Below are 57,671 nucleotides of genomic sequence, written 5' to 3'. Positions count from 1 at the left end.
CGGAGACGAGAAACCTCAGGTCGTTCTCGATGGTATCGAGGCTGCGCTTGCCGCCGATCCCGATATCGAGGTCTTGGCAGCTGGCCCCGCCGAAATCGTCAATCCCTTTGCCGCCTCCCATGCGCGCATCGAGGCCCTGGAGGCACCCGACGTTATCGCCATGGATGACGATCCCATTCGCGCCGTGATGACCAAGCGTAAGTCGTCGATCGTGCTTTCTTGCCGCGCCATTAAGAAGGGCAACGCGGATGCGTTCTTCTCCGCCGGCTCGACCGGTGCCATGACCGCCGCTGCCACCGCCTACGTGACGCCGTTTAGGTATCAGGCCGAAGGCAAGAAGCAGCCGGTGCGTCCGTGCCTCACCAATGCGTTGCCCAATCGCGCCGGCGGTCTGACGGTGCTGTGCGACATGGGTGCCAACCCCGATGTGGAGGTCGATGACATGGTGCGTTTTGCTCAGATGGGTAGCGCCTATGCCCGCGTCGTCCTGGGCATCGAGCATCCCCGCGTGGGCCTGCTTGCCAACGGCACCGAGGACGAGAAGGGCTCCAACTTTACCAAGGCCTGCTTCCCGGCCATGAAAGCCGCCGTTCCCGGCTTTGTTGGTAACTGCGAGGGCACCGATCTTACGTCGGGCAATTTTGACGTCGTGGTCGCCGACGGCATGTCGGGCAACATCGCGCTCAAGGCCACCGAGGGCGCTGCCAAGTTTTTGCTGCAGGAACTCAAGGGTGCCTTTATGGCCTCGCTCGGCACCAAGATCGCCGCGCTGCTCATTAAAAAGCAGATGCGCGAGATTAAAGCCAAGCTTTCGGGCGACGCCAAGGGCGGCGCGATTCTTTTGGGCCTGCGCGGCGTGGTCCTGATCGGCCATGGTGCCACCTCGGTCGAGGCTGTTAAAAACGGTACGCTTGCGGCGGCCGAAGCCGTGCGCGCCGGGCTGGTCGAGAATGTCGCCAACTCTATGGACGGTATCGTTTTATAAGAGCGAGTTAGAGTGCTGTTATGTGCTTCGCGGCGCACGTCGTGGGGTAGAATCAGAACCGTGTCTTGGTACCGCCCGGGCGGTACCATTCTTTTGGTATTCATGCACTATGAGAGGAAGCGCTATGGACCGCTCCGAAATCTTCGACAAGATCGCCGAGGTCGCTGCTGACGTTCTGGGCGTCGATGTTGCCGAAATTAGCGATGAGACCACCTTTGACGACCTCGATGCCAACTCGCTCGAGCGCCTGCAGCTGGTTACGGCTATCGAGGACGAGTTCAACCTCGAGATCGATGACGAGACCCTTCTCTCGCTCAACTCTGTCGCCGACGCCGTCGACGCTATCGAAGCTGCCAAGGAGGCCTAAGTCTTGGCTTTATCCGACCGACTTACGCGCGCCCAGGAAATCTTGGGCCACGAGTTCAACAATAAGGTGCTGCTGCGCGCGGCGCTTACGCATCCCTCGGCAGTCGAGGGCCAGCCGGTTTCTGCCAGCTATGAGCGCCTTGAGTTCTTGGGCGATTCCATTTTGGGCGCTGTGGTCGCACGCTCCCTGTTTGAGTCCTATCCGGAGTTTGACGAGGGCAAGCTCACACGCCTGAAGGTGTCGCTTGTCTCGGGCGCTACGCTGTCCGAGGTTTCTCACGAGCTGGGCATCGACGACATCATCATCTTTGGTGCCTCCGAGACCGGTACCGGTGCGCGCGGCCTGCATTCGGCCCTCGAGAACGTCTACGAGTCGCTCGTGGGCGCACTGTACCTGGATGCCGGCTGGGATGCCGCAGCGGAGTTTATCCATCGTACGCTTAAGCCGCATTTGGCTTCCGAGCGTGCCGAGCATCCCGCGAACCCCAAGTCGTTTTTGCAGGAGTGCGTGCAAGCCGACGGTCACGAACCCCCGGCGTACAAGCTCGTTGGCTCCGAGGGCCCGGCGCATGCGCCCACCTTTACCGCCGTGGTGTTGATCGATGGTATTCGTCAGGGTCGCGGCTCCGGCTCCTCAAAGAAGGAAGCCGAGGGAGCCGCCGCGCTCGAAGCGCTCGACCGCATGGGTTATACCACCAACGGCGTGATTCTGAACAAGAAGCACGTGTAAGCGAGGAACCGTGTATCTCAAGTCCCTCACGCTCAAAGGGTTCAAGTCGTTTGCCGACCGCGCCCATATGACGTTTGAGCCGGGCCTGACCGTCATCGTCGGTCCCAACGGCTCGGGAAAATCGAACATCTCTGACTCGATTCTGTGGGTCCTGGGCGAGCAGAGCGCCAAGCAGCTGCGCGGCCAGGCCATGGAGGATGTCATCTTCTCGGGCTCGTCAGCGCGCAAGCCGGTGGGTGTCGCCGAGGTCACGCTTGTGCTCGATAACTCGGACCATATGCTGCCCGTCGATTTTGACGAGGTCGCCATCACCCGTCGTATGTATCGCTCGGGCGAAAGCGAGTACCTCATCAACTCGAGCCCGTGCCGCCTGATGGACATTCAGGACATCTTGCACGATTCGGGCCTGGGCAAGGATACACATTCCATCATCAGCCAGGGCAAGCTCGATGCCATCTTGCAGAGCCGCCCCGAGGAGCGCCGTGCCCTCATCGAGGAGGCCGCCGGCATCTCCAAGCACAAGCGCCGCAAGGAGCGTGCGCTCAAAAAGATTAAGTCGATGGACGAGCACCTGACGCGTGCCCGCGACATCAATAAGGAAATCGCCCGTCAGCTGCGACCGTTGGAGCGTCAGGTCGATCGCGCGCGCAAGTACAAAGAGCTGTCCTCGCGTGCGAACGAGCTTACGCAGATGCTAGCCGTCGACGAGCTGCGTTCGCTGCAGTCGCAGTGGAACGACCTGGAGAGCCGTTCCAAGGAAGGCGCCGCCGAGCTGGAGCTTGCGCAGTACCGCTTGGGCGAAAAGGAGCGCGAGCTCGAGAAGCTTCAGGTCATGCTCGAGGAAAAGGGCCTGTTTGTGGGCGACCTGGGCGAGCAGCGCCGTCATATGCAAGATGTGGTCGGCCGCATTAACTCCGACATGCGCCTGCTCGAGGAAAAGGGCCACAACATGGTGTCGCGCCTGTCTGACATGCGCGGGCAGATTTCGAGCTCCGAGCATCAGCGACGTCGCGTGTTCGAGGAGCTCGAGGACGCGCGTGCGCAGCTTGAGGAAGTGATCGGTGCGCACATGCAGGCCCAGGAGGACGTCGACGCCGCTGGTCCTGCCGCCGCTGAGCTCCACGAGCGGCGCGTGGCGCTCGACAATCAGATTTCGCAGCTTACGCGTGAGCAACGCGATGTGCAGCGCGTGGCCGATAACGCCGCGCTCGAGCTTGCCAAGGTGAAGGACTCGCTGAGCAATGCCGAGGTCGAGGACAACATGTATGCCTCGCGCCTGGAGCAGATTGACGAGCAGCTCGAGGAGGTCATGGCCTCGCTCGAGAGCCGTCGCGACCGCGCCGAGGAGCTTGAGGGCGCTCTTGAGGAAGCGCGCCAGGCTCAGGTTGATGCGCGTGAGGCCACCGAGACGGCACGCGCGGCCCTGAAGGACCTGCGTGCCCGCGAGAGTGAGGCGCGCAACAAGCTATCCGAGGTGCGCTCGGAGCTTGCCAGCCAAAAGAAACTCGATGCCCGCATGGCCGACAGCTCGCCGCTCGTGAGCCGTCTGGTGGGTGCGCTGGGCGACGATGTCTTGGGTCGTCTGGGCGACGTGCTGGAGGCCCCGCGCGAGCTTGAGGGCCTGGTTGAGCAATTGCTCGCCGGCGATATCGATGCGCTGCTGTTTGATGACGCCGCCACGCTTGAGCGTGCCGGTCGTGCGGCTCTGGACCAAAAGAAGGCCTCGGGCGAAGCACTGCTGGTGGCGCGCGGCGTGAGCGGCTCTACCGCCGCTGAGGGCGCTGCCGGTACCCGCCTGGTTGATCGTCTGTCCGTGCGCGCAGGCTACGGACCCGTCGTCGAGGCGCTGCTCGGCGGCTATTACGTCGTTGACGATCTTGCTGCCGCGCTGTCGGCGCCGGTCGTTGAAGGCGTGACTTACGTGACCCCCGATGGCGCCCGCGTCGCCTGCGGCGGCCTGGTGCGCGTGGGGCTTGATGCCGGCGAGGCTTCGGGTGCCTTGGAGCGCAAGCGCCGCATCCGTGAGCTCGAGGGCCTGGAACCCGATCTGGCTGCCATCTTTGAGCATGCTTCGGACCAAGTCGTTGAGGCCAACGCTGCCGTCGAGGAGGCCCGTGCCGCCGAGGGCGATGCCGCCGGTGAGATCGCCCGTCTTGAGGGCGAGCGCCGCTCGCTGCTTTCCGAGATCGGCCGCTTGGAGCAAAGCGCCAACAATGCCGAGGTCGAGCGCGTGCGCATCTCCAAGCGCCGCGAGCAGGCCTCCGAAGCCGTTCGCGCTGCGCGCCCGCGCGTTGACGAGCTCACCCGTTCGCGTGACGAGGCCCGCGCGCAGGCAAGCGATCTGGGCTTGCAGATTTCTGAGGCCAACGACGAACTCGGCCGCGTTCGCCGTGACGATTCCGAGGCTGCCGGCAAGCTCGCCGACGCCAAGGTTCGCCTAGCCCAGACGAGCGAACGCCTGCGTTCGCTGAAGGGCCGCGTGCCCGACCTGGAGCATCGTCTTGAGGGCATCGACCGTCGTATCCGCGGAACACGCCAGGCCTCGCGCTCGCTCGAGCTGCTGCGCCTGCGCGTCGATCCCATGCACGAACGCTATTCTGCCCTGTTGGAACGCGCGTCGGATTGGGCAGCGCGCCTGCGTGACCAGGCCTCTCTGGAGGAGGCGGACTCCGCTTCGCTCAAGAAGACCATCGAGGATGCCAAGGCAGAGGTTGCCCGCGCTAAGGAGCGAGTCGATACCGCCTCTGCCACGCAAAACGAGTTCAAGGTCGCGCGTGGCAAGCTCGAGGTGCAGGTCGAGGCTGCCATTAAGGCCATTACCGCCGATGGCACGACGGTGCTCGAGGAAGCGCTCATGCTTCCGGCGCCCACGGACCGCGATGCCGCCGAGCGCGAACTCAACCAGCTTGTGCGCCAGATCAACAACCTTGGTCCCGTTAACCAAGTTGCCATGGAGGAGTACGAGCAGCTCAAACGCCGCGCCGACTACATCGAGGAGCAGCTGGCCGATCTGGAGAGCGCGCGCAAGGCGCTCACCAAGATCACGGTGGCCATTGATCGCAAGATGCGCAAGGCGTTCCTGGTGACGTTTGAGAAGGTCGACGCGAACTTCCGCGAGATCTTCGCTATGCTCTTCCCGGGCGGCCAGGCTCATCTGGAGATGACCGATCCCGAGCATCCTGCCGAGACGGGTATCGAGGTCGTGGCGCAGCCGCGCGGCAAGCGCATCACCAAGATGATGCTCATGTCGGGCGGCGAGAAGAGTCTGACGGCGCTCGCCTTGCTCTTTGCCGTGTATCGCACGCGCACGGTGCCGTTCTATGTGCTGGACGAGGTCGAGGCGGCGCTCGATGACGCCAACCTGTCCAAGCTCATCGGCGCGCTCGATGTGTTGCGTTCCGATACGCAGCTCTTGGTTATCTCGCATCAGCGCCGTACTATGGAGGACGCTGACGTCCTCTATGGCGTCTCGATGCAAGCCGACGGCGTCAGTCGCGTCGTCTCGCAAAAACTCGATCGCGAAACCGGAAAGGTCGTGAATGCATAATGGGATTCTTCGATGCTCTCTCGCGCGGACTTGAGCGCAGCCGCGAGGCCCTCAACGAGGTCTTCTACTTTGGCGGCGAGGTCGACGAGGATTTTTGGGAGGACCTGGAGGACACCCTCGTAATGGGTGACATGGGCGCCGAGGTCGCTATCAAGGTCTCCGATGACCTGCGCGATGCCGCGGCCAAGAAGAACCTCAAGACCGCTCCGCAGCTTCGCCGCGCTCTGGCCGACCAGCTTGAGCAGCACTTTGTGCCCATCGAGCGCGATCCGTTCTCCGATACGCCGAGCTGCGTGCTGTTTGTGGGCATCAACGGTGCCGGCAAGACCACGACGGTCGGTAAGATCGCGAGCGCCATGGCTGCCCGCGGCAAGAACGTGGTGATCGGTTCGGCCGACACCTTCCGCGCCGCCGCCATCGAGCAGCTTGATGTGTGGGGCCAGCGCGCCGGCGTTCCCGTCATCAAGCGCGATCGCGGCTCCGACCCGGCAAGTGTTTGCTACGACGTGCTCGACGAGGCCGATAGGCGCGGCAGCGACCTGGTGCTCATCGATACCGCCGGCCGTCTGCACACGAGCCCCGAGCTCATGCGCGAGCTCGCCAAGGTGGTCAATGTGACCCGTAAGCGCGCCGCCAATATGGCCGCCGGTCCCATGCCGGTCTCGGTCGTGCTTGTGATCGATGCCGCGACGGGCCAAAACGGTCTGAACCAGGCGCTTGAGTTTAACGAGGCGCTTGGCCTGGACGGTATTATCATGACAAAGCTCGACGGCACGGCAAAGGGCGGTATCGCCATGGCCGTGGCCGAGAAGCTCAAGCTCCCGATCCTGCGCATCGGCGTGGGCGAGCAGGTCGATGACCTGCAGGAGTTTAATGCCAAAGATTTCTGCCGCGCCCTGGTGGGCGAGTCCAATTAAGGAGTGACTAGTGTTTGATTCCCTGAGCGATCGCCTCAACGACACATTTGACCGCCTGCGCGGCAAGGGTAAACTGACCGAGGCCGATATCACCTCGGCCATGCGCGACATTCGCATGGCGCTGCTCGAGGCCGACGTCAACTTTAAGGTCGTCAAGGAGTTTGTCGCCAAGACCAAGGAGCGCTGCATGACCGCCGAGGTCATGGAGTCGCTGTCGCCGGCGCAAAACGTCGTCAAGATCGTGCTCGACGAGCTCACCGAGATGCTCGGCTCCACCGAGAGCAAGCTCGTCTTTAGCAACCGCATCCCCAACGTCATCATGCTCGTGGGCCTGCAGGGCTCTGGTAAGACCACGGCGGCCGTAAAGCTTGCCTACCTGCTCAAGAAGCAGGGCCGCTCGCCGCTGCTCGCCGCTTGCGACGTCTACCGTCCCGCCGCTGCCGACCAGCTGGCCACGCTCGGCGGAGAGATCGGTGTCCCGGTCTTCCGAGGCGACGGTGCGCACCCGGTCGACATCGCCAAGGGCGCCATTCAGGAGGCCGTCGACCACCTGCGCGATGTGGTCATCGTCGATACCGCCGGTCGTCTGCAGATCGACGAGCAGATGATGCAGGAGGCCGTGGATATCAAGAAGGCCGTCAAGCCCGATCAGGTGCTGATGGTCGTCGATGCCATGACCGGCCAGGATATCGTCAACGTTGTCTCGACCTTCGCCGAGCGCACCGACTTTGACGGCGTGATCATCTCCAAGCTCGATGGCGACGCTCGTGGCGGCGGCGCGCTTTCCGTGCGCCAGGTGACCGGCAAGCCCATCAAGTTCGTGAGCATGGGCGAGAAACCCGATTCGCTTGAGCCGTTTTATCCCGATCGTATGGCCAAGCGAATCTTGGGCATGGGCGATGTTGTCGGCATCATCGAGAAGGCCCAGGAGGCGGCCGACGCCGAGCAGCTCGAGGCTGCCGAGCGTATGCTGCGCGAGGGCTTTACCATGAACGACATGCTCGACCAGATGAAGGCTGTCAAGAAGATGGGCGGCATGAAGGGCATCCTGGGTATGCTCCCCGGCGGCCAGCGCGCGCTCAACCAGATGGGCGGCAATTTGGACGAGGGCATCTTCGACAAGAACGAGGCCATCATCATGTCGATGACCAAGGAGGAGCGCCTGCGTCCCTCCATCATCAACGGCCAGCGCCGCGCCCGTATCGCCAAGGGCGCCGGCGTGACTCCCACCGAGGTCAATAGCCTTATGAAGCAGTGGGGCGAGATGAACAAGATGATGGGCCGCATGCGCTCGATGGCCAATCAGGCACAGGCCGGTGGCAAGAAGGGCAAGAAGGGTAAGAAGGGCAAAAAGATGCGCATGCCCAATATTCCCGGTCTGGATGCCATGGGCCTGGGCGGCATGGGCGGCCTGGGAATGGGCGGTCCTAAGTCCGATATGGACCTGCTGCGCCAGATGGAAGCGCAGATGCGCAATAAGAAGTAACGACTGGTTGAGTCGTGTATGGCGTAGGCCGCCTGGATGGTACTCCGGGCGGCCTACGCCGTTTGTTCGCAGGTTGTCGCACGCGCGGAAGCGTGTTGACGTCGAGGTGCTTGCCGCTAGTGGCAGCTGCAGCCCTCATGTCCGTCGTGGTCGTGATGGCCGTGGCAGCCGCAGGACTCGCCATGCTCGTGGATGTGCTCGTGATCATGTCCATGGCAGTCGCAGGTGGCCTCGCCGGTCTGTGCGAGCGTGCCGGCAATGAGGGCCTTGACGCAGGCATCGCAGCTGCCCTGGGCGCCCGCATAGACCGTGATGCCGGCTTGGGCAAGCGCGTTGATAGCGCCGCCGCCGATACCGCCGCAAATGAGCGTGTCAACGCCACCGTTGGCAAGCAGGCCCGCCAAGGCGCCGTGGCGGGTGCCACCGGTGCCTACGACCTGCTCGTTGAGCACCTTGCCATCCTGGATGTCGTAGATCTTGAACTGCTCGCTGCGGCCAAAGTGCATAAAGATGTTGCCGTTGTCGTACGTTGTTGCCACCCTCATGGTGCCGACCTCCTTTGCTGGCCATGCGGCCGTCGTCGTGGTGATGGGGGAGTACGCGATGTTGCCGCCTTCGATGACGATCGCCCGTCCATTGACCAGCGCGCTTGCCACCTTGCGATGCGCGCGACTGCTGATTGCCGCCACCGTGGCGCGGGCGATGCCCATGTGTAGGGCGACGGCCTCCTGATTGAGGCCCTCCAGATCGCACAGGCGCAGTACTTCGAGCTCATCGACCGTAATATCGATAGCGTCTCCGCTGGCAAGGCCATCGGGGGTAAAGCCGCGATATTCGGGGATGATCCCAACGCGGCGCAGTTTTTTGCGTCTTCCAGCCATACACTCTCCAAATCTGACATATGTCAACAATAGAATAGCGAACGTGCGGATTTGTGCAAGGAATTTCTGGCATATGTCAGAAAATGAGGGCTTATGTTTGGGCTGTGGGGCCGCGTGCGCCTGGGCTACAATGAATCTCGCTTGTAGGCGACTGACAGGAGGGTCAATGAGCAAAGCTGATCAACAGTTTGTAACCATGTGCCGCGATATCTTGGACCATGGCACCACCACCGAGGGCCAAAAGGTCCGCCCGGTGTGGGAGGACGGCACCCCTGCCTATACCATTAAAAACTTTGGCGTCACGGCGCGCTACGACCTGCGCGAGGAGTTCCCCGCGCTTACCCTGCGCCGCACGGCGCTCAAGTCCGCCATGGACGAGATCCTGTGGATCTATCAAAAGAAGTCCAATAACGTCCATGACCTCAACAGCCATATCTGGGATGAGTGGGCCGACGAGACCGGTTCCATCGGCAAGGCCTACGGATACCAGATTGGCCAGAAGAGCCATTATGCCGAGGGCGACTTTGACCAGATGGACCGCGTGCTGTACGACCTCAAGCATACTCCGTACAGTCGCCGCATCATGACCAACACGTATGTGTTTAGCGATTTGTCCGAGATGCACCTGTATCCGTGCGCGTACAGCGTGACGTATAACGTGACGCAGCGTCCGCAGGACGACAAGCCAACGCTCAATATGATTCTCAACCAGCGCAGCCAGGACATTTTGGCCGCGAACAACTGGAATGTGTGCCAGTACGCCATCTTGCTGATGATGGTCGCACAGTCGGTCGATATGATTCCGGGTGAGCTGCTGCATGTGATTGCCGATGCCCACATTTACGACCGCCACGTCGATATCGTCCGTGAGCTTATCGAGCGCCCGCAGTTTGCGGCGCCCAAGGTAACGCTGAACCCCGACGTGCACGATTTCTATGCGTTTACGACCGATGACCTGATCGTGGAGGGCTACGAGCACGGTCCGCAGGTCAAGAACATCCCCATTGCGGTGTAGGTGGTACTCATGACGTGTAAGCTTTCTGCCATTGTCGCCGTGTGCGATGACTGGGGCATTGGGTGCGAGGGCGACATGGTGGTGTCCAATCGCGCCGACATGCGCCATTTTGTGGCCTGCACCAAGGGCTGCCCGGTCATCATGGGGCGCAAGACGCTGCTGAGTTTTCCCGGTGGGCGTCCACTCAAGAACCGTCGCAATATCGTGCTTACCCGCGACGAGGATTTTGCTGTCGAAGGCGTCGACGTGGTGCATAGCATCGACGAGGCGCTCGCCGCGGTTGCCGATGAGCCCGTTGCGTGGGTGATCGGCGGCGGCGATGTCTATCGGCAGTTTTTGCCGTATTGTGCCGAGGCCGAGGTCACGCACAACCACTGCGTCCATCCCGTGGACACATATTTTCCCAATTTGGACGCCGACCCCGCGTGGGAAGTTGTGCGGCGCGAAGGGGTTGCCACGATTTCCGCGGGCGAGGGTGACGAAGGCCTCGATTATGAGTTCGTGACGTATCGTCGCGTTGATGCGTAAATCTCCTGGTGTGAACGGTATCATCGGGTTGATTGAATGTATGGGGCGGCGCTTAGCGTCGCCTCGTTTGGTATAGATGTGCTGTAAAGAAGGGTGCGGGCAGGCTGCTATGACTGATGCCGTTGAGGTTCTGCGAATTGATTCGCTCGAGGACGAGCGGCTCGATGCCTACGTGCGACTGACCGAGCGCGAGCTGCGCTGCGTGCTAGAGCCGCAAAAGGGCATCTTTATCGCCGAGAGTGCCAAGGTTATTGAGCGCGCGGTGCGTGCCGGATACGAGCCGGTGAGCTTTCTTTTGGGCGAACGCTGGCTCGACCAGATGATGCCGCTGTTTGAGCGTCTGGTTGTGCGCGAGGGCGCAGGTCCGGTTCCTGTGTTCGTGGCTTCCATGGAACTCATGGAGCAGCTGACGGGCTTTAACGTGACGCGCGGTGCGCTCGCGGCGTTTCGTCGCCCGCGGCAGATTCCGGTTGATGAGTTCTTGGGTGGCGTCGTCGAGGCGGCGGGGGAGCGCCCGGTGCGCGTGTGCGTGCTCGAGGGTATTGTCGACCACACGAACGTGGGTGCGATTTTCCGCTCGGCCGCCGCGCTCAATGTCGACGGTATTTTGGTCAGTCCGACGTGCTGCGACCCGCTGTACCGTCGCTCGGCCCGCGTGAGCATGGGCACGGTGTTTCAGGTGCCGTGGACGCGTATTGGCAGCGAGGCTCGTGTGTGGCCGCACGATGGCCTGGCGGCACTGCACGAAGCCGGTTTTTCGTGCGCTGCGATGGCGCTGACGGACGACTCCGTTTCGCTGGACGATCCTGCGCTGCAGGAGGTTGATCGCCTGGCGATCTTTATGGGCACCGAGGGTGCCGGCCTGGGCGCCAAGACTATCGCGGGCTGCGACCGAGCCGTGCGCATTCCGATGGCGCACGGGGTCGATTCGCTCAACGTGGCCGCGGCGAGTGCCGTCGCCTTTTGGCAGCTGTGCCCGCACGTGAGCAACGAGTATCACTACCAGCCGGGGCTGTATCACTAGGCAGATAGTTTGCACCGGGCTCTGACTCGGGGTGTTTCGGTCGACGTCGGTCGGTGCTAAGCTGCTATTAGCTTAGGTCTTTAATTACTGTTTTGTCGGTTGACGTACGCTTTTGGGGAGGGCGTGTGGCTAAGAAATCTACGGCTATCGATGTAACGCAGGGTGTTATTTGGCAGCAGCTGCTTTCGCTGTGCGTTCCCATCTTTTTTAGTTCGTTTTTTCAGCAGGCCTACACGCTTATCGGTACCTATATCGTCGGTCAGTTTGGCGGCAAGCTCGCGCTAGGTGGCATTCAAGCTACGATGGTGCTCACCGAGCTCTGCATTGGCTTTTGCGTTGGCGTCGGCGCCGGCTGCGCGGTCATTACCGGTCAGTATTTTGGTCAGCACGATGATGAGCGACTGAGTCGTTCGGTCCATACAGCCATGACGCTCGCGCTGGTGGGCGGTATCGCTTTCTCGATTCTTGGCATAGTGTTCGTTGAGCCCATGCTGGTGCTTATGAACACGCCGCATGAACTATTGGCCGAGGGCGTGGCCTATGCTCGCTGTTATTTTGCCGCGATGGTTGCGGCACTGCTGCTTAATATGGGAACCGCACTGCTGCGTGCCGTGGGCGACACGCGCGGCCCCGCCGTGATCATTGCCTCTGGCTGCCTGGTTAACGTGGTGCTGGATATCATTTTTGTCGCTGTGTTGCATATGGAGGCGCTGGGCTGCGGCATCGCGGTGGCGCTGACCATTTGCTCCAATGCAACGATGATCGTGTTGCGCATGATGCGCGCTCCGGGTGCATGGCGTCTTTCGCTGTCTAAGCTCGGTATCGATCGCGGTATTTGCAAGAGTATGATCTCGTGTGGTCTGCCACTCGGTTTTCAATCGGCTGCCTATTCGATCTCGAACGTGCTGATCCAGGTGTCGGTTAATTCGTTTGGCGCCGATGTCACGACTGCTTGGGGTCTATCTGGGCGCCTGGATGGCATTATCTGGATGGTGACCGAGGCGCTCGGCGTATCGATCACTACGTTCTCGGCGCAGAACTTTGGCGCGCGCAACTACGAGCGCATGCGCAAGGGCTACCATACGTCGCTCGTGCTGTCGTTTATGCTCATTGGTGGCCTGTCTGCCGTGCTGCTGGTGTTCTCGGGCCCGCTGTCGCGTTTGTTTGTCGACGATGCTTCGATTTCGGCGTACACCACGACTATCCTCCATTTCATTGCGCCGTTCTATGCGATTTTCTCGATTATCGAGAACGCCTCGGGTTCCATCCGCGGCGCCGGCGTGAGTTTGCAGCCTATGATGCTCACCATCTTTGGCACCGTTGTCTTGAGGGTGATCTGGGTGTTTGCGATCATGCCCTTCTATCCGTCGCTCGAGCATCTACTGCTGGTTTACCCCGTAACCTGGCTCATCACCGCAACCATGTTCACCATCTACCACCACAGCGGCAACTGGCTAGGTCGCGCCACCGCCTAGCTCATCCGTCAGATACCCCTGATAAGTTGCGGTGAAATAGTTCCTGAAAAGCCCTTGCGGACCGTCAAACAAGTACTATTCCACCGCAACTTCCTTATGAGCTGTAGGTGTTGGCGGAAAACGAATCAATTAGTATTCGATGCCTTGGCGGGCTAGGAGGCCTTCGTCGAAGTAGTGTTTGATGGGACGTATTTCGGTGACTAAGTCCGCGAGGTCGGCCAACGGCAGCAGCCCGCGGCCGGTGAGCACGAGTTCCGTGGTGGCGGGCTTTATCGCGATCAGCGCTTCGACATCCTCGCGTGTCACGAAGCCGCGGCGCATGGCCTCGCCGAGTTCGTCCAAAATCAGAACGTCGACCTGTGATATCTGCCTGCATGCGAGCTCCATGATCTGTGCGGCGCAAGCCTCGGGCGTGTCGCGGTCAGCTTGTACGATGCGCAGCCCCAGGCGCGGCGCGGCATCGTGTTCGGCGCAGTGCAGTTTCTTGGCAAACTGCAGCCTAAGAACGTCGAGCCCGTAGCCCGTCGCGCGCAGCGCGAGCCCCAGCGCAGCCGTCGTCTTGCCCTTGCCGTCGCCTGTATAGATTTGAACCTTGCCGACTTACAGTGATGCCATCTCTGTCCTTTCGTGCCCGGCGTCGGTTTATCGCCGTCCGGGTTGGGTATTCTAGAAAGCATTATCAACCCCAGTAGATGGAGTTCAAGCAGATGGAGATGGATGACAACAAACGTAGACGGAATATGATTCTCTACGTGCTCATCGCCTTCGTCGTCTACCTCGTGCTCTCGACCGTTCTGTTCCCCAACATCGGTCACACGCAGCAGATTACGAAGACCGATTACTCGACGTTTGTCAAAGCGCTCGATAAGAAGAGCGTCGACAAGGTCGAGTACAACACGGACGATTACTCGATTTATTACACCAAGAAGGGCGAGGACGAGAACATCGCCTACAAGACGACCGGTGTGCCGAATGACGCGGGCTTTACCGATCGCGTGCTTGAGTCTGGCGCTTCGCTGGAGTCGGTCGTTCCCGATAAAAACTCGGGTTTGATGACCTACTACCTGCTCACACTCATTCTTCCCATGGCGATTTTCTTCCTCATCGGTTGGTGGCTCAACCGCCGCATGAAGAAGGCTATGGGCGATGACGGCCCGTCGATGAACTTTGGCGGCGGCGGTTTTGGCGGCGGCGGACTGGGTAAGTCCGGCGCGCGCGTGATCGCCTCCAAGGACGTGGGCGTGACCTTTAAGGACGTCGCCGGTCAGGAAGAGGCCAAGGAGTCTCTCAAGGAGGTCGTCGACTTTCTGGAGAAGCCGCAGCGCTACGAGGAGATCGGCGCCAAGCTGCCGCGTGGTGCTCTCCTTGTTGGCCCTCCGGGTACCGGTAAGACCCTGCTTGCCAAGGCTGTTGCCGGCGAGGCCGGTGTTCCGTTCTTTAGCATTTCGGGCTCTGAGTTCGTTGAGATGTTTGTCGGTCGCGGCGCTGCTAAGGTTCGTGACCTGTTTAAGCAGGCCAAGGAAAAGGCACCGTGTATCGTCTTTATCGATGAGATCGATACCATCGGTAAGAAGCGCGATGGCGGCGGCTTTAGCGGCAACGACGAGCGCGAGCAGACGCTCAATCAGTTGCTGACCGAGATGGATGGCTTCGATAACCATAAGGGTATCGTTGTCCTTGCCGCAACCAACCGCCCCGACAGTCTCGATCCCGCTCTACTGCGCCCCGGTCGTTTTGACCGCCGCATCCCCGTCGAGCTGCCCGATCTGACCGGCCGCAAGAACATCCTCGAGCTGCATGCCAAGAGCGTGAAGACCGAGCCGCCGATCGACCTGACCGCGATTGCCCGCGCCACGCCCGGTGCCTCGGGCGCCGACCTGGCCAATATCATCAACGAGGGCGCCCTGCGCGCCGTTCGCGAGGGTCGCAAGCGTGCAACCCAGGACGACTTCGAGGAGTCGGTGGAGGTCGTCATTGCCGGCCAACAGCGTAAGTCCACGGTGCTGTCCGACCACGAGAAGCAGGTCGTTTCTTATCACGAGATCGGCCATGCCATCGTTGCCGCTCGCCAGAAGGGCTCTGCGCCGGTCACGAAGATCACCATCGTGCCGCGCACGAGCGGTGCTCTTGGTTATACCATGCAGGTCGAGGAGGACGAGCGCTTCCTGACGACGCGCCAGGAGGTCTTGGACAAGCTCGCTGTCTATTGCGGTGGCCGCGCAGCCGAGGAGCTCATCTTTGGAGAGATGACGACCGGCGCCGCCAACGACATCGAGCAGGCCACCAAGCTCGCCCGTAATATGGTGACGCGCTTTGGTATGTCCGACGAGTTTGGCATGATGGCGCTCGGTACCGTGCAGAACGCGTATCTCAATCAGGACACGTCGCTCACCTGCGCCCCCGGTACGGCCGAGCGCGTGGACGCGATTGTCGCCAAGCTGATCGAGGATGCGCACGACCGCGCTTTGCAGATTCTGAAGGAGAACAAGTTTAAGCTCCACGAGCTGGCTCGTTATCTGTATAAGAAGGAGACCATCACGGGCGAGGAGTTCATGAACCTCCTCACGCGCGAGAATCCGCTGATGCCCAAGCAGCAGTAAAGCCGCGGCCGAGCCAGTAAACGCCGACGCCCCATTTGAGCAGCTTTCTCAAATGGGGCGTTTTGCTTGAGAGGGATGGAAATGAAGATCGTGGTGAGCGCCTGCTTGATGGGCGAGAGCTGCAAGTATAACGGGCTCGACAACTACCATCGCGAGTTGGTCGAGGCCTGCGAGCGTACAGGGACCGAGGTCCTCTTGGTGTGCCCTGAGGTCTTTGGGGGCCTGCCCACGCCGCGCAAGCCGTCCGAGATTGTGAACGGAGAGGTTCGTACCTGCGAGGGCATATCGGTCGATCGCGAATTTCGCCTGGGTGCCCAACGAGCGCTCGATATGTGCGAGCAGGCGGGCGGGCCGGAAGAGATCGCCGCGTGCATCCTGCAGGACCGTAGTCCCTCGTGCGGCGCGGGTCGCATCTACGACGGAACATTCAGCGGCACCCTTACGGCGGGCAACGGCGTCTTCGTTGATTTACTGCTCCGCCACGGTTATCGCGTGATCCCGGCTAGCGAGTTCGACCCCAGCATGCTGGAGCAATAAAAAACCACCACAAAGGTGCTGCTCCCTTGTGGTGGTTTTGGCCTGGGTCTAGAGCGTGTGGCCGTAGGCGTTGGCGGCCTTGATGGCGGCGGCGAATTTTTCGTCGGTGAAGGGCTCCGGGTTGCCTTGCTTCCACTCGTTGGTGGCGTGCGCGTGCTCGCACAGGGCAGGGATATCGGTCTCGGAAAGCCCGACCTGCTCAAGCGTTACGGGCAGCCCCATCTGCTTGTTGAAGTCAGCATAGCGCTTAAGGTTCTCGGTGTCGCCCGTGTAGGTGAACAACACCAGCACGCCCAGGCTTACGACTTCGCCGTGCAGGTAGGTGCCCTCACGCGGAATGCTGCAGGTGGCGTTGTAGAACGCGTGCGCCACGCTCGAGTTGTAGTAGTAATCGTTCTGGTTGGTCAGGTTCGAGACATAGCCCGTGTTGACCACGATGTCGAGCGCGATCTGCTTGACGGCCTCGCTCGACAGATTCTGACGAACGTCCTCAAGACCCTGAACACCGTAGGTAAACAGCGGCTCGGAACAGGTGTGGGCAAGAGCCAGGCCAAGGCCGGCGGTGTGCTCCAGGTCGCCGGCGCTCGTGGCGTACTCGACTTCGGGCTGCTTGGACAGGGCGTCGCCCACGCCGGCCCAGAAGTACTCCGCCGGAGCCTCGGCGATGATCTTGGGATTGATGAAGATGTGCGCCGGTCGGTTGGGGTACGAATAGCCCTCGAGCGATCCATCGTCGTTGTAGACGACGGCAATGGCGGTCGCGGCGGAACAGTTAGAGCAAATCGTCGGCACCGTAAAGACAATCTTCTTGAGCTCGATTGCCGCTGTCTTGACGGTGTCGAGTGCCTTGCCGCCGCCACAGGCGATAAGCACGTCTGCCTGCTGGCAAGCGGGGGAGTTCACGACCTTGGCGATATTGGCGCGCGTACTGTTGGTGCCGTAGACGCGCGTCTCCAGAATCTCGACGTCGGTACCTTCAAGCGCCGCCTCGATGCCCGGCAGCGCCGCAGCTAGGGCTCGCTTGCCACCAATGATGGCGACTTTCTTCGCGCCGTACTCCGCCAGTGCGGCGGGCAGCTTGGTAAAGCAATCCTCGCCGACGGTGTAGTCGCTCATTCCGATTGTGCGCATGGCAGCCTTCTTTCGTTAGTTAAAGTGCTTTCAGGTATTTTGCTCCTAGAGAAGGCTAACGACCACGAGAAATTTCTTACGTATGAAACCAGTGTTGAGGGTTTTTCGCCGGCGCGGAACGTGCTAGCATACTCCGCATAAGCGTTGATGGGGACGAGTAGTCGGCCGTCCGCATGCCACAGAGAGCGGGGAGCGCTGAGAACCCGTGCATGCGACCGATGAAAATCACCCCGGAGCTGCGGTCCCAACGGACGTGCCGCGCAGGCACGTCTTAGTAGATATCGCCGAGATGGTCGTCGATACAGGCCAGCCGAGTAACGGATGCGAGCGCGCGAATACGCGGGCGAGGGCATCTAAGCTGGGTGGTTAAACGAAGAGCTTTTGCGGGCATACAGCCCGTTTTTGTGGCGCTTCGTCCCAGCTTGTAGGGACGGGCGCTTTTTTGGTGCCCAACGGGCGTGCGCGCCCACGACATGAAAGGGGTACCGTGGCAAACGAGTACAAGCAGACGATGAATCTGCCCAAAACCGGTTTTCCCATGCGTGCCGGTCTTTCCAAGTCCGAGCCCAAGCGACTCAAGGACTGGCAGGACAACAAGGTCTACGAGCAGGTTCTGAAGAAGAACGAGGGTCACAAGAAGTTCGTGCTGCACGACGGCCCTCCGTACGCCAACGGCCCGATCCACATCGGCCACGCCATGAACAAGATCTCCAAGGACATGATCAACCGCTACTGGATGATGCAGGGCTATGAGGTTCCCTATGTTCCCGGTTGGGACTGCCATGGCCAGCCGATCGAGCATAAGGTCGAGGAGAAGCTCGGCACCGAGAAGTTCAACCAGACCTCCACGGCTAAGATCCGTGAGCTTTGCAATAAGTTCGCTGTCGAGAACATCGAGCTGCAGAAGGCCGGCTTCCGTCGCCTGGGCGTGCTCGGCGATTGGGACAACCCCTATCTGACGCTCTATCACCAGCATGACGCCGCCGACATCGAGGTTTTCAAGGCCATGTTCGACAAGGGCATGATCTATCGCGGTCACAAGCCCGTCCACTGGTGCAAGCACTGCCATACCGCACTTGCTGAGGCCGAGATTGAGTACTCCGACGAGACGAGCCCGTCCATCTTCGTGCGCTTTGAGATGACCTCCAAGCCCGTCGGCCTCGAGAACTTCGACGGCCCGGTTGACTTTATCATCTGGACGACCACGCCGTGGACCATCCCCTCCGACCAGGCAGTTTCTCTCAAGCCCGGTGCCGCCTACGTCGCCGTTGAGCACGACGGCCGCGCCGAGGTCATGCTCGAGGACCTGGCTCCTAAGTGCTGCGAGGAGTTTGGCTGGGAGTACACCCCGGTTGTGGTCGACGGCAAGCCCTATGTGGTTCCCGCCGAGACCTTCCATCACATTCACTATAAGCAGCCGATCTTTGACGGTGTTGAGGGCGTGGCACTGTTGGCCGATTACGTCGGTGTCGATGACGGTACCGGTATTGTCCACAACTCGCCCGGCCACGGCGTCGACGACTACTTTGCCTGCCTCAAGGAGGGCATCACCGACATCTGCATGCCGGTCGATGACGACGGCAAGTTCTACACCGGCGAGGAGTTTGGCACCGGTGGCCCCTTCAGCGGTATGGACACCGATGAGGCCAACCCGCACATCATCGAGTTCCTGCGCGAGCGCGGTACCCTAGTCCTCGAGAAGAAGATCACGCACAGCTATCCGCACTGCTGGCGTTGCAAGCACCCGGTGCTCTTCCGTGCTACCGACCAGTGGTTTGTCTCGATGGACAAGACCGGTTTGCGCGAGCAGGCTGGCAAAGAGGTCCGCGAGAACGTCAAGTGGTATCCGGCCCACGCGGCCAACCGCATCGGCGCCATGGTCGAGCAGCGTCCCGACTGGTGCATCAGCCGTCAGCGCAACTGGGGCGTGCCTATCCCCAGCTACACTTGCGCCGACTGCGGTGAGAAGGTCATGAACGACGCCACGCTCGACGCCGTCATCAAGCTCTTCCACGAGAAGGGCTCCGACGCCTGGTTCACCGACGCTCCCGAGAGTTACCTGGGCGAGGCTTGCGTTTGCCCCAAGTGTGGCGGCCATCACCTCAAGGCTGATAAGGACATTCTCGACGTGTGGTGGGACTCCGGCGTGTCCTGGAAGGCCGTCTGCGAGTATCGACCCGAGCTTGAGTACCCGGCTGACGTGTATCTCGAGGGCTCCGACCAGCATCGCGGTTGGTTCCAGAGCTCGCTGCTCACCTCGGTGGGTGCCAACGGCCATGCTCCGTACAAGGCGGTCGTCTCGCAGGGCTTCACGCTCGATGGCCAGGGCCGCAAGATGTCCAAGTCGCTCGGCAACGTCATCGACCCCAACAAGGTCTGCGACGAGATGGGCGCTGACATCATCCGTCTCTGGGTTGCCTCCGTCGACACCAGCTCCGACGTCTCCATCGACCATGAGATTCTCGCTCGTACGTCCGATGCCTATCGTCGTTTCCGCAACACGCTGCGCTTCTTGCTCTCCGAGCTCGAGGGTCAGTTTGAGCCCGAGACCGACGGCGTCGCCTTTGCCGACCTGCTGCCGCTCGACAAGCTCATGGTTGCCCGTCTGACCCAGGTCCAGGCCGAGGTCGACGACGCCTACGCCAGCTATGAGTTCCCGCGCGCCTACCGTGCGCTCTATGACTTCGTGGTTACCGAACTTTCCAACGTGTATCTCGACGCCCTGAAGGATCGTCTGTACTGCGACAAGCCCGGCTCGCTCGAGCGCCGCAGTGCCCAGACCGTGCTGGCCGAGCTCTTCTCGATGCTCATGCGCGACCTGCAGCCGATCCTGTCCTATACCGTCGACGAGGCCATGGCATATGCGCCCGCCGGCTGCGTCGATCACCAGAAGTACGCCGCGCTGCTCGATTGGTACAAGTCGCCCATCACGGTCGACGAGGCCAATGAGTTTGAGGGCGTGCTCGAGGCTTCGCTCGAGCTCCGTAGCGCCGTGACCAAGGCCCTTGAGGATGCCCGTTCTGCCGGCACCTTCACTAAGAGCCAGCAGGTCCGCGTCAAGGCGGTCGTTCCCGCCGAGATGTACGCGCTGCTGACCGGTGATAAGGCCGTCGACCTGGCCGAGTTCTACATCGTCTCCGATGTTGAGCTGACCCAGGGCGAGGAACTCTCCGTTGCCATTGAAGCTGCCGAGGGCGAGTGCTGCGACCGTTGCTGGAACTACCGCACCACCGTTGGCGAGTACAACGGCCACGCTCATATCTGCAAGCGCTGCGCTGACGCTTTGTAGTTACGCGGTTTTACCAAATCGCGTAAGCGGTTGACGCTGCAAACCCGCCAGAGCGGCAATTGGGGGTTCCGCCGTTCTGGCGAACGTCGGACCTGCCGACGCTGCGCGGGCCGCATTTGGACAATCTGACGTTCAATTTCAAGGGCGCGACCGAAAGGTCAGCGCCCTTTCATTTCACGTCACCTTGTCTCAAATGCGACCCGCTCACTCATTTATGCTCTACCTACGGTGTTTCCGTTCTTGGGAGATTTGTCGCTTCTTGCTTGCGTCAATGTATGATTATCTTCTGCGTTAAACGGAATTCGATGTTCTTGAGGGTAGGGGATTTCTTTGGGTCGTACTGGGGATATGACGCCGTCTTTGCGTTGGCGGTTGGGTGTTGCTGGTGGGGTGGCGCTCGTTGTGCTGCTTGTTGACCAGTTGACCAAGCTTGCGGTTCGTGCCGTGGGCGATGCACTGCATGTGACCGTCATCCCCGGCGTGATCGACTTCCTGTTTGTCCGCAATATCGGCGCTGCCTTTAGCATGGGCGAGGGGCATGGCATCGCGTTTGCCGTGCTGGCGCTGGCGGTCATTGTCGCTATTGCCGTGTACCTCATTCGTGCACCCCAGCTCGCCCATCTTGAGGTTGTGGGCATGGCGATGGTTGCGGGCGGTGCTATCGGCAACGCTATCGATCGTTTGGCCTTTGGCTTCGTGACCGATTTTATTGCCACCACCTTCATCGACTTCCCCGTCTTCAATGTGGCCGATATCGGCATTACCTTGGGCGTCGTGCTCGCCCTCTTCGGATACATGTTCTTGAGCCCCGCGGCCCGCGAGGTTGATGCGACTGCCGAGCTCAATGCCCGTGATGAGGCCCGCGCTAAGCGCAAGGCCAAGCAGCGTGGGGAGCGTGCCCGCAAGATTCGCGAAAGGAATGAGCGTTAATGGCCGACATCCATATTCTTGTTGCCGACGATTCCGCTGGTCAGCGTCTTGACGCCTATTTGGGCGCCAACGATGGCTGTCCCACGCGCTCTGCCTGCGCGCATCTGATCGAGGGAGGCGCCGTTGCCGTCAACGGTGAGACTTGTCTCTCTAAAAAGTGCGCCGTACGCGCCGGCGATCGCATCTCGGTCGACTTGCCCGAGCCGCACGACCCGACCGACGTGATTCCCGAGGCCATTCCCCTCGATATCCGCTACGAGGACGACTACCTTATCGTGCTCTCCAAGCAGCGTGGCCTGGTGTGCCATCCCGCCCGCGGCCACGAGAGCGGCACGCTTGCGAACGCCTTGGTCTACCACTGCGGTATCGATCATCTTGGTACCGTGCAGGGTGAGGACCGCCCCGGCATCGTGCATCGCCTGGATCGCGATACCTCGGGCCTTATGCTCGCGGCAAAAGACGACGACACCCAGCGCGCGCTTCAAAATCTCATTCGCACGCGTACGCTCGACCGCCGCTATATCACGCTTGTCCACGGGCACATCGCCATGGACGAGGGCACCATCAATACCGGTATCGCCCGTTCTACGCGCGACCGCGTCAAGATGGCGGTTTCGGACGACCCCTTTGCCCGTCAGGCCATTACGACCTTTAAAGTCCTCGAGCGCTTTGATTCCACGCGCTTTGACGATGGTTATACGCTCGTTGAGTGCCATCTGTTTACCGGTCGCACGCACCAGATTCGCGTGCATATGCGTCATATCAACCACGCCTGCGTGGGCGATCCACTCTACGGCAAGTGCGATGCGCGCGCCGACCAGGGCCTGACCAGGCAGTTCCTTCATTCCTGGCGCGTGGCGTTCGACCATCCCGTGACGGGGGAGCGCATTGAGTGCCGCGACGAGTTGCCGTGGGATCTCGCTGCGGTTCTCGACGATCTGGCTCCGCGCTCGCTTGGCCGCACCGCCGCCGGCGACGACATCGTCCCGCAGCTTGGCCTTCTCGAAGCCTAGCCGGTATTAGGTGGTTTCTTGAACTCGGTAAGCCTGCGGTAAGATATACGGTTGTTTACGTAACGCGTTCTCGGGAGCCTGCATGCTCGCCTTTTTACAAACTAACACGCCCATCGTGATCTTTAACCAGATTGTGGTTACGCTGCTCACGGTCTGCTTTCTGTACCAGGTGGTCTTCTTTGTCATTGGCGCTCTTCGTGGCGAGGTCGCGCCTCCCAAGGCCAAAAAACTCCATCGCTATGCCTTTTTTATCGCGGCGCATAATGAGGAGGCCGTGATCGCCAACCTCGTTCGCTCCATCAAGGACCAGGATTATCCGTCCGAGCTCATCGAGGTTTTCGTGGTCGCCGATGCCTGCACCGACAACACGGCGCAGCTCGCGCGCGAGGCCGGTGCCATTGTTTACGAGCGCAATGACCTGGCCCGCAAGGGCAAGAGCTGGGTCATGGACTTTGGCTTCGACCGCATTCTCAACGAGTATCCCGACACGTTTGAGGGCTACTTTATCTTCGATGCCGATAACGTTATCTCCCGCGATTACGTTTCCAAGATGAATGATGCCTTTGACCAGGGCTTCCATGTGGTCACGAGCTATCGCAATTCCAAGAACTTCGGCAGCTCGTGGATCTCGGCTGCTAATGCCACGTGGTATCTACGCGAGGCGCGCTTCCTCAACAACGCGCGTAATATCTGCAAGACGTCCTGCGCTGTTTCGGGTTCGGGCTACCTCATCTCCGCCAGCGTTATCGAGGGCATGCACGGTTGGCAGTTCCACACGCTGACCGAGGACATTCAGTTCACCACGTTCTGCGCCATTCACGGCATTCGCATTGGCTATGCGCCGGCGGAGTTCTTTGACGAACAACCCGTGACGTTTAAGGCGTCCTGGAAACAGCGCATGCGTTGGACCAAGGGCTTCTACCAGGTGTTCTTTACTTACGGTAAGCACCTGGTCAAGTCGATCTTCCGCTACCATCGCTTTGCCGCCTACGACATGTTCATGACGATCGCCCCGGGTATGCTGCTGTCGCTCATCTCGATGCTCGCCAATGCGACGTTCCTGATCGTGGGCGGACTCTCGCACGGCTTTTTGGCTACCGAAGTCGAGATGCAGGCCTGTGCCGCTTCGCTCATTATGACCTTCGCCATGATGTATCTGACTTTCTTTATCCTGGCGCTGCTCACGACTATCTTTGAGTACAAGCACATTCACTGCGCGCAAAAGTGGCGTCTGGTGACTAACCTGTTTACCTTCCCGATCTTTATGTTCAGCTATATCCCCATCACGGTGGCCGCGCTGTTCCTGAAGGTCGACTGGGTCCCGACGCAGCACGCCGTCAGCGTTACCCTTGACGAGGTCATGCAAGGCGCCAAATAACCACCACCAAAACCACCGCAAAGGGGACAGGCACCTTTGTGGTGGTTTTTGCTTTTGAGCAGCTGCTCAAGGAGGTTTTCGATGATCTATATCCCGTTTTGGATTTGCATCTTTGCCGGCGCGTGGATTGATGCCCGTGAGCGGCGGTTTCCCAATGAGCTTGCCGGCGCATGTGCCGTGGCGGCGTTAGCAGGCGTTTGGCTCGACAGGGGCGTTAACACTGCACTTGATCATGCCGGTCTTGCGGTCATCGTCTACCTTGCCCTTGTGCTTACTGAGTCGCTCTGGCGGCGCCTTCGTCAAGCCCCGGGGATTGGCATGGGGGACGCCAAAGCACTCTTCGCGCTTTGCACGCTCGACCCTATGGGTGGCATCGTGGCATTTGCCGTCGCACTCCTGGCCCTGGCCCTCTCCTGCCTCTTCACAAAATCGCGCTCCCTGCCATTGCTCCCGTTTTTAGTGTCGATTTTTGCCATAATCGAGGTCGTGGGCTGCACTCTGTAACCGATTGCGCATCGTTCTTAAGGAGCATGCCATGGCAACTAATCAAGAAACGGCCGCCATCAAGGCGCGTATGGACCGTATTCCTTCGGCGTTGTCGCCCGAGCTCGTCGAGCGCATTGCCGCCGATCGTGCTTCGGGCTATATCAACCCGTATCGTTGCAACGATGATCAGGTCATTCGTCGTATTGATCGCGCCGCCGACAAAGGCACGCTTATGCGTCCGGCGTTTATGCGCGATACCGAAAAAATCCTCCATCTACCGGCGTACACCCGTTATGCAGGCAAAACGCAGGTTTTTAGCTTTCGAAGCAACGACGACTTGTCGCGTCGTGGTCTACACGTGCAGCTCGTCTCGCGCATTGCGCGCGATATCGGTCGCGCCCTCGGGCTCAACTGCGATCTGATTGAAGCGATCGGTCTGGGTCACGACTTGGGGCACACGCCTTTCGGCCATGCCGGCGAGCGATTCCTCAACGATATCTATCACGAGCGCACGGGTCGTTATTTTTTCCATAACGTGCAGTCGGTCCGCGTGCTCGATGCGCTGTACGGTCGCAACGTGTCGCTTCAGACGCTCGATGGCGTGCTCTGCCACAACGGCGAGTACGAGCAGCGTGTGTTCGAGCTCTCGGACATGGGTTCCTTTGACCAGTTCGATCGAACCGTCGAGGATTGCATTGCCACAGGCTATAGCGCAATTGAGCACTTGCGCCCCATGACGCTTGAGGGCTGTGTCGTTCGCATCTCGGATATTCTTGCCTATGCGGGGCGTGATCGCCAAGACGCCATTGCGGCGGGCCTGCTGTCACCCGACGCTTTTGACGATGGGCTTGGCGGAGCATACAACAGCTGGATTCTCACGCATGCCTCTATCGATATCGTCGAGCACAGCTATGGTAAGCCGCGCATCGAGATGAGCGAGGACCTGTTCGAGGAAATCCGCCGCGCTAAGCGCGAGAACTACGAGAAGATCTATAGCAAGGGCGGCATCGAGGGCGACTCCGAAACGGAGCTGCGCGAGGCGTTCGAAAAGCTCTATGACCGTTGCCTGCAGGATATAAACGAAGGCGACGAGTCTTCGTATATCTTTAAGCATCACATTTCGCGCATTGAGCGGCAGCTTTCCTACTACAATCGCACCTATGCATGGCAGGATGATAAAGATCAGACCGTAGTGGATTACATTTCGAGCATGACGGACGGCTATTTCTGTGAGCTGACGAGCAAGCTGTTCCCGGGGCTGAAGTTTCCGCATCGTACCTATATTAACGAACGGTAGTTCGTATATTTTCGGTATACTGTTGAGGAACAGCGATTTTGATGGATGCACGGGATGGCTATGGACGACCTTTTTTCTGCCTCGACGCGCGAGCGTTCCTTTAAAAATGCGCCGCTTGCGGTGCGCATGCGCCCCAATTCGCTCGACGAGTATGTGGGCCAGCAAAAGGCCGTCGGTAAGGGCTCATGGTTGCGTGCCGCGATCGAGCACGACGTGCTTTCGAGCGTGATTCTGTACGGGCCGGCCGGTACGGGTAAGACGACGCTGGCCCACATTATCGCCAACCATACCAAGAGCGAGTTTGTCGAGGTCAGCGCCGTCACGGGTACTGTGAAGGACCTGCGTCGCGTGATTGACGAGGCCAAGACGCGCCTGAATACCTACGACCGCCGCACCATTCTATTCATCGATGAGATTCACCGCTTCTCTAAGTCGCAGCAGGATGCCCTGCTGCATGCAGTTGAGAACCGTACCGTCATTATGATTGGCGCTACGACAGAGAACCCGTACTTTGAGGTCAACTCGGCACTGTTGTCGCGCGGGCGCGTGGTGGAGCTTGAACATCTGAAGGATGAGGATATCGCCACGCTTATTGAGCGTGCGCTCGAGGCACCACAGGGCTTGAACGGAAAGTTCTCGGCCGATGAGGATACGGTCAAGACCATCTGCACGCTGGCAGCGGGTGACGCTCGCTCGGCGCTCACGACGCTCGAGCTTGCGAGCGAGATTGCCGTCACGCGTCCCGATACCGAGGGAACGCCAGCGCCTGCGGCGGGGGAGCGCTATCCCATCACCGTGGATGACGTGAAGATTGCCAACCCGCGTCGCGGCTTTACGTATGACAAAAACGGCGACATGCACTACGACATCATCAGTGCGTTCATCAAGTCCATGCGCGGTAGTGACCCCGATGCCACGATCTATTGGCTCGCGCGCATGATCGATGCTGGGGAGGATCCTAAGTTTATCGCTCGCCGCATTATGATTCACGCTTCTGAGGATGTTGGCAACGCCGACCCGCAGGCGCTTTTGGTGGCGCATGCCGCGTTTAAGTCTGCCGAGGTCATTGGCTATCCCGAGTGCCGCATTAACCTGGCTCAGGCTGCACTCTATGTGTGCTTGGCGCCAAAATCCAACGCGTGTGAGGCTTCGATCGATGCGGCGCTGGCCGATATCCATTCTAGTGGGCTTCGCGAGGTGCCGAGTTATCTGCGCGATCGCCATCGCCCGGGCAGCGATGAATACGGTGTGTATAAGTATCCACATGATTATCCCGAAGGCTGGGTCGATCAGCGCTATTTGCCCGAGGGACTGGAGCGCGGCGTGTTCTGGCAGCCTGCCGGCCGCGGTTGGGAAGAATGGCGCGTAGAGCAAAGCGAACGCGACCGCAGCGGGAATGCACCGAAGTAGCTGCTGATAATTTTGTCCCACGTTGCTGCTCTTGGCATGTTCGGTCCTCTTTGGGGTACCATGGAAATCGTCTGTATATCGATTCCTTTGGGAGGATTGTATGAGTCCCATTCAAATCGCCCTGCTGCTGCTCGCCGTTGCCGGCGTGTGGGCCATCGTTGAGCTCGCGCTTACCCTGCGCAAGACCCGCACCGTTGTCGACTCGCTCGATAAGACCGTTAACGACCTCAACAACACCATCGCCGAGGCTCAGCCTGTGGTGGCAAAGCTCGATGGCGCTGTCGATGAGCTTACGCCGGCGCTTGCCCAGATGGAGCCGCTGCTTAAGTCGAGCAAGACGGTAGTTGATGCCCTTACCTCCAATCTCGTAGAGGTCGAAGCCGTGGTTCGCGACATTTCTGAGGTCACCGGTAGCATGGCCGAGGCCAGCAATGCTGTGTCGAGCGTGACCGACTCTGCCGCCGGTGCTGTGCAGAAGCTCTTCAATAAGGTGAAGGCTCCTGCAGCTGAAGCCGAGCGCAAGCTTTCCGCTGCCGCCGAAGAAGCCGAGCAGCCGACCGAGCGCGTCTTGATTGGCAAGGCGGAGGACGAGGCCGCCGATGGCGCAGATGTGGCTCAGAAGTCTGCATCCAAGCGGGCTCAGTATTACACCTATACACCCTCCGAGACCTCTGAGGAGTCCTGCGATGAGTAGCGAAGCAACCTGCCCCATCACGCTGACCGTTGCCGGCGACCCGCGTCTCGCTCGCCTTGTGCGCATGACGGCAGCCAACGTTGGTGCCCTGTGTTCCATGTCTGTCGATCGCATCGAGGACATCCGCATGGCTGCCGAGGAAGCCTTTATCTTTGGCTGCATGGCTGTTGATTCCGACGACATCTCAATCAAATTCGATGTCGATGAATCTCACGTTGGCATGACCTTTACTTTTGGCGATCAGGCCACCGTCGACGAGGATGACCAGGCTGCTGTTTATGCCGAGCTTATTTTGGCGAGCGTGTGCGACTCCTACGAAAAGACTGCGGCGCCCCTGACGCTTTCCCTCGACCTCAAGGCGGATATTTAATATGACCGAACGTTCCCGGAGCGGCAAGACCGCTTGGGACAAGGAGAAAACCCGCGAGCTGTTTCGTCGCTACAAGGAGACCGGTGATCCGGACGCCCGCGAACAGCTCGTCATGTCCCATATGAACCTGGTAAGGTTTCTTGCCAACAAATTTAAGAATCGCGGCGAGCCGCTCGACGACCTCATGCAGGTCGGCTATCTGGGTTTGCTCAAGGCTATCGACCGCTTTGACCCCGAGCGCGGACTCGAGTTCACGACGTTTGCGACACCCACTATCCTGGGCGAGATCAAACGCCATTTCCGCGACAAGGGCTGGAGCGTGCGCGTACCGCGTCGTCTGCAGGAGCTCTCGGCCAAGGTCAACCAGGCTACTGACAAACTTACCAACGAGCTGCAGCGTTCGCCCAAGGTTGAGGAGATCGCTGAGTATCTAGATGTGACCGTCGACGAGGTGCTCGAAGCTATGGAATCGTCCTCGGCCTACACCTCGGTGCCCATCGAGGCCCCCGGTGCGTCCGATTCCGACGATGCGCCTTCGATTCTCGACCGCTATGCCGATGATGACAACGAGCTCGACTTTACCGATGACCGCCTGGTGATCGAGGAGGCCATTCGCGATTTCTCGCCGCGCGAGCGTGAGGTTATCGAGCTGCGCTTTGTGAAGGGCATGACCCAGATTGAGATTGCCAAGAAGCTGGGCATCTCGCAGGTGCAGGTCTCGCGCCTGCTTCGTCGTACCCTTAAGAAGATTCAAGACAAGATTGACCCCGACGGAGTGATGGTTCGTTCATGAATGAGCACCCCCAACAATCCGACCGCATGCTGCGCGATGCCCGCATTCTGACGCTTCGTATTTGGGCCGTCGTCGGTTGCATCGTTATCGCCGCTGTCATCTTTAACCTTATGGGCATCCTGGCGCCGGTTATCGAGTTTCTCGCTGTCGGTTCCATCATTGCTTTTGTGATGTCGCCGATCACCAATTGGCTCGAGCATCACGGCGTCGGTCGTGGCATCGGTTCGCTTGTCGCGCTCATCGTGGTTGTGGCGGTGCTCGTCGGCGTCGTCTGCATCCTGTCGCCGATTCTGTTCGGCCAGATTATGGAAGTCCTGAGCCGTCTGCCCGCGCAGCTTCGCGTTGCGGGCGGCGACCTCAATGAGATGATCTCACACGCCAAGACGCTCAACAACACGCCGCTCAAGGAGTATCTGAACGAAAATCTTTCTTCGCTGGTTACCGTGGCGTCGAAGTATGTTTCGCAAATCGCCGCCGAGCTCGGTCGCGGTGTATTCCCGCTCATTACCAACACGGCCTCGCAGCTGTTCGTCATCTTCCTGGGCCTGGTGCTTGCCTATTGGATGGCCTGCGACTACCCTCGCATGCACCACGAGATTTGCACCATCATCGGTCAGGAAAAGGAGACCTCGTACCGCTTTATGGTCGCCATTCTGTCGCGCTCAGTGGGCGGCTACATGCGCGGTATGGTCGTGACGTCCATCTGCGGCGGTTTTCTCGCCTTTATCGGTTTTATGATCATCGGTCATCCGTATGCGGCGCTTATGGCCATCTTTACCGGTATCATGCATTTGGTTCCGGTTGTCGGCCCCTGGGTGAGCGCTGCAATCGCCACAGTGCTCGGTTTCATGTTCAGCCCCATGTTGGCGTTATGGACGCTCATCGTGACGATGGTCGCGCAAAACGTCACCGATAACGTGATTTCGCCTAAGGTTATGCAGAGCTCGGTGCAGGTGCATCCCATCATGAGCCTCACGGCGGTCGTTATTGGTTCGGCGCTCATGGGTCCCATTGGCATGATCATTGCCATTCCGCTGTGCGCAGCCCTTAAGGGCATTTTCGTCTACTACTTTGAGAATGAGACCGGCCGCCAGCTTGTGGCATACGACGGCGCCGTGTTTAAGGGCACGCCGTATCGCGATGCCGAGGGCAACCCGGTCGCCGCCTATGACGCGCTTGGAGACGATACATTCATTTACGAGTCCGAGCTCATCGGCAACGAGACTGCGCCCGAGGCCCAGGCAATGCCCAAACCCGAGCTCGAGAATCCCTGGATTAAGCTCTCGGGTCTTCAGCCCGATGCGACGGGTTTCTTCAAGAACCCCTTCGCCAAGGATGACGATTCCGATACGGACGACGACACCAAAACCGGCATCGACGGCTCCATGGACGATTCGGATTCCAAATAGGCCCTGTTAGCGTTTCTTGATGTTGTAAAAGACAAGAAACACGAGTAAAGCGATTGATAAGGGGCCGGCTACATAGAAATAGAGGATGTCAATTGCGCGTAGAACGCAATAAGTGTTATTGCCGGACGTTACCGCGTACAATACGTAGTCAAATGCTGGTTGGTTTGCGTACCAGCGGGAGAAGGCTAAGAGCGCTAAAAGTGCTACTACCAGAAGGACATTCAGGACAAATCGTTTGCTTTTCATCGATCGCTCCTTCCGGGTGACTCTTATATGTAATTCTACAGCAGCCCTTTTTCAAAGGATCGTACAGTCCTAAATAACGTGCACTTTCGCTGGAGGGTCGCTGTTTGGCGGCCCTCTTTTTTGCACAGGCGCGGTGGGATGGTAATATCGTTACGTTTGAACTGTTTCGATGTGAAACCGAGGAGATTCCCTCTATGAGTGCTGACTACCCGTCAATGACTACGGCCGAGATCCGCTCCAAGTTCCTCAACTTCTTTGAGGAGCGCGGTCTTAAGCTTTATCCTTCTTCGTCTCTTGTCCCCGACGATCCCTCGCTGCTGCTTGCCAACGCCGGCATGAACCAGTTTAAGGAGTACTACCAGGGCAAGAAGACCATGAAGGAGATCGGCGCGATTTCCTGCCAGAAGTGCGTCCGCACCAACGACATCGACTGCATCGGCGAGGACGGCCGTCACCTGTCCTTCTTCGAGATGCTCGGCGACTTCTCCTTTGGCGGCGTTTCCAAGCAGCAGGCCTGTGCTTGGGCCTTTGAGCTCATCACCAAGGAGTTCAAGCTGCCGCTCGACCGCCTGTACTTCACCGTCTTTACTGAGGACGACGAGACCCACGACGTGTGGCGCTCCCTGGGCGTTGCCGAGGATCACATCTCCCGCCTGGGCGAGGACGACAACTTCTGGGCCGCTGGCCCCACCGGCCCCTGCGGTCCGTGCTCCGAGATCTACTTTGACATGGGCGAGGAGGTCGGTTGCGGCAGCCCCGACTGCAAGCCCGGCTGCGACTGCGACCGCTTCCTGGAGTTCTGGAACCTCGTGTTTACCCAGTACGACCGCCAGGAGGACGGCTCCATGCCGGAGCTGCCGCACCGCAACCTCGATACGGGTATGGGTCTGGAGCGCATGGCCGCCATCATGCAGCACAAGACCGCTAACTACGACGGCGATCTGATGCAGCATCTCATCAAGCTCGGTGAGGAGATTAGCGGCAAGACCTATGACGCCGACGATTACTCTGGTGCCAGCCGCTCTCTGCGCATCATCGCCGACCACTCCCGTGCCGTCGACTTTATGATTTCTGACGGCATCCTTCCCGGTAACGAGGGCCGCGAGTACGTTTTGCGCCGCCTGCTCCGTCGTGCCGTGTTCCACGGCCGCCTGCTGGGCATCGAGGGTGCCTTCCTGACCAAGTTTATCGACGAGGTCAACGCCCAGATGGGCGAGGCCTATCCCGAGCTGCTCAAGAACGTCGCGCTCGTCAAGGGCATCGTCGCTTCCGAGGAGGAGCGTTTCTCCACGACGCTCGACAACGGCCGCGTTTACCTAGACGAGGCCCTGGCCGCGCTCTCCGAGGGTGCTGTCCTTCCGGGCGACGTTGCCTTTAAGCTGCACGACACCTTTGGTTTCCCCATCGACCTGACCGTCGAGATCGCCGGCACCGCTGGCCACGATGTCGACATGGACGGCTTTACCGCCTGCATGGAGGACCAGAAGGCCCGCGCTCGCGCCAACGCCAAGGGCGACGCCTGGGGCAGCTTCAACGACGTGTGGGTCGAGCTTTCGGACAAGGTCGCCGCGACCGAGTTCGACGGCTACGACAACGATGTCATCGAGGGCGCCAAGGTTGTCGCCATCGTGCGCAACGGTGAATCCGTCGAGTCCGCTGCCGCGGGCGAGGATGTCGAGGTCGTGCTCGACCGCACCCCGTTCTATGCCGAGATGGGTGGCCAGCAGGGTGACGCCGGTGAGCTGTCCGCCGAGGGCGTTTCACTGACCGTTTCCGATACCAAGAACCACAACGGCCTGTATGCCCACGTCGCCCACGTCGCCGAGGGTACGCTGACCGTCGGTGCTACCGTGACCGCCACGCTCGACGCCGAGCGCCGTGGCTTCCTGCGTCGCAACCACACCGCCACCCACCTGCTCGACGCCGCGCTTAAGCAGGTCCTGGGCGAGCATGTCTCCCAGGCCGGCTCGCTGGTGACGCCCGAGCACCTTCGCTTTGACTTCACGCACTTCGAGGCCCTGTCCTCCGAGCAGCTCAAGGCTGTCGAGGACCTGGTTAACCAGCAGATCTTTGCTTCCAAGCCGGTCGTGACCCGCGTCATGGGCATCGACGAGGCAAAGGCCGCCGGTGCTGTTGCCCTGTTTGGCGAGAAGTATGGCGACGTCGTCCGCGTTGTTTCCGTGGGCGCCGAGGACCAGCCGTTCTCCCGTGAGCTCTGCGGTGGCACCCATGCTGCCAACACTGCCGAGATCGGCCTGTTCAAGATCATTTCTGAGTCCTCTACGGGCTCCAACGTCCGCCGTATCGAGGCCGTGACCTCTAAGGGCGCCCTCGACTATATGGCCGACCGTCTGTCGCTCGTTGACGCCGCTGCCGCTGCGCTCAAGTGCCGCGTGGACGAGGTCCCCGCCCGCGTTGAGAACCTGCAGGCCGAGCTGCGCGAGACGTCCAATAAGCTCAAGAAGGCGCTGACCGGTGGCTCCTCCGACGCCATCTCCAGCGCCATCGACGGTGCTGTCGAGCTCGACGGCTACAAGCTCGTCGTTGCTGAGCTTCAGGGCCTTGAGGCTGCTGACCTGCGCAACGTTTGGGATACCGTGCACCAGAAGGTCGCCGGCCCTGTCGCCTGCGTTGTTGCCAGCGTGACCGAGAAGGGCACCCCGGCCCTGCTCGCCGCCGGCTCCGATGACGCCGTGAAGGCCGGTTTCCACGCCGGCAACGTGATCAAGCAGATCGCGGGCCTGGTCGATGGTCGCGGTGGCGGCCGTCCCAACATGGCCCAGGCCGGTGGCAAGAACGCTGCCGGTATCGCCGATGCCCTCGCGGCCGCCAAGACCGCGCTCGGCGCCTAAGAACTTAGGTAGTCGCAGTGGTCGCGCTTGCGCTGGACATAGGGGAGACCAGGATTGGCATCGCCGTCTCGAGCCGTGATGGCAAGATGGCGATGCCTGTCAAGGTGCTTCCGGCTGCCGAGGTCACCGGTATGGCCAAGACGTTCCGCTACCTGGTTGAGGACTATGAGCCCGACATCCTGGTAAGCGGACGTCCCCTGACCATGGCCGGTGAGCCCGGCCCTCAGGCCGAGCGCGTTGCCGCTGTGGCGCAAAAGATTGCCGACGAGCTCGATCTTCCGTTGGAGTTTGAGGACGAGCGTCTGTCCTCGCAGGAGGCCAAGCGAATCCTGCGAGAGCAGGGGCTTAACGAAAAGCAGATGAGGGGCAAGATTGACATGATCGCCGCCAGCCTGTTCTTGCAGACATGGCTCGATCGTAAAAACGAGGAGGTTCAGCATGTCTAGCGCTTCCGATCCGCGCCAGCAGAATCGTACACGGCAACCCGCGCCGCGTCCTGCTCAGCCTGGTCAGCGTCCGGCGCAGCCGACGCAGCGTTCGGCTCAGCCTACTCAGCGTGCTGCTCAACAGCCCGCCGCTCGTCCCGCGCGGCCCGCTGGCGGCGCTCGTTTTAAGCAACAGGCTCCTGCCCAGCGCACGCAGGGGCAGGCCCCGCAATCACGCTCCCACGCACATCATGTTCATGGTTCGCATGGCGTTGCTCCGGCCACGCGCTCGAGCTATAACACGCACGCCCGCCGTGGTACCCAAAAGAAAAGCTCCCCGGTGCCTATGATTATCGGTGGCGTCGTCGCCGTGCTTGCGCTTGTCGCGATCGTTTTCTTTGTCGTGCCAGCCGTCAAGGGCTTCTTTGGCGGTGAGGATGCGAAAGTCGCTGCTGGCCAGCAAGTTACTATCACGATTCCCGACGGTGCCTCGGGCGATACTATCGCCTCGATTCTCTCTGAGAACCATATCGTCGAAAATCCCAAGGATTACTATGCGGCGGTGAAAAAGCTCAACGCCGATATGTCGCTCAAGCCTGGTGATTATTCGTTCACCACACTCATGGATGCGACCAAGGTTGTTCAGCAGCTCATGGAAGGCCCCAACGCGGGCTCCAATGCGCTGACTATCCCTGAGGGCCTAACGGTCGATCAAGTCGCCGACCGTGTGGCCCAGGCCTACGACAGCATCTCTAAGGAAGACTTCCTCAACCAGGCCAAGGCCTCCAACTACGTTGACGACTATAGCTTCCTTAAGGGCGCCGCCAACGATTCGCTCGAGGGTTTCTTGTTCCCCAAGACCTATTCGCTGGGCGATTCGCCGACGGCCGATGACGTGATTCGCGCCATGCTCGATCAGTTTAAGACCGAGTACAAGTCGCTTGACTTTGCGAGCTGCGAAGCCAAGATCAAGGAACGCTACGGCGTGGAGATGTCCGACTACGACATCGTCAACTTGGCCTCTATCGTTGAGCGCGAGGGCCTCAACGCCGATCAACGTGCGCACGTGGCCTCGGTCTTCTACAACCGCCTTGCCGGCAAACTCGACGGTCTGCGCTATCTCAACAGCGATGCGACCATGATGTATGTCACCGGTGGCGAGGTTACCGCCGACGACCTGCAGAGCGATAGTCCGTATAACACCTATAAGCACGAGGGCCTACCGCCCACGCCCATCTGCTCTCCGTCGCTCGAGGCACTCAAGGCCACGCTTGAGCCGACCGACTCCGATGACCTGTATTTCTACATTACGCAGGACGAGGAGTACTTCTCGCAAACCTACGAAGAGCATCAACAGTCTTGGAATTAGCATGAGGATTTTTAGCCCCAAACGATACGTTGCCTCGGTCGATCGCATCGACCTTAATACCCTGTGGGCCGACGGCAAACGCGCCATTCTGCTCGATCGCGATAACACCCTGGTGCCGCGCGACACCGAGCAGGTCCCCGCCGCGATTTCCGCTTGGCTCGACGCCGCCCGCGCCAAAGGCTTTAAGCTGTGCATGGTGTCCAATAACTGGCATCGCGACCAGGTCATGGCATCGGCACGCGAGCTGGGACTCGAGGCCATCAGCCACGCCATGAAGCCGGCGCCGTTTGCCCTCAAGGCGGGTCTTAAGCGCCTCGGCGCCACGGCCGACGAGGCGGTGCTGATCGGTGATCAGCTCTACACGGACGTGTGGAGCGGCAACTTCGCCGGCGTCGATACCATCCTGGTAAAGCCGCAGGCCACGCAGGACCTGTGGTATACGCAGATCTTTCGTATCTTTGAGCGCCGGGCCCTGCGCGACCTTCCCTGCGAGGAATAGGTCTCGTCATGTCCCAGCACACCAAACACGGCTGCGACCATATCTTCTTTATCGGCTTTTTGGGCGCGGGCAAATCGACGCTCGCGCGCAACGTCGGCACTATGTTCAAGCGGCGTTTTATCGATACCGACCGACTGGTCGTGCGCCGTTGCGGTAAGTCGGTAACCGAGATTTTTGAGACCGAGGGCGAGGATCGTTTTCGCGAGCTCGAGACCTCGGCGCTCCGTTCGCTCCAAAGTGAGCGCAGCCTGTTGGTTTCGTGCGGGGGCGGCATTGTCGAGACGCCGGTGAATATTGAGCTGATGCACGAAATGGGTACGTGCGTGTACCTCGAGGGCGACTTTGAGGATTCGATTCGCCAGATTCGTCGGTCCGACACGCGCCCCGATTTCCGCTCGCCCGAGCATGCCGCGCGCTTGTTTGAGCATCGCCGTCCGCTGTATCGCCAGGCCGCCGACCTTACCCTTGATATTCGCAACAAGTCCTTCGAGGACGTTTCCTACCTTTGTGCCGAGATGCTTTTGGAGCGTGGGCTGCTATGATTCGCCGTCAACTGATCAATTTCCAAAACCGCAGCGTCGATGTCCGTGTCGGATTGGGTGCGTTCGATGAACTGTCGCGTATGTTTGCCTCGGCCGTGGGCAAGCCTAAGCGCGCGATGGTCGTTTGGAACACCGCCACATCCGAGCGTTTTGGTGAAGTCGTCGAGCATGCGCTGGTCGACGCCGGTTTTGCCGTGTCGCCGCTAGTCCTCGAGGTTTCGCCTGCTGGTGCCACGCTTGCTGATGCCGATGCTATCTTTGGCGCCCTGACTGCCAATGGCATTACCTGTGACGATCTGGTTGTCGCCGTTGGCGATGCCGCAACCTGCTCGGTTGTTAGCTGGTGTGCCAATCAGTGGTGCGGCCGCACCGAGTGCGCGTTGCTGCCGACGACCTTCGACGCCATGCTCACGGTCGCGACGACCATGAAGCCGCTCGTCGCTTCGTCGGCCAATGCGCTTCCCGCTATCGCGTTCCGTCCTGAGCCGGGCTTGGTCGTGTGTGACCTCGACCTTGTTCGCGAGGCGGACCCCGAGTACCTCAAGCTCGGCTATGTGGTACTTGTTGGTACCATGCTTTCGAGCAGCAAGTCCCGCTGGAATCAGTTTACTGAGACCGTTCCCGAGATTCTCGCGGGCGAGGAGGTCGCGCTCGTCAATGCAGTTCAATGGTCTCAGACTGCCCGTAAGGACGTACTGATGGCCACGAACCCGAGCGCCCGCCATGCGCTCGATTTTGGCAAGACGGGGGAGCGTACTCTGCGCGCTTGCTTGGGCGATGCTGCTTCGCAGGTTCCTGCCTATCAGCTGTTATCCGAGGGCATGCGCTTTGAGGCGCGCCTAGCACATGATGCCTGCGACTTCGATATCGATTACGTCTTTGAGGTCGATGACTGCCTGGAGGACTTTGGTATCGAGGAACTTGCCTTCGATCTGGAGCCTGCCGTATATATCGAGGAGTTCCGCAAGCAGCAGTTCGCTCGCTCGAACCGCAGCATGTTGCCGCTGCCCGCGGCACTCGGCGCCATTCGTCTAACGAGCGTTGAGGACGAGGTTCTTGAGCGCCATGCTCACGCCTACTTGGCTTCTCGCAAAGAACTTCTCTAAGATTTATTGACATCCATCGTCTTTCGTATCATGTTGTGGGACGGGTTTCCAATCGGTTGCGGATCGCATGCGATTCCGACGTTCGGTTGAGACCCGTCCCGTCTTTATAGAGACAATAAGAAAGGAATCTGCATGTCTGAGATTGCTGCCGGTCCTGCCGGTCGTATCGAACGTGTCCGTGCCCTGATGGTCGAGCGCGGCTACGACGCTATCGTGGTACGCGACGAGGCCAATCTTCGTTGGCTCACGGGCGTGAAGGGCGTCTTCGACTACACCTTCGAGTTCCCGCACGCGGCGTTTATTACGGCTGACCAGTGCCTGTTCCATACCGACTCGCGCTACCTCAACAGCTTTGAGGAGAACACGCCCGCCGGCAGCCCCTGGGTCTACGACATGGACGAGGGCACCATCCCCGGTTGGGTCGCCGGCAAAATCGCGGCCAACAAGTGCCGCGTCTGCGCTGTCGAGGACGACATGCAGATCAACTTCTATCAGGGTATTCAGCGTGGTCTGGAGGATCGTTCCGTCGCCTGCATGCTGCCGCTGATGCATGCCGACATTCGCAAGATGCGCGCCATCAAGGACGCCGAGGAGATCGAGCTCATGCGCCATGCGCAGTCGATCACCGACGCCGCCTTCCAGCACATGCTCGGCTTTATTAAGCCTGGTATGACCGAGAAGCAGGTTCGCAACGAGCTCGAGAACTTTATGTTCGCCAACGGCGCCGATAGCCTTGCCTTCGGCTCCATCGTGGCGAGCGGTCCCAACACCGCCAACCCGCATGCCGTGCCGAGCGACCGCGTGATCGAGAAGGGCGATTTCGTTCTCATGGATTATGGCGCGGGTTATTGCGATTACCGCTCCGACATGACGCGCACTGTCGTGATGGGCGAGCCCACCCAGGAGCAGCTCGACCTGTACGCACTCGTGCGCCGTACGCACGAGGAGTGCGTCGCCGCCATCCATCCGGGCGTTGAGGGCAACGACATTTTCAAGCTTTCCAAGAAGATCATCGGCGATGCCGGCTATGGCGATTACTACAACCATGGTCTGGGTCACGGCGTCGGTATCGACATCCACGAGCTGCCCAACTTTAACCGCAGCAAGAACACCATCGCGATCGGCTCAGTTATCACCATGGAGCCCGGCGTGTACCTGCCCGGTGTGGGCGGCGTGCGCCTGGAGGACTACGGCGTCGTCACCGAGAACGGATATGAGCCCTTCACCAAGACCCCGCACGACCTGCACGTCATCGATTGCTAGCCCATTTCGATAGATTTTTGGGGCGGGGCGTCCGAAATGATTCGGGCGCCCCGCGTTCTCTTTTTATGCGCTCGCTGCAGGCGCCGTCTGCAAGTGTATAATTTCGGTCGTATGTAATTTGGACGCTTGTGCGTTCTGCCCATAACAAGAAAGGTCGCTATGCCTACCATTTCTACCGCCGACTTCAAGAACGGCCTCGGTCTCCGCATTAAGGACAAGGTCTACACCATCGTCGAGTTCCAGCATGTCAAGCCGGGCAAGGGCGGCGCGTTTGTGCGCTACAAGACCCGCGACATCAAGAGCGGCCGCGTCGTCGAGAACACCTGCAACGCCGGCACCAAGTTCGAGAGCGTCATGCTCACCACCCGTGAGTTCCAGTACCTCTACAACGATGGTACCGACTACATCTTCATGGACAATGAGTCCTATGAGCAGGTTCCCGTTCCCGAGGACATGGTGGGCGAGAACTCCAAGTGGCTGCGCGAGAATGACATCTGCCAGCTGCTCTTCGCCGACGATGAGCTCATGGGCGTGACCCCGCCGATGTTCATCGAGACCACCATCGTCCAGACCGACCCGGGCTTTAAGGGCGATACCGTCCAGGGTTCCACCAAGCCGGCCACGATCGACACCGGCGCTGTCATCCAGGTCCCCATGTACCTCAACGAGGGCGAGGTCATCAAGGTTGACACCCGCGACGGCAAGTTCGTCTCCCGCGTTTAGCAACCAACTCTTCTAGGAGGACTCATGCCCCAAGAAATCAAGATTGACGGCATCGGCATTTCGCCCGATGTTCTGACCGCCATCGTCTCGCGCGCCGTGTCCGATGTCGAGGGCATCGCCTCCGTTGGCGTCAAGGACCTTGCCACTAATCTTGTCTCCATGATGCTCTCGTCCAAGGCCCCGGCTTCCGAGCCGGCTGTCGAGGCCGAGGTCGTTGGCGACAAGCTCGCACTCACCGTGCGTGTCGTGGCGTTCTTTGGCTATCCGTTCAAGAAACTCGCCGAGGCCGTTCGCGCTGCCGTGGTCGCTGCCATCGATGCCCAGGTTGGCGTTGAGGTTGAGCGTGTTGACGTTTGCATCGACGGCCTCGTTTTCCCCAAGGAGTAACCTTTGAGCCTTAAGGTTTATCGCGGGCGTACGCTTGCCCGCAGTCAGGCGCTGCAGCTGCTGTTCCAGGCCGAGGCCACGGACAGCCCGCTCGAGCGCGTCCTCGAGGGTGATTTCCTGATCTCGAAGGGTCCCCTCGACCCCTATGCGCTGGAGCTGTGCCGCGGTGCCTACGAGCATATCGACCGCATCGACTGCGCTCTGCGCTCCGTTGCCAAGAACTGGGATCTTATGCGCATGCCCGGTGCCGACCGCAATCTGCTGCGTATCGCCGTTTACGAGATGCGTTTCCTCACCGACGAGGAGGTCTCGGACGCCATCGTGATCAACGAGGCCGTCGAGCTTGCCAAGGCCTATGGCACCGACCAGTCCGCGTCGTTCGTCAACGGCGTGCTGGGCAAGATCGCTCGCAGCGAGGAGCTGCCGGGCGAGGACCTATACCAGGAGCTGCTGGCCGAGGATCGCGCTCGCGAGGAGGCACAGGCTGCCGAGGCTGCCGCTAAGGTTGCGGTTGCCCAGGCTGAGGCTGGTGTGTTGGCCGAGGATGCGGACGCTGCTGAGGCCGTCGAGGCCGACTCCGTCGAGGAGTAGCCATGCCAGAGGGTTCTGTCCGTAACTTTGATGAGATTTCGGACCGTCTGGATCAGATCATCGCTACCGTTCGCTCCAAGGATACCTCCTTGGAGCGTTCGCTCGATTTGTTTGACGAAGCGATTGAGCTGGGCTCCCGCGCGGTCGATATGGTCGACAAGTTTGAGTTGACGCCGCGTGAGGCCGACAAGCTCGAGCAGGAATACGATGAGGATGCGGCAAACGAATCCCAGGATAGCTAGGCCGCATCTCCGGATACGAATGGTTGATGGCATTCATGAAACGCGTGCGTCTTGATGACGAACTGATTTCACAGGGCATCTGCGCCGATCGCGCGGATGCCCTTCGCACTCTTATGGCCGGCTTGGTCTCGAGTGGCGGTGAGCGCTTGACTTCGCCGGGCCTTAAGGTGATCCCGGGGCTGCCGCTGCATGTGAAGGGGCGCATTCCCTATGTTGGCCGCGGCGGTCTTAAGCTCGAAGGCGCGCTTGATGCGTTTGGCATCAATCCGACGGGCCTTGCCTGTCTGGATGTGGGCTGCTCTACCGGCGGCTTTACCGATTGTCTGCTCAAGCGCGGAGCTGCGACCGTTGTCTCGGTGGACGTGGGTCGCGCCCAGTTCGATTGGTCGTTGCGCCAGGACGATCGCGTGACGCTGCATGAGCGCACAAACGTGACGCAGCTGCCTGAGCTTGGCTATGCCGGCACTATCGACCTGGCTGTGTGTGATGTCTCGTTTACCAGCATCGCGAACATTATCGATGCGGTACTGGCGTGCCTGGCGCCTACGGGTGCATTCTGCACGCTCGTAAAGCCGCAGTTTGAGGCTCCGGCGGCGCTGGTGGGCGAGGGCGGCATTGTGACCGATCCCGCCGTGCGCCGCGATACACTCGTGGCGGCGGTTGAACTCTTTGCTGCCAAGGGCCTGTTCCCGGTCGATGTGTGCGTGTCGCCCATTCATGGTGCCAAGGGCAACGTTGAGTTTTTCCTGTACGGCACGAGATTTGACCCCGGCGATCGCTCGCAAGACGAGCTGCAATCCCAGGTATCGGTTATGAGCGAGAAAGCTGCAACGCTATGAAGGTCTTTCTGGTTCCCAATTACTACAAGCAAGAGGCGGTCGAGAGCGGCCTGATGCTCGAGCTTTGGCTGACTCGCCAGGGCTATGAGGTCGCATGGGCTGCCGACCAGCGATCCAAGATTCAGAGCACGCCTGATATTGACGGCTCCGATCTGGTCATTACGCTCGGCGGCGACGGTACGTTGCTGCGCGCTGCCCGCATCCTCAACCATCGTGAGATTCCTATCCTCGGTCTTTCCTATGGTCACCTGGGCTTTCTAACTGCTGCGAGCCCCGAGGAGCGCGACATCCTGCAGGTCGTGAGCGACGCCCTGTCCGGTGAGCTGCACGTGAGCCGTCGCGCCACCATCGCCGCGGATATCGTGTCCGTGCGCGAAGACGGTACGAAGGATGTCGTGCGCACCTTCGCCCTCAACGACATGGCGCTTACCCGCGGTCCGCTGTCCGATATGGTCGAGTTCGACATCACGGTGTCCGGCCATCATATCGACCGTCTGCGTGGCGACGGCGTGGTCGTGTCCACGGCTACTGGTTCTACGGGTTACGCGCTCAGTGCCGGTGGCCCCATCGTGAGCCCCGACTATACGGGCATGGTCTGCGTACCCATTGCGCCGCACACCATTCAGGCTCGTGCCTTTTTGACCTCGCCGAGTGATGTCGTCGAAATCTTTATGTCCGATGATCGCCCGAGCGTTCCGGCGATCGCTATCGATGGACAGTTTATTACCTGCGATGGCACCGTTGAGAGCGTGGCGGTGCGCCGCGGGCCCGGAGATGTGTTGCTGCTGGATTACGGCCCCGAGAGCTTCTATAACTCGGTGAGCCGCGTATTCTACGGAGTCCGTCATGATCGATGAGCTGCAGGTTTATAACATTGCACTCATTCGCGAGGCGACGCTGGTGCCGAGTGCCGGCCTGACTGTCCTGACTGGCGAGACTGGCGCCGGCAAGACCGCGCTGCTCTCGGCCCTCAAGCTAATTTTGGGCGAGCGTGCGGATTCGTCGACGGTGCGCGAGGGCGAGGCACTGGCGAGCGTCGAGGCGCGACTCTTCGACGGGCCTCACGACACGGAGGGGTTCACCGTACAGCGCAGCCTTTCTGCCGAGGGCCGCAGCCGCGTGAAGATTGACGGTCGCATTGCCAGTGTGCGCGAGCTTTCGGAGCGCGTCGGCGTGATGATGGATCTGTGCGGCCAGCACGAGCACCAGCGCTTGCTCGATCCGGCGCATCACGTTGCGATGGTCGATGCCTGGGCGGGACGCTCTGCGCTCGAGGCGATCGAGCACTACCGTGCTTGCTTTAAAGCCTCGCGCGCGGCTGCCAAGGAGGTCCGTCGCGTCGAGGAGGCCTCACGTGCGCGGGGGAGTCGCGTCGAGGAAGCGCGCTTTGCGCTCGAGCGCATCGGCGAGGTCGACCCCAAACCGGGCGAGTATGAGGAACTCGAGGAACTGCTGCCGCGCTCCGAACATGCCGAGGTACTGGTTGCCACAGCTAACGATGCCCATGCATCGCTTGCCTCCGAAGGGGGAGCGCTCGACGCCGTGAACAGCGCCGTGGCAGAACTTTCCCGAATGGCTACCGTCGATCGCAAACTGGGCGACATTGCCGATGCGCTTTCGGATGCCTGTATCTCCCTTGAGGATTGCGCGAACGAGCTTCGTACCTATCGCGATGGCGTCGCCTTCGACCCGCGCGAGCTCGCACGCATGCGTGAGCGATATTCCGACCTCAAGGGCCTGTTGCGTCAGTGGGGTCCCACCATGGACGATGTTTTTGCCATGCGCGATCGCTCGCAAGAGCTGCTGTCCCTGGTCGATGATGGCGATGAGCAGATCAAAAAGGCGCGTGAGGCACTCGGGAGCGCCGAGCGCGAGTTGTTTGCCGCTGCCAAGGCACTTAAGCGCGCACGCAATACGGCGGCCCCGCGCTTCTGCCACGAGGTTGGCCGCCAGATGGCGCGCTTGGAGATGGGTAGTGCCGAGCTCGTCTGGGAGTCGCGCGATCTTCCCCGTGCTGAGTGGACGCCCGTTGGTCCTTCGAGCTACGAGCTGCTATACCGCAGCGGTGCCGGCTTGACGCCACGTCCCCTGCGCCGCATTGCGTCGGGCGGCGAGCTCAGCCGCGTCATGCTTGCAAGCAAGGTTGTCCTCGGTAACGCGGACGGTGTCGATACGCTGGTGTTTGACGAGGTCGATGCCGGTGTCGGTGGCTCCACGGCGCGTGCACTCGCGGGCGTGCTGGCAGATCTCGCCTCTACGCATCAGGTGATTGTCGTAACCCACTTGGCGCAGGTCGCCGTCATGGCCGACAAGCATTATGTTGTCAGCAAGGAACCAGGCGATGTTCCCCAGACGCATTTGGACGAGGTAACCGGCGAAGCGCGTACCGCCGAGATCGCCCGCATGTTGAGCGGCGATCAGTCCGAGGCTAGCCTGGCGCACGCAAAGCAGATGCTCGAAGAAGCTCGAGGTTAGGTCGTATCAGCGGTGTTGGTGGGACAAAATAGACTGAATTTTTTGTTCTACTTCGCGTTTTACTCCACGACCTTATCCGGTTGGATGAGCTCTTCGTAGTAGCTGATATGCTCTCGGGCGTCCTCGATTTCGGGCAGCAGGAAGTTGTAGATGACCTCTATGATCATCGTGGCGCTCATCTTGGAGAATGCGAAGTCACCCGTTGTCAGCAGCGCTTCGTGATTGACGGTATTAAAGGTGTAGTCGGCGAGGCGCGCAAGTGGAGACTTGCTATCGCTGCTGATGACGACTACGGTTGCGCCGCAGTTGCGAGCCGCTTTTGCCATGCGATTCAGTCGGCGCGATTTGCCAGAGTTTGAGATTAGCACGATGACGTCACCCGGGCGTAACGTGAGCGCAAAGCCGATTGATGTCTCGCTAATGGTGCTCGCCATGCAGCGCAGGCCCAGCTGCGAGAACTTGAACGTCGCGTCGAGCGCGACGGCGTTGGTGTTGCCTACGGCCGCAAACTCAATAACGCCGGCGTTCTTAAGCGCGTGTACAACTGCGGCCAACGTGTCGTGATCAATGCCGTCGATGGTCGCATTAAGCTCACTCACCTTGGCGGCGAGGATATTTTTAAGGCTCTGCTCCATGTTGTCGAGCGAGACCTCGTCGGTCAGGCCCTCGTTGCGCTGACTCTCTAAGTCGCGCGCCAACGAAAACTGAAAGCTGCGGAAGCTGCCAAAGCCCAGCTTGCGGCAGAAACGCGAAACGGTCGCCTCGGACGTGGCGGCAGCGCGCGAGAGCTGAGCCGCCGTGAGGCGTGGCGCCTCGGACTGGTGCTCCAATATATAGTCGACAATGCGCTGCTCGGACTCGCTGTATCCCTGGTGGGTACTAATGAGGGAAAGTGCGCTTTTGCTACTATCGGTCATGGATGGCTCCTGGTTGGCATGAAAATCTAACTTGATTTGCAATGCCATAGTATACGGGCATTTTCAATTACAAGATACACCTTGCCGTTTCAAGTGTTGATGGTAAACTTTCACTTGCCGTTTACGGTTATGAAAGAACCTTTCACCGGAGAATTGCGCCTTGTCTCTTCTCACGCGGACGGTAGGTTGGTATCTTTCAGTTGTGGAAAAACGCGCATCGAAGCGCGTGTAGGGGAGCGCCCGAGGGCGCTGTACTCAAGAAGGAGGGACACATGGCTAAGTTTGACATCATCGCCGCGACCGGTTGCCCGACCGGCATTGCGCACACCTTCATGGCGAAGGAGGCGCTGGAGAAGGCAGCTGCCGAGCGCGGTCTGACCATTAAGGTCGAGACTCATGGCCAGGTCGGTGTCGAGAACGAGCTCACCAAGAGCGAGATCGCCGGTGCCAAGGCCGTCGTCGTCGCAGCCGATAAGGATGTCCAGGCTGAGCGTTTCGCCGGTAAGCCCATGGTTTCCGTTGGTGTTTCCAAGGCCCTGTCTGTCGAGGCTGCTGGTAAGCTGATCGACCGCGCGCTCGCCGCCAAGGGCGACGACACGGTTGCCGCTGCCGCCGATGTCGAGGACGAGGTCGAGGAGAAGGAGTCCATCGGCCACGTCATCTACAAGCACCTCATGAACGGCGTCAGCCACATGCTGGTCTTCGTCGTTGCCGGTGGTGTTCTGACCGCCATTTCGTTCCTGTGGGGCATCACGTCCTTTGATTCGACGGCTGCCGACTACAACAGCTTTGCTGCGATGCTCAAGATCATCGGCGGCATCGCCATGAACCTTATGGTTCCGGTGCTTTCCGCCTACATCGCCGAATCCATCGGCAAGCGCCCGGCGCTCGTCCCCGGTTTCGTTGCCGGTATGATTGCCATCCAGGGCCTGCCTGTTAACGCCGAGACCGGCATGATCGACGCCGGTGGCGCCGGCGTGGGCTTCGGCTTCCTGGGCGGCATCGTCGGCGGCTTCCTCGCCGGCTATGTCATCCTGCTGCTCGAGAAGGTTTTCTCTAAAATTCCCGCGAGCCTTAATGGCCTGAAGGCAATCTTCCTGTATCCGCTGTGCTCTACCGCCATCGTCGGCCTGGTCATGCTCGGTATTTCCGGCCCCATGGCTGCCATTAACCAGGGTATGATGGATTTCCTGCAGAGCCTCGGTAACTCCGGTCCGGTGATTCTTGGCCTGGCCATCGGCTGCATGTGCGCCTTTGATATGGGCGGCCCGGTCAACAAGGCTGCTTACGCTACTGGCACCTTCCTGCTCGGTACCGCTCTCGAAGCTGGCGTCGGCACCGAGACCTACAACTTCGGCACCAACTTCATGGCTGCCGTCTCCGCCGCTTGCATCGTTCCGCCGCTGATCACCACCTTCGCCGTCGTTGTCGGCAAGAAGTACTTCAGCCAGGAGGATCATGACGCCGGTATCGTCAACCTCATCCTTGGTTGCACCCACATCACCGAGGGCGCCATTCCGTTCATGACCAAGAACATCTGGCCCGTCATGCCCATCATGATGCTCGGTTCTTCCATCGCTTCCATCTTGACCATCTTCTTCAACGTTCACGATCCGGCGCCTCACGGCGGCTTCCTGGTCCTGCCTGTTGTCGAGAACGGTCCGCTGTGGGTCCTCGCGATCCTCATCGGCGCTGTGGTCGGTGGCATCCTGTTCGTGGCCTTCAAGAAGTACGACTTCGAGAAGAATCAGAAGGCCGCTCCTGTAGCCAAGCCCGTTGAGGCCCCCAAGGCCGCTGCCGTCGAGGCCCCCAAGGCCGAGGCTGCCGACTTCGTGAAGGTCGAGAATGTCTTTGTCGCCGAGGACTTCGCTTCTCGTGACGAGGCTCTGAGCTTCGTTTCCAACCAGGCCGTCAAGGCAGGTATCGCCAGCGACGCCGACGCCGTGATGAACGCCTTCCTGGCTCGCGAGGCCGAGGGCACCACGGGCATGATGGAGGGCTTCGCCATCCCGCATGCCAAGTCCGACGCCATTACCGAGGCTGCCGTCATCGTCGTTAAGGACGAGTCCGGCGTGACCGGTTGGGACACCATGGACGGCGCTCCCGTTAACGTGGCTATCGCCCTGCTCATCCCGGGTGCCCAGGCTGGCACCACGCACCTCAAGATCCTGTCCAAGGTCGCCGAGGCGCTCATGGACGAGGACTTCCGTGCCACCGTCAAGGGTTCCACCGACGCCGCCGAGATCGCCAAGACGATCAACGCCCGCCTGGTCTAATCCCCCAGCCCGCGAATAACATCGCCCCCTGTATATAAGGCGGAGTCCCTCCCCAGGGCCTCCGCCTTTTTTCTATCCATCCCATAAGTTGCGGTGAAATAGGGACTGTTTAAACGATTCAACTCCAAATGCAGTCCCTATTTCACCGCAACTTACAAAAGGGCATAGAGGGGGCTACCTATCGAGTCTTTGTCGCGAACAGATCATTAGCCAGAATTCCGTTCGCACGATATTGCTCTGGACCGACCGAGTTTCTGCAGCTTGCTCGCCCACAGGGGGCCGGGCGCGGCCAGTGAGATTTATCGCGAGTTCCGCACGAGCCGAAGAGCACTTAATGTGCTCTTCGTGCGAGCAGGACTGTAGAGCAGGAAATCTCACTGGCCGCACCCGGCCCCCTGTGGGCGAGCAAGCGGACGACAAACACATCTGTCCAACAATTCGTCCGAAACATAATGAAAAACCGTTTGATGTGAGTTAATATAAACAACGTCGTGAATCTGACTCCTGCCACATACATGACAGGGGTTAAACACAAAAAAGGAGTCAACTATGGTTTCTGAGAAGGCTACCCTCGTTAATCCTCAGGGTCTGCACATGCGTCCGGCTGGTCTGTTCGCCTCCACCATGGGCAAGTACGCCTGTGACGTGACGGTCGTCACCCCCGAGAAGGAGGTCAACGGCAAGTCCCCGATGGCCCTCATGGCTGCTGGTATCCCCTGCGGCACCGAGGTCGAGGTCAAGTGTGACGGCGCTGACGAGGCCGAGGCTCTGGCTGCTGCCATCGAGCTCATCAAGAGCGGTCTTGGCGAGTAGAACTCAAACGGGTCGCATGTTGAACAACTAAGTTCATATTTGGGGGCGCAGTGACCTGTTGTAAGGTAACTGCGCTCTTTTGTCATGGATATGGCAAAACGCTTTATCACATGACACGGAGAGAGGAATGGGAATGTATCAGGGAGTCAACGCTTCCGAGGGCATCGGTATCGGCACCGTCATGGTCGCCGTCGATCCCGACTTGACGTTTGAGCCGCATGAGGTTGCTGATTCGGCAGCAGAGAAGGAGCGCTATCAGTCCGCTCTTTCGGTCTTCTGCGAGAAGACCCAGGCTCAGGCCGACCACATGAAGGAGACGGTGGGCGAGGCCGAGGCCGAGATCATGAGCGGACATATTGTCCTGGCTCAGGATCCGGGTATGACCGACGCCATCAACGCCGCCATTGACGGCGGTACCTGCGCCGAGCAGGCGCTCATGGACACCTCGACCATGTTCGAGAACATGTTCCTGTCCATGGACGACGAGATGTTCCGTCTGCGCGCGGCCGACATCGCCGACATCCGCACCGGTATTCTGGCCGAGCTGCTGGGCAAGGAGGTCGTCGACCTCTCCGTCCTGCCCGAGAACACCGTCGTTGTCGTGCATGACCTCACGCCGTCCATGACCGCCACGATCGATAAGGCCCACGTTGCCGGTATCGTCACCGAGACCGGTGGCCGCACGTCGCACTCCGCGATCATCGCGCGTGCCCTCGAGATCCCGGCTGTCCTTTCGGTTTCCAACAGCTGCACCGCGCTGCGCAACGGTATGACCGTTGTCGTCGACGGTGGCAAGGGTATCGTTGAGGCCGATCCCGACGAGGAGACGCTCGCTGCCTACACCGCCAAGGCCGAGGCCTTCGCTGCCGAGAAGGCAGCCCTCGAGGCCTTCCGTGGCAAGCCGTCCGTGACTGCCGATGGCATCAAGAAGATCATCGCCTGCAACATCGGTAACCCTGATGACGTGCCCAACGCGCTCGATCACGATGCCGAGGCCATCGGTCTGTTCCGCTCCGAGTTCCTGTTCATGGACTCTGCCGAGCTTCCTTCCGAGGAGGAGCAGTTCAACGCCTACCGTAAGGTCGCCAGCGCGCTCAAGGGTGCTCCGGTCATCATCCGTACGCTCGATGTGGGTGGCGACAAGGAGATTCCGTATCTGCATATGGTCAAGGAAGACAACCCCTTCATGGGCTTCCGCGCCGTGCGTTACTGCCTGGCCAATCCCGACCAGTACAAGGTCCAGCTCCGCGCTCTGCTGCGCGCTAGCGCCTTCGGTGACGTCAAGATCATGATCCCGCTCGTCACCTGCGTCGAGGAGGTCTTGGCTGTCAAGGAGCTCGTCGAGCAGTGCAAGGCCGAGCTGACCGAAGAGGGTCGCAAGTTCAACGAGAACATCGAGGTCGGCATCATGGTCGAGACACCCGCCGCTTCGCTGCTCGCAGACCGTCTTGCCGAGGTTGCCGACTTCTTCTCCATCGGCACCAACGACCTGATCGGCTACACCATGTGCGCCGACCGTGGTAACGACACCATCTCCAACCTGTACCAGGTTTACTATCCCGCCGTGCTCCGCTCGCTCAAGAACATCATCGAGAGCGGCGTGAAGGCCGGCATCATGGTCGGTATGTGCGGCGAGGCCGCTGCCGATCCGCTGCTCGAGCCGCTGCTGATCAGCTGGGGCTTGGAGGAGTTCTCGATGAGCGCTCCGTCGATCCTGCGCGCCCGCAAGACCATCAGCCAGTGGACCAAGGCCGAGTGCGACGAGCTCGCCGAGAAGGCACTCGCCTGCAACACCGCCGCCGAGGTCAAGGCACTGCTCGAGTCCGCAGCTCGCTAATTTGGTATCAGAGGTAACCGCGTGGTTGGAATGGGCCGGCCACGCGGCCCTCACATATACAGGGGGTACTGTAAATGTTCTACACGCTAACCGCTAACCCGGCTGTCGACATGACGGTTTCGAGCTCTCCGCTTGAGCCCGACGAGAACGTCCGCACCGGCTCGGCCAGCTACACGGCTAACGGCAAGGGCCTCGACGTGTCCTTCGCCTTTAAGAAGATGGGCGTCGACACCGTCGCGCTCGGCTTCTTCGCCGGCTTCACGGGCAAGTTCATCGTCGAGGAGGTCATGAACCTGGGTTGCCTCTGCCGCCCGGTCTGGACCGACGGTATCACGCGCATTAACACCTATGTCAACGATGGCCAGCACGAGTACGGCATCCTGAACCCGGGTGCTCCGATCACGCCGCAGCACCAGGAGGAGCTCTACAACATCCTGGACACCGCGGGCGATCTCGAGTGCCTGATCGTTTCCGGCTCCGTGCCTCCCAAAGCTACGCCTGACTTCCTGGCTAAGGTCATGGAGCACGCTCAGGCTCGTGGCGCCGATGTCGTCTTGGACCTGTCCTCCGACAAGCTCAAGGAGCTCGCTCACAAGAAGCCGCTGCTCATCAAGCCGAACCATCACGAGATGAAGGCCATCTTCGGCGTGCCGGTCGACACCGACGACGAGGTCCGCGTTGCCATGAAGATGGCTCACGACGCCGGCGTTCAGAACGTGCTGCTCACCCGTGGTAGCCGCGGCGACGCTTACTTCTCCAACGGCGAGGACATCTGGTACGCCAAGCGTGAGTTCAACATTAAGCTGGTCTCTTCCGTCTGCGCCGGCGACTGCACCCTCGCTGCGTTCCTGCACAAGTGGTACAGGGATCGCGACAACGTCGAGGAGGCCATGAAGCTCGCTATGGCCACCGGCGCCAACGTTGCCGAGTCCGTCGGCATTGGCGACTTTGGTCACGTCGATGAGTACAGCAAGCGCGTTGCCGTCCGCAAGCTCGATCGTCAGTAATCGAATCGCGACATATTCGTGCGCATGCGGCGCCCCGGTTTCGGTCGGGGCGCCTTTTTTGTTCCGCCATGGGGGAGAGGTGTCCTGCCGTACTTCATCGCTTCCACACCGTTCACCGAGTTGTCCTAGCCTTTTACCGATGCGTGGAATATACTTTCATTAACACGTTGTTTCGTGAAAGGAACATCCATGATTTACACGCTCACTGCAAATCCCGCCATTGACTACAACATCGCCTGCGACGGCCTTACTGCCAATACCGTCACGCGTACCCGCAATGCCGTCTACACGCCCAACGGCAAGGGCCTCAACGTCTCGTTTACGCTTGACCACTATGGTGTCGACACCACGATCCTGGGTTTCTTCGCCGGCTTCTCGGGTGAGTTCATCGTCAAGGGCGCCGAGGCCCTGGGCGTGCCCGTCAAGCCCGTGTGGACCGACGGTATTACGCGCGTCAATGTGTTCCTCAACGCCGGTCCCGACACCGAGTACAACATGGTCAATGCCGGTGCCGCCATCAATGAGGCCAACGAGCAGGAGATGTTTGAACTTATCGATTCGCTCGATGACATGACCTGCCTGGTCATCAGCGGCTCGCTGCCTCCCAACACTTCCGAGGGCTTCTTGGCCGAGGTCCTGCGCCGTGTCAAGGCCAAGGGGGCCGAGTTCGTCCTCGACATCTCGAGCCATCAGCTGGCAGACCTCATTGCTCTGGAGCCACTGCTGATCAAGCCCAATGACGACGAGCTGCTTGACATCTTTGGCATCAAGGTGAGCGGTGGCGACGACGAGTCCGTCAAGGGCGCTATGGCCGAGCTGCACGCCAAGGGCGCCAAGAACGTGCTGCTGACCCTTGGTGGCGCCGGTGCGTACTTCTCCAACGGCGAGCATATCTGGTTTGCCAACCGCACCTTCGACGTCAAGCTGCTGTCGACGGTGTGCGCCGGCGATTCCTCGCTCGCTGCCTTCCTGTCCGTGTGGCACGACGCCCCCGAGCGCGTCGGGGACGCCCTGCGCCTTTCGATGGCCACTGGCGCCAACGTGGTCGAGTGCCCCGGTCTGGGTGATTTTGCCAAGGTGGACGAATATAAGAAGCACATCGAGGTTCGCCAGGTCTGCTAGTTCCGGCACCTTGTCTGAATAGTTTGATTATTTCGCATCCGTCTTAGACTAGGACGGATGCGTTTTTGTTTATCGGACTTGCGTGTGCAGTGGAGGCTGTTTCTTGCTAGACTTCTTGCAGACGCAATCGATAGCCAATTTGATAGTCGCAGGAGGCCATAGGCATGTGCAATGTTTCGCTCAACGGTACTCAACCGTCCGATGCGTCCCTGTGCGTCCTGCGCGCGCTTGAGGCGGCTGGTCTTGAGGCTTGGTACGTGGGCGGTTGGGTGCGCGACGCCCTGATGGGGTACCCCAGCCACGATGTTGATATGTGCTGTAGCGGCCTGTGGCAGGAGTCCAAAGCGGCGCTCGAGGCCGCCGGCATCGCGGTTGTGGAGTCGGGCATTAAATTTGGCGGAATCACGGCTATTTCCGATGGCGAGCGTATCGAGGTCACCACGTACCGTCTGGATGGCTTTTACACCGATGGTCGCCATCCCCAGAGTGTGGAGCGTGCCGCCTCGCTCGAGGACGATCTGGCGCGCCGCGACTTTACCGTCAATGCCATGGCCTGGCATCCCGAGCGCGGGCTTGTCGACCGCTACGACGGCCAGGGTGACTTGGAGCGCAAGCTGATTCGCGCTGTCGGCGATCCCAAGCGTCGCTTTAACGAGGACGCCCTGCGCATGCTGCGTGCGGTGCGCTTTGCCTGCCGTCTGGACTTTATGATTGAGCCCGAGACCAAGCGTGCGCTTGCCGAGTGCGCGCCGCTGCTCGATGCCGTGGCGCGTGAGCGTGTGGGTATTGAGCTCGAGGGCATTCTTTCGACCGGTCACGGGGGAGACGCCATGTTGCGCTACCCTGAGCTCATCTGCGCCGCTGTGCCCGAGTTGGCAGCGGGTCGCGGGTTTGATCAGCGAAGTGTCTATCATGCGTTTAACGTCTACGAGCATATCGCCCGTGTGCTGACGGTGGCAGGGGAGCTGGCGCTGTGCGACGGCGTCGCGCCATCGTCGAGCCTTATGTGGGCGGCGTTTTTGCACGATGTCTCCAAGCCCGAGTGCTTTACGGTCGATCACGCCGGCAGCGGACACTTCTACGGTCATCCCGAGCTCGGCGCCAAGAAAGCGCGCGTCATTATGGATCGCCTGGCACTCTCGCACGACCTGGTGCGCGACGTTTGCCTGCTCATCAAATATCACGATAAGCCGCTGCGCCCCGAGCGCTCCTGCCTGCTCAATATGATGCGCGCGCTTTCGGGTGAGGGCGTCGACACGGCCCGCCTGATTGACGAGCTCATGGACCTCAAGCGTGCTGACACGCTTGGCAAGGCCCCATCGTGCTTCTATTACGTTGAGACGATTGAGGAGATGCGCGCGATGGCGCACGAGCTGCTGGGGGCGGGGGAGCCCTATACGCTCAAGATGCTCGCCATCAACGGCGGCGACCTGATCCGTGCTGGAGTCAAGCCCGGGCCGGAACTGGGGCAGCTTCTCAACTCCGCCCTCGACGCCGTGATCGAAGACAACATTCCCAACGATCGCGAAGCTCTTTTGGTCCATCTCAACTTGAATTAGCTACCTAGTTTACCTGCGTGTTCCATAACCTGCCGACAATTTTTCGGCAATTTGGAATTTCTTCTTGCGCTGACGTTTTTTGTCCCGTAATATATTACCCCGCAGCACGGCAGTGCAGATGTCATGTGGCCCGTTCGTCTAGCGGTTTAGGACGCCGCCCTCTCAAGGCGGAGATCACCAGTTCGAATCTGGTACGGGCTACCACGCATCTGATACCCGGACTTCCTATGGAAGGCCGGGTTTTTTATTTTTAAACAACCGTCTGCAATTCCCGTTTGAACCAGAGCTTTGCGTTCTGCCTATGGCCCTTACGGGTACAATATCCAAGATATTTTGACTGTTAGAAGGAGTCTCATGACGGAGTCCTCTCAGCATACGTCTAAGCCCCAGGTCGAGGTTGAGGCCTCGGGCGGAGATGACAATAAGAGCGCACGCCGCGGCGCCATCTTTATCGGCGTCGTGCTGGTAGGTTATATCGTCTATCTGGTGGTAACCGGGCAGATGGGGCAGTTCTGGGCCGCTATGTCGAGCGTCCAGGCGTCATGGCTCATTGTCGCGTGTCTTTGCATGTTCATGTACCTGTTCTTTGGCATTGTGGCCTATGCGATCGCCGTCTGGCTCGATCCCAATTCGCCCGTCGGCATCCGCGACCTGATCTCGGTCGAGGCGAGTGGCATCTTCTTTGGCAACCTGACGCCCATGATGATGGGCTCCACCCCGGCTCAGATCTATCGCCTGACCAAGGCCGGCCAAAACGTGGGCGAGGCCGGCGCCACGCAGTTCACGCGCTTTATCGTGTATCAGTTTGGCCTCGTTGCCTGGGGCGCTATCCTACTGCTTGCTCGCATGCCTTTTTTTGCCGAGCGCTATGGCGACATGACGCTGCTGTGTGTCTTTAGCTTTGGTGGGCACTGCTGCATCTTGCTTGGCATCTTCGCCGTCGCGCTCATGCCTAAGACCGTCACGCGCGTCGCCCATTGCATCATCAATTGGCTCGAGCGCATTGGTGTCTCGGCCACTAAGATCGAGGGTTGGCGCACGTTTGTCGATGGCGAGATCTACTCGTTCTCTGAGAAGTTCAAGCTTTCGGCTGGCCACTTTTCGTCCATGCTGCTCACGGTGGTCATCACCATGCTGCAGCTCGCGTTTTTCTACCTCGTGCCGTATTTCCTGATGCTTGCCTTTGGCCACCATGAGGTCGACTTTTTCTCGGTCATGGCCGCGAGCGCCTTTGTCCAGCTGTTGAGCTCTGCGGTCCCCCTGCCCGGTGGAACTGGTGGCGCTGAGGGCGGCTTTGCATTGTTCTTGGGTCATTTCTTTGGGTCGGCTTCGACCGCCGGCTATCTGCTGTGGCGTCTCATTACGTTTATTGCGCCGACCATTTTGGCTGCGCCCCTGTTGGGACTTAAGAGCGCCCACAACGAGAGCATCCATGCGCGCTGGGATCGCGTGATGCGCAAGCTCGGCCGCACGCCTCAGACGCCCTCTGCGCCCACTAAGCCGCACCCCACTAATGCTGTTACCGTTGATCCCAAGAAGCACGCTCAGAAGGCTTCTGGGACCGCTAAGCCGGCTCATAAGGCCTATGTGCGCCAGACAGGCGATGGTATTCGCGTATCTCCGTCGGCACTCAATAAGAAGAAGCACCCTAAGTCGCAGTAGGGCAGTCGTGCGTTCTTCATGATGCGGGGCATATTTGTACTGTATGGGGGATAATCCTCTTACGTAGATTATCTCTCATCTGTTGATGAATGCTCGCATATCGAAGGGACATGCCCATGGCAACCAGCAAACCGCGTCTTGACCGCCGCATCGTTCGCAGCCGCAATGCCATCCTTTCCGCTTTCGAGCGCCTGCTCATGGAAAAGCCGCTGGCAGACATTACGGTGAGTGCCATCGCGCGCGAGGCCAATGTCGACCGCAAGACCTTTTACGTTCACTTTGGCACGGTTGACGGCCTGCTCGATGCCATTGCCGTCGATGTGGTGGAGATGATTGTCGACTCGGTCGAGAAAACGCTTGCTTCCATGGACGGCGACACCAACGAGCGCGCCCTGGGCGCGGCGGCGACCTTCTTTAAAACCGTTAACGAGGCACTGTGCAACAACTTGGTGCTCAATCGTCAGCTGATCGAGAACATTCCGCTCGATGATTTTATGGCTCGTCTTCGTGCGCCGCTCGAGCACGAGATTGCCGAACGCGATCTGCTGCCCCAAGGTCTCAAGGACGAGATGTTCGACTACTATCTGGCGTTTTTGCTGTCGGGTATTATCGGTATCTATCGCACGTGGGCGCTGTCTGACGGTTCGGTTCCTATCGAGCGCGTCTCTGGGGTCGCCAACGATCTGACTCTCAACGGTCTGTCGAGTCTGGAATCTCGCTTCGAATAGCATCGATAATTCAACAACTTATAGAAGTTGCGGTGGAATAGGGATCGTTTTGGTTATTGGAAGGCCGTTCTGGTCCCTATTTCACCGCAACTTAGTAAAACTGTTTTGATGGTAAGGCGGAGCAGCCTCGAAGATGAGCCTCGAGACTGCTCCGCTTCATTTCTGAGCGTTTGTCGTGTAGGGCAGCATTAATCGTCGTTTTTGAGTATGCGGCCCTGTTTTTCGAACTTGTGCATGTCGCTATCGGCCATGCCCTGCGACTTGTCCTCGTGACGCTTGGCGTATAACGGATCGTCGGAGTCGTTCCAGATGCGGTCGGCGACAGGTGACCATGCCTCGGCGGCAGCCTGGGTCTTTTCGCGCAGCTGCTCGGGTGACTCCTTCTCGATTAGGTCGGTGCTCATTGCGCCACTCTCGGCGACCAGTTTGGGCAGCACGTCGGGATTCTCGAGCATGGGGCATGGTTTGAGGTAGTTGTCGTTAAACGGCATGTTCTCGTAGTACTTCATAAAGAGGGGAGAGCGCAGCGCGTCGAGTAAACTCACATCGTGGATGTTGGCGTTTGAGTAGTGGATGAACACGCACGGCTCCACGTCTCCGGCGGCGTTGATGTGCAGGTAGCGGCGGCCGCCGGCGATACATCCGCCTACAAACTCGCCGTCGTTTTGGAAGTCGAGCGTAAACAGCGGCTTCTTCTCACGCATTTCGCGGATAAAGTGATACATGTGCTCGCGCTGCTCGGGCGTGGGCATGAGCTCGGGGGTTGCATTGCGGCCAACCGGCATAAAGTGGAAGTACCAGCAGAAGAGTGCTCCCTCGCCGATCATCCAGTCCATGTTCTCCTCGGTAGCAACCGTATCGGCATTGGCGCTGGTCCAACAGGTGGAGATACCAAACGGCAAGTCGCGCTCGCGCAGGAGTTTCATGGCGTGCTCGATCTTTGCGTAGGTACCCTCGCCGCGACGGGCGTCGGTGGTGTGCTCATTGCCCTCGGCGCTGATGGCGGGGACAAAATTACCTACGCGAATCATATCGTCGCAGAAGGCCTCGTCGATCAGCGTGGAGTTGGTAAAGCAGAGAAACACGCAGTCCTGATGTTTTTCGCAAATTCTGATCAGGTCGTGCTTGCGGACGAGCGGCTCGCCGCCGGTATAGATGTAGATATGCGTACCGAGCCCTTTGCCCTGCGTAACGATAGAGTCGATGTCTTCGAACGAGAGATTCTGCTTGTAGCCGTACTCGGCGGCCCAGCAGCCCGTACAATGCAGGTTGCAGGCGCTCGTGGGATCGAGCAGGATGGCCCACGGAACGTTGCACTGGTACTTTTCGCGGTTCTTTTCCTGCTCTGGCCAAGCTAGCAGGTTGGCGTCGACAATGAGGGTCTTAAGCAGTTTGGTTCGCATCTGGGGATTAAGGCTGAACACACGCATGATCAGGTCATACCAATTGCCGCGGCTCTTGATGACATTGGTGAATGCCTCTCGCTGTACAGGAAATACGCGATTGGGGACCAGCTTGTTCACGAGGTCCATGATTTTGTCGATGTTTTCTTGCGGGTTGTCGTCGAGATAATCGATGAGCTTGTTGAGCGCTGCACGCTCTGCTGACCGTGTAAGCGACATGGGTATATCCTTTCACGTGTGCTTAATGTGTGATAATACCCACTTGTGGATTAAACGAAGTCTAAAGATTTGTAGTGTGTCTATTCAACGAATCAATTTAATTTGGGGTGAAGCGTTATACGCCGACACCTTCTAAGTTGCGGTGAAATAGTGTCAGATGGGGATGCGGACGATTTCTTGGACCGCGCCTAGGCGTATCCATGGAGTGGGTATGATGAATTGGACACCTAGTTAAGAGCGAAAGGTGTTCAAGATGACCCAAAGAAGAAAGCGATACG

The 57,671-nt window shown here is 59.8% G+C and carries 50 protein-coding genes and 1 tRNA gene (1 of these 51 running past the window's edge); 46 read left to right on the top strand and 5 right to left on the bottom strand.

The window, feature by feature from the left end; all coding sequences use genetic code 11:
- The 6 genes from plsX to ffh form a co-directional block, all read left to right on the top strand.
- Nucleotides 1-985: the 3' portion of a phosphate acyltransferase PlsX gene (plsX, locus tag I2F59_RS02955; protein ID WP_195503186.1), read on the top strand. 35 nt of this gene lie to the left of the window's left edge; 985 of the gene's 1,020 nt are visible here — the last part of the coding sequence; its start codon lies beyond the left edge, outside the window; the stop codon is at nt 983-985.
- A 124-nt stretch (nt 986-1,109) separates the two neighbouring features.
- Nucleotides 1,110-1,352: an acyl carrier protein gene (locus I2F59_RS02950; protein WP_006234023.1), complete on the top strand. Its 243-nt coding sequence runs from the start codon at nt 1,110-1,112 to the stop codon at nt 1,350-1,352.
- A 3-nt stretch (nt 1,353-1,355) separates the two neighbouring features.
- Nucleotides 1,356-2,081, top strand: coding sequence for a ribonuclease III (gene rnc / locus I2F59_RS02945; RefSeq protein ID WP_195503185.1), 726 nt, complete (start codon nt 1,356-1,358; stop codon nt 2,079-2,081).
- Between the two features lie 10 nt (nt 2,082-2,091).
- Nucleotides 2,092-5,628 (top strand): chromosome segregation protein SMC, encoded by a 3,537-nt coding sequence (gene smc / locus I2F59_RS02940; protein WP_195503184.1) that lies wholly within the window; start codon nt 2,092-2,094, stop codon nt 5,626-5,628.
- Entirely contained in the window at nt 5,628-6,545 is a 918-nt protein-coding gene (ftsY, locus tag I2F59_RS02935) for a signal recognition particle-docking protein FtsY (protein ID WP_195503183.1), read from the top strand. The genes smc and ftsY overlap by 1 nt, the downstream gene beginning before the upstream one ends.
- Before the next feature lie 10 nt (nt 6,546-6,555).
- Nucleotides 6,556-8,031, top strand: coding sequence for a signal recognition particle protein (gene ffh, locus I2F59_RS02930; protein ID WP_195503182.1), 1,476 nt, complete (start codon nt 6,556-6,558; stop codon nt 8,029-8,031).
- Between the two features lie 116 nt (nt 8,032-8,147).
- Here ffh and I2F59_RS02925 read toward each other — a convergent pair whose 3' ends face one another.
- On the bottom strand, nt 8,148-8,912 hold the full coding sequence (locus I2F59_RS02925; RefSeq protein WP_195503181.1) for a DUF134 domain-containing protein: 765 nt from the start codon (nt 8,910-8,912) through the stop codon (nt 8,148-8,150).
- Nucleotides 8,913-9,078: 166 nt separating this feature from the next.
- Between I2F59_RS02925 and thyA the strand changes: the two genes are divergently transcribed.
- The 4 genes from thyA to I2F59_RS02905 all read left to right on the top strand — a co-directional run bounded on the left by thyA (nt 9,079) and on the right by I2F59_RS02905 (nt 12,954).
- Nucleotides 9,079-9,927, top strand: a complete 849-nt coding sequence (gene thyA / locus I2F59_RS02920) for a thymidylate synthase (RefSeq protein ID WP_055309513.1) — start codon at nt 9,079-9,081, stop codon at nt 9,925-9,927.
- A gap of 9 nt (nt 9,928-9,936) precedes the next feature.
- Nucleotides 9,937-10,455, top strand: a complete 519-nt coding sequence (locus I2F59_RS02915) for a dihydrofolate reductase (protein WP_195503180.1) — start codon at nt 9,937-9,939, stop codon at nt 10,453-10,455.
- Between the two features lie 109 nt (nt 10,456-10,564).
- Nucleotides 10,565-11,479 carry a TrmH family RNA methyltransferase gene (locus I2F59_RS02910; RefSeq protein WP_195503179.1) on the top strand — a complete coding sequence of 305 codons (915 nt, stop codon included), beginning with the start codon at nt 10,565-10,567 and terminating at the stop codon, nt 11,477-11,479.
- Between the two features lie 125 nt (nt 11,480-11,604).
- Nucleotides 11,605-12,954 carry an MATE family efflux transporter gene (locus tag I2F59_RS02905; RefSeq protein ID WP_195503178.1) on the top strand — a complete coding sequence of 450 codons (1,350 nt, stop codon included), beginning with the start codon at nt 11,605-11,607 and terminating at the stop codon, nt 12,952-12,954.
- Between the two features lie 129 nt (nt 12,955-13,083).
- On the opposite strand, the gene I2F59_RS02900 is transcribed toward I2F59_RS02905, so the two are convergent.
- On the bottom strand, nt 13,084-13,539 hold the full coding sequence (locus tag I2F59_RS02900; RefSeq protein ID WP_271802638.1) for a cob(I)yrinic acid a,c-diamide adenosyltransferase: 456 nt from the start codon (nt 13,537-13,539) through the stop codon (nt 13,084-13,086).
- Nucleotides 13,540-13,661: 122 nt separating this feature from the next.
- On the opposite strand from I2F59_RS02900, the gene ftsH reads away from it, so the two are divergent.
- Both ftsH and I2F59_RS02890 read left to right on the top strand, forming a co-directional pair.
- A complete protein-coding gene (gene ftsH, locus I2F59_RS02895) occupies nt 13,662-15,554 on the top strand; it encodes an ATP-dependent zinc metalloprotease FtsH (protein WP_171021520.1) in 1,893 nt (630 codons plus the stop codon).
- A gap of 81 nt (nt 15,555-15,635) precedes the next feature.
- Entirely contained in the window at nt 15,636-16,091 is a 456-nt protein-coding gene (locus I2F59_RS02890) for a 2-thiouracil desulfurase family protein (RefSeq protein WP_138112401.1), read from the top strand.
- Nucleotides 16,092-16,139: 48 nt separating this feature from the next.
- Here the strand turns inward: I2F59_RS02890 and I2F59_RS02885 are convergent, their stop codons facing one another.
- Nucleotides 16,140-17,222: an iron-containing alcohol dehydrogenase family protein gene (locus I2F59_RS02885; protein WP_195503177.1), complete on the bottom strand. Its 1,083-nt coding sequence runs from the start codon at nt 17,220-17,222 to the stop codon at nt 16,140-16,142.
- A 511-nt stretch (nt 17,223-17,733) separates the two neighbouring features.
- Here I2F59_RS02885 and ileS point away from each other — a divergent pair.
- The 25 genes from ileS (at nt 17,734) to I2F59_RS02760 (ending at nt 43,850) form a co-directional block, all read left to right on the top strand.
- A complete protein-coding gene (gene ileS / locus I2F59_RS02880; protein WP_229065301.1) occupies nt 17,734-20,511 on the top strand; it encodes an isoleucine--tRNA ligase in 2,778 nt (925 codons plus the stop codon).
- A gap of 330 nt (nt 20,512-20,841) precedes the next feature.
- Nucleotides 20,842-21,441 (top strand): signal peptidase II, encoded by a 600-nt coding sequence (lspA, locus tag I2F59_RS02875; RefSeq protein WP_229065297.1) that lies wholly within the window; start codon nt 20,842-20,844, stop codon nt 21,439-21,441.
- Nucleotides 21,441-22,454, top strand: coding sequence for an RluA family pseudouridine synthase (locus I2F59_RS02870; RefSeq protein ID WP_055286424.1), 1,014 nt, complete (start codon nt 21,441-21,443; stop codon nt 22,452-22,454). The genes lspA and I2F59_RS02870 overlap by 1 nt, the downstream gene beginning before the upstream one ends.
- Before the next feature lie 82 nt (nt 22,455-22,536).
- The gene (locus tag I2F59_RS02865; RefSeq protein WP_195503175.1) at nt 22,537-23,832 is read left to right on the top strand and encodes a glycosyltransferase family 2 protein; all 1,296 of its coding nucleotides are present in this window, start codon (nt 22,537-22,539) and stop codon (nt 23,830-23,832) included.
- A gap of 81 nt (nt 23,833-23,913) precedes the next feature.
- Nucleotides 23,914-24,336, top strand: a complete 423-nt coding sequence (locus I2F59_RS02860) for a prepilin peptidase (protein WP_195503174.1) — start codon at nt 23,914-23,916, stop codon at nt 24,334-24,336.
- A gap of 31 nt (nt 24,337-24,367) precedes the next feature.
- The gene (locus I2F59_RS02855; RefSeq protein ID WP_195503173.1) at nt 24,368-25,615 is read left to right on the top strand and encodes a deoxyguanosinetriphosphate triphosphohydrolase family protein; all 1,248 of its coding nucleotides are present in this window, start codon (nt 24,368-24,370) and stop codon (nt 25,613-25,615) included.
- A 60-nt stretch (nt 25,616-25,675) separates the two neighbouring features.
- A complete protein-coding gene (locus I2F59_RS02850) occupies nt 25,676-27,025 on the top strand; it encodes a replication-associated recombination protein A (protein WP_195503172.1) in 1,350 nt (449 codons plus the stop codon).
- Between the two features lie 100 nt (nt 27,026-27,125).
- A complete protein-coding gene (locus I2F59_RS02845; RefSeq protein ID WP_195503171.1) occupies nt 27,126-27,719 on the top strand; it encodes a hypothetical protein in 594 nt (197 codons plus the stop codon).
- Nucleotides 27,712-28,089, top strand: a complete 378-nt coding sequence (locus I2F59_RS02840) for an ATP-binding protein (RefSeq protein ID WP_195503170.1) — start codon at nt 27,712-27,714, stop codon at nt 28,087-28,089. Before I2F59_RS02845 ends, I2F59_RS02840 begins: the two co-directional genes overlap by 8 nt.
- A gap of 1 nt (nt 28,090) precedes the next feature.
- On the top strand, nt 28,091-28,882 hold the full coding sequence (locus tag I2F59_RS02835; RefSeq protein WP_117564127.1) for an RNA polymerase sigma factor SigF: 792 nt from the start codon (nt 28,091-28,093) through the stop codon (nt 28,880-28,882).
- Complete coding sequence (locus I2F59_RS02830) at nt 28,879-30,291, top strand: AI-2E family transporter (RefSeq protein ID WP_195503169.1); 1,413 nt, start codon at nt 28,879-28,881, stop codon at nt 30,289-30,291. Before I2F59_RS02835 ends, I2F59_RS02830 begins: the two co-directional genes overlap by 4 nt.
- 440 nt (nt 30,292-30,731) lie before the next feature.
- Nucleotides 30,732-33,389, top strand: coding sequence for an alanine--tRNA ligase (alaS, locus tag I2F59_RS02825; RefSeq protein ID WP_195503168.1), 2,658 nt, complete (start codon nt 30,732-30,734; stop codon nt 33,387-33,389).
- Between the two features lie 17 nt (nt 33,390-33,406).
- A complete protein-coding gene (ruvX, locus tag I2F59_RS02820; RefSeq protein WP_195503167.1) occupies nt 33,407-33,835 on the top strand; it encodes a Holliday junction resolvase RuvX in 429 nt (142 codons plus the stop codon).
- Nucleotides 33,828-35,183 (top strand): endolytic transglycosylase MltG, encoded by a 1,356-nt coding sequence (gene mltG / locus I2F59_RS02815; protein ID WP_229065296.1) that lies wholly within the window; start codon nt 33,828-33,830, stop codon nt 35,181-35,183. Before ruvX ends, mltG begins: the two co-directional genes overlap by 8 nt.
- A gap of 1 nt (nt 35,184) precedes the next feature.
- Nucleotides 35,185-35,682, top strand: coding sequence for a YqeG family HAD IIIA-type phosphatase (locus I2F59_RS02810; RefSeq protein WP_195503166.1), 498 nt, complete (start codon nt 35,185-35,187; stop codon nt 35,680-35,682).
- An 8-nt stretch (nt 35,683-35,690) separates the two neighbouring features.
- Entirely contained in the window at nt 35,691-36,224 is a 534-nt protein-coding gene (locus tag I2F59_RS02805; RefSeq protein WP_006233986.1) for a shikimate kinase, read from the top strand.
- Nucleotides 36,221-37,330, top strand: coding sequence for a hypothetical protein (locus tag I2F59_RS02800; RefSeq protein ID WP_195503165.1), 1,110 nt, complete (start codon nt 36,221-36,223; stop codon nt 37,328-37,330). The genes I2F59_RS02805 and I2F59_RS02800 overlap by 4 nt, the downstream gene beginning before the upstream one ends.
- 132 nt (nt 37,331-37,462) lie before the next feature.
- Nucleotides 37,463-38,593, top strand: a complete 1,131-nt coding sequence (locus I2F59_RS02795) for a M24 family metallopeptidase (protein ID WP_195503164.1) — start codon at nt 37,463-37,465, stop codon at nt 38,591-38,593.
- Between the two features lie 159 nt (nt 38,594-38,752).
- Complete coding sequence (gene efp, locus I2F59_RS02790; RefSeq protein ID WP_006233983.1) at nt 38,753-39,316, top strand: elongation factor P; 564 nt, start codon at nt 38,753-38,755, stop codon at nt 39,314-39,316.
- Nucleotides 39,317-39,340: 24 nt separating this feature from the next.
- On the top strand, nt 39,341-39,703 hold the full coding sequence (locus I2F59_RS02785; protein WP_195503163.1) for an Asp23/Gls24 family envelope stress response protein: 363 nt from the start codon (nt 39,341-39,343) through the stop codon (nt 39,701-39,703).
- A 3-nt stretch (nt 39,704-39,706) separates the two neighbouring features.
- Nucleotides 39,707-40,294, top strand: a complete 588-nt coding sequence (gene nusB, locus I2F59_RS02780; RefSeq protein WP_195503162.1) for a transcription antitermination factor NusB — start codon at nt 39,707-39,709, stop codon at nt 40,292-40,294.
- A 2-nt stretch (nt 40,295-40,296) separates the two neighbouring features.
- The gene (locus tag I2F59_RS02775; protein WP_006233978.1) at nt 40,297-40,536 is read left to right on the top strand and encodes an exodeoxyribonuclease VII small subunit; all 240 of its coding nucleotides are present in this window, start codon (nt 40,297-40,299) and stop codon (nt 40,534-40,536) included.
- A 35-nt stretch (nt 40,537-40,571) separates the two neighbouring features.
- Nucleotides 40,572-41,375, top strand: coding sequence for a TlyA family RNA methyltransferase (locus I2F59_RS02770; protein ID WP_148331517.1), 804 nt, complete (start codon nt 40,572-40,574; stop codon nt 41,373-41,375).
- Nucleotides 41,372-42,232 carry an NAD(+)/NADH kinase gene (locus I2F59_RS02765; protein ID WP_035138200.1) on the top strand — a complete coding sequence of 287 codons (861 nt, stop codon included), beginning with the start codon at nt 41,372-41,374 and terminating at the stop codon, nt 42,230-42,232. Before I2F59_RS02770 ends, I2F59_RS02765 begins: the two co-directional genes overlap by 4 nt.
- The gene (locus I2F59_RS02760; RefSeq protein WP_195503161.1) at nt 42,222-43,850 is read left to right on the top strand and encodes a DNA repair protein RecN; all 1,629 of its coding nucleotides are present in this window, start codon (nt 42,222-42,224) and stop codon (nt 43,848-43,850) included. Before I2F59_RS02765 ends, I2F59_RS02760 begins: the two co-directional genes overlap by 11 nt.
- Before the next feature lie 59 nt (nt 43,851-43,909).
- Here I2F59_RS02760 and I2F59_RS02755 read toward each other — a convergent pair whose 3' ends face one another.
- The gene (locus I2F59_RS02755) at nt 43,910-44,767 is read right to left on the bottom strand and encodes a MurR/RpiR family transcriptional regulator (protein ID WP_055286452.1); all 858 of its coding nucleotides are present in this window, start codon (nt 44,765-44,767) and stop codon (nt 43,910-43,912) included.
- A gap of 272 nt (nt 44,768-45,039) precedes the next feature.
- Here I2F59_RS02755 and I2F59_RS02750 point away from each other — a divergent pair, with 272 nt between their 5' ends.
- From I2F59_RS02750 to I2F59_RS02710, 9 genes are all read left to right on the top strand, one after another.
- A complete protein-coding gene (locus I2F59_RS02750; protein WP_195503159.1) occupies nt 45,040-47,043 on the top strand; it encodes a fructose-specific PTS transporter subunit EIIC in 2,004 nt (667 codons plus the stop codon).
- Between the two features lie 549 nt (nt 47,044-47,592).
- A complete protein-coding gene (locus I2F59_RS02745) occupies nt 47,593-47,856 on the top strand; it encodes an HPr family phosphocarrier protein (RefSeq protein WP_022094575.1) in 264 nt (87 codons plus the stop codon).
- A 133-nt stretch (nt 47,857-47,989) separates the two neighbouring features.
- Nucleotides 47,990-49,693 carry a phosphoenolpyruvate--protein phosphotransferase gene (ptsP, locus tag I2F59_RS02740; RefSeq protein WP_035138206.1) on the top strand — a complete coding sequence of 568 codons (1,704 nt, stop codon included), beginning with the start codon at nt 47,990-47,992 and terminating at the stop codon, nt 49,691-49,693.
- Between the two features lie 74 nt (nt 49,694-49,767).
- Entirely contained in the window at nt 49,768-50,700 is a 933-nt protein-coding gene (locus I2F59_RS02735; protein WP_055309489.1) for a 1-phosphofructokinase family hexose kinase, read from the top strand.
- A 189-nt stretch (nt 50,701-50,889) separates the two neighbouring features.
- The gene (locus I2F59_RS02730; protein ID WP_138112436.1) at nt 50,890-51,822 is read left to right on the top strand and encodes a 1-phosphofructokinase family hexose kinase; all 933 of its coding nucleotides are present in this window, start codon (nt 50,890-50,892) and stop codon (nt 51,820-51,822) included.
- 164 nt (nt 51,823-51,986) lie between these two features.
- Complete coding sequence (locus I2F59_RS02725; RefSeq protein ID WP_195503158.1) at nt 51,987-53,381, top strand: CCA tRNA nucleotidyltransferase; 1,395 nt, start codon at nt 51,987-51,989, stop codon at nt 53,379-53,381.
- A 127-nt stretch (nt 53,382-53,508) separates the two neighbouring features.
- A tRNA-Glu gene (locus I2F59_RS02720) sits at nt 53,509-53,585 on the top strand.
- Between the two features lie 150 nt (nt 53,586-53,735).
- The gene (locus I2F59_RS02715) at nt 53,736-55,043 is read left to right on the top strand and encodes a lysylphosphatidylglycerol synthase transmembrane domain-containing protein (RefSeq protein WP_138112440.1); all 1,308 of its coding nucleotides are present in this window, start codon (nt 53,736-53,738) and stop codon (nt 55,041-55,043) included.
- Nucleotides 55,044-55,159: 116 nt separating this feature from the next.
- Nucleotides 55,160-55,771, top strand: a complete 612-nt coding sequence (locus tag I2F59_RS02710) for a TetR/AcrR family transcriptional regulator (RefSeq protein ID WP_175406030.1) — start codon at nt 55,160-55,162, stop codon at nt 55,769-55,771.
- 188 nt (nt 55,772-55,959) lie between these two features.
- Here I2F59_RS02710 and I2F59_RS02705 read toward each other — a convergent pair whose 3' ends face one another.
- Complete coding sequence (locus tag I2F59_RS02705) at nt 55,960-57,393, bottom strand: radical SAM protein (RefSeq protein WP_195503157.1); 1,434 nt, start codon at nt 57,391-57,393, stop codon at nt 55,960-55,962.
- Between the last annotated feature and the right edge of the window lie 278 nt (nt 57,394-57,671).

The organism is Collinsella aerofaciens (assembly GCF_015556945.1).
Taxonomy (GTDB): Bacteria; Actinomycetota; Coriobacteriia; order Coriobacteriales; family Coriobacteriaceae; genus Collinsella; species Collinsella aerofaciens_AO.
This window is presented reverse-complemented; position numbering and strand designations above follow the sequence as displayed.

Excerpts from the sequence above, each read along its gene's own strand:
- I2F59_RS02715 (WP_138112440.1), top strand. The coding sequence starts at position 53,736 with ATGACGGAGTCCTCTCAGCATACGTCTAAGCCCCAGGTCGAGGTTGAG.
- I2F59_RS02795 (WP_195503164.1), top strand. The coding sequence starts at position 37,463 with ATGTCTGAGATTGCTGCCGGTCCTGCCGGTCGTATCGAACGTGTCCGT.
- I2F59_RS02765 (WP_035138200.1), top strand. The coding sequence starts at position 41,372 with ATGAAGGTCTTTCTGGTTCCCAATTACTACAAGCAAGAGGCGGTCGAG.
- I2F59_RS02785 (WP_195503163.1), top strand. The coding sequence starts at position 39,341 with ATGCCCCAAGAAATCAAGATTGACGGCATCGGCATTTCGCCCGATGTT.
- I2F59_RS02840 (WP_195503170.1), top strand. The coding sequence starts at position 27,712 with ATGAGTAGCGAAGCAACCTGCCCCATCACGCTGACCGTTGCCGGCGAC.
- I2F59_RS02925 (WP_195503181.1), bottom strand. The coding sequence starts at position 8,912 with ATGGCTGGAAGACGCAAAAAACTGCGCCGCGTTGGGATCATCCCCGAA.
- I2F59_RS02835 (WP_117564127.1), top strand. The coding sequence starts at position 28,091 with ATGACCGAACGTTCCCGGAGCGGCAAGACCGCTTGGGACAAGGAGAAA.
- I2F59_RS02800 (WP_195503165.1), top strand. The coding sequence starts at position 36,221 with ATGATTCGCCGTCAACTGATCAATTTCCAAAACCGCAGCGTCGATGTC.
- I2F59_RS02745 (WP_022094575.1), top strand. The coding sequence starts at position 47,593 with ATGGTTTCTGAGAAGGCTACCCTCGTTAATCCTCAGGGTCTGCACATG.
- efp (WP_006233983.1), top strand. The coding sequence starts at position 38,753 with ATGCCTACCATTTCTACCGCCGACTTCAAGAACGGCCTCGGTCTCCGC.
- ftsY (WP_195503183.1), top strand. The coding sequence starts at position 5,628 with ATGGGATTCTTCGATGCTCTCTCGCGCGGACTTGAGCGCAGCCGCGAG.
- ptsP (WP_035138206.1), top strand. The coding sequence starts at position 47,990 with ATGTATCAGGGAGTCAACGCTTCCGAGGGCATCGGTATCGGCACCGTC.
- mltG (WP_229065296.1), top strand. The coding sequence starts at position 33,828 with ATGTCTAGCGCTTCCGATCCGCGCCAGCAGAATCGTACACGGCAACCC.
- I2F59_RS02755 (WP_055286452.1), bottom strand. The coding sequence starts at position 44,767 with ATGACCGATAGTAGCAAAAGCGCACTTTCCCTCATTAGTACCCACCAG.
- ftsH (WP_171021520.1), top strand. The coding sequence starts at position 13,662 with ATGGAGATGGATGACAACAAACGTAGACGGAATATGATTCTCTACGTG.
- I2F59_RS02885 (WP_195503177.1), bottom strand. The coding sequence starts at position 17,222 with ATGCGCACAATCGGAATGAGCGACTACACCGTCGGCGAGGATTGCTTT.
- I2F59_RS02830 (WP_195503169.1), top strand. The coding sequence starts at position 28,879 with ATGAATGAGCACCCCCAACAATCCGACCGCATGCTGCGCGATGCCCGC.
- I2F59_RS02735 (WP_055309489.1), top strand. The coding sequence starts at position 49,768 with ATGTTCTACACGCTAACCGCTAACCCGGCTGTCGACATGACGGTTTCG.
- I2F59_RS02890 (WP_138112401.1), top strand. The coding sequence starts at position 15,636 with ATGAAGATCGTGGTGAGCGCCTGCTTGATGGGCGAGAGCTGCAAGTAT.
- I2F59_RS02805 (WP_006233986.1), top strand. The coding sequence starts at position 35,691 with ATGTCCCAGCACACCAAACACGGCTGCGACCATATCTTCTTTATCGGC.
- I2F59_RS02810 (WP_195503166.1), top strand. The coding sequence starts at position 35,185 with ATGAGGATTTTTAGCCCCAAACGATACGTTGCCTCGGTCGATCGCATC.
- I2F59_RS02775 (WP_006233978.1), top strand. The coding sequence starts at position 40,297 with ATGCCAGAGGGTTCTGTCCGTAACTTTGATGAGATTTCGGACCGTCTG.
- I2F59_RS02705 (WP_195503157.1), bottom strand. The coding sequence starts at position 57,393 with ATGTCGCTTACACGGTCAGCAGAGCGTGCAGCGCTCAACAAGCTCATC.
- I2F59_RS02850 (WP_195503172.1), top strand. The coding sequence starts at position 25,676 with ATGGACGACCTTTTTTCTGCCTCGACGCGCGAGCGTTCCTTTAAAAAT.
- I2F59_RS02760 (WP_195503161.1), top strand. The coding sequence starts at position 42,222 with ATGATCGATGAGCTGCAGGTTTATAACATTGCACTCATTCGCGAGGCG.
- I2F59_RS02910 (WP_195503179.1), top strand. The coding sequence starts at position 10,565 with ATGACTGATGCCGTTGAGGTTCTGCGAATTGATTCGCTCGAGGACGAG.
- I2F59_RS02865 (WP_195503175.1), top strand. The coding sequence starts at position 22,537 with ATGCTCGCCTTTTTACAAACTAACACGCCCATCGTGATCTTTAACCAG.
- ileS (WP_229065301.1), top strand. The coding sequence starts at position 17,734 with ATGAATCTGCCCAAAACCGGTTTTCCCATGCGTGCCGGTCTTTCCAAG.
- thyA (WP_055309513.1), top strand. The coding sequence starts at position 9,079 with ATGAGCAAAGCTGATCAACAGTTTGTAACCATGTGCCGCGATATCTTG.
- I2F59_RS02845 (WP_195503171.1), top strand. The coding sequence starts at position 27,126 with ATGAGTCCCATTCAAATCGCCCTGCTGCTGCTCGCCGTTGCCGGCGTG.
- I2F59_RS02950 (WP_006234023.1), top strand. The coding sequence starts at position 1,110 with ATGGACCGCTCCGAAATCTTCGACAAGATCGCCGAGGTCGCTGCTGAC.
- I2F59_RS02710 (WP_175406030.1), top strand. The coding sequence starts at position 55,160 with ATGGCAACCAGCAAACCGCGTCTTGACCGCCGCATCGTTCGCAGCCGC.
- I2F59_RS02870 (WP_055286424.1), top strand. The coding sequence starts at position 21,441 with ATGGCCGACATCCATATTCTTGTTGCCGACGATTCCGCTGGTCAGCGT.
- I2F59_RS02750 (WP_195503159.1), top strand. The coding sequence starts at position 45,040 with ATGGCTAAGTTTGACATCATCGCCGCGACCGGTTGCCCGACCGGCATT.
- alaS (WP_195503168.1), top strand. The coding sequence starts at position 30,732 with ATGAGTGCTGACTACCCGTCAATGACTACGGCCGAGATCCGCTCCAAG.
- I2F59_RS02860 (WP_195503174.1), top strand. The coding sequence starts at position 23,914 with ATGATCTATATCCCGTTTTGGATTTGCATCTTTGCCGGCGCGTGGATT.
- I2F59_RS02770 (WP_148331517.1), top strand. The coding sequence starts at position 40,572 with ATGAAACGCGTGCGTCTTGATGACGAACTGATTTCACAGGGCATCTGC.
- I2F59_RS02915 (WP_195503180.1), top strand. The coding sequence starts at position 9,937 with ATGACGTGTAAGCTTTCTGCCATTGTCGCCGTGTGCGATGACTGGGGC.
- I2F59_RS02725 (WP_195503158.1), top strand. The coding sequence starts at position 51,987 with ATGTGCAATGTTTCGCTCAACGGTACTCAACCGTCCGATGCGTCCCTG.
- I2F59_RS02730 (WP_138112436.1), top strand. The coding sequence starts at position 50,890 with ATGATTTACACGCTCACTGCAAATCCCGCCATTGACTACAACATCGCC.
- I2F59_RS02855 (WP_195503173.1), top strand. The coding sequence starts at position 24,368 with ATGGCAACTAATCAAGAAACGGCCGCCATCAAGGCGCGTATGGACCGT.